At 71.9% G+C, this 57671-nt stretch carries 50 protein-coding genes and 1 riboswitch (2 of these 51 cut by a window edge); of the genes, 18 read left to right on the top strand and 32 right to left on the bottom strand.

Annotated features, from left to right (window positions below):
- The 9 genes from ABD286_RS15625 to ABD286_RS15585 all read right to left on the bottom strand — a co-directional run.
- Positions 1-470, bottom strand: partial view of a regulatory protein RecX gene (locus ABD286_RS15625; protein ID WP_344195135.1) — the 5' portion only. It extends 178 nt beyond the left edge of the window; only the first 470 of its 648 coding nucleotides appear in the window; it begins with the start codon at positions 468-470; the stop codon falls past the left edge of the window.
- 33 nt (positions 471-503) lie between these two features.
- The gene (gene recA / locus ABD286_RS15620) at positions 504-1565 is read right to left on the bottom strand and encodes a recombinase RecA (protein ID WP_425565413.1); all 1062 of its coding nucleotides are present in this window, start codon (positions 1563-1565) and stop codon (positions 504-506) included.
- A gap of 228 nt (positions 1566-1793) precedes the next feature.
- Positions 1794-2273, bottom strand: coding sequence for a GNAT family N-acetyltransferase (locus tag ABD286_RS15615; protein ID WP_344195133.1), 480 nt, complete (start codon positions 2271-2273; stop codon positions 1794-1796).
- 22 nt (positions 2274-2295) lie between these two features.
- A complete protein-coding gene (locus tag ABD286_RS15610) occupies positions 2296-3150 on the bottom strand; it encodes an ABC transporter permease (protein WP_344195131.1) in 855 nt (284 codons plus the stop codon).
- On the bottom strand, positions 3147-4010 hold the full coding sequence (locus ABD286_RS15605) for an ABC transporter permease (protein ID WP_344195129.1): 864 nt from the start codon (positions 4008-4010) through the stop codon (positions 3147-3149). The genes ABD286_RS15610 and ABD286_RS15605 overlap by 4 nt, the downstream gene beginning before the upstream one ends.
- Complete coding sequence (locus ABD286_RS15600) at positions 4010-4945, bottom strand: ABC transporter ATP-binding protein (protein WP_344195127.1); 936 nt, start codon at positions 4943-4945, stop codon at positions 4010-4012. Before ABD286_RS15600 ends, ABD286_RS15605 begins: the two co-directional genes overlap by 1 nt.
- Before the next feature lie 33 nt (positions 4946-4978).
- Positions 4979-6022 carry a nitronate monooxygenase gene (locus ABD286_RS15595; protein ID WP_344195125.1) on the bottom strand — a complete coding sequence of 348 codons (1044 nt, stop codon included), beginning with the start codon at positions 6020-6022 and terminating at the stop codon, positions 4979-4981.
- Positions 6019-6240, bottom strand: coding sequence for a DUF3046 domain-containing protein (locus ABD286_RS15590; protein ID WP_344195123.1), 222 nt, complete (start codon positions 6238-6240; stop codon positions 6019-6021). Before ABD286_RS15590 ends, ABD286_RS15595 begins: the two co-directional genes overlap by 4 nt.
- A gap of 25 nt (positions 6241-6265) precedes the next feature.
- Entirely contained in the window at positions 6266-8056 is a 1791-nt protein-coding gene (locus ABD286_RS15585; protein WP_344195121.1) for a glycoside hydrolase family 3 N-terminal domain-containing protein, read from the bottom strand.
- A gap of 238 nt (positions 8057-8294) precedes the next feature.
- On the opposite strand from ABD286_RS15585, the gene ABD286_RS15580 reads away from it, so the two are divergent.
- Together ABD286_RS15580 and ABD286_RS15575 are read left to right on the top strand one after the other, a co-directional pair.
- A complete protein-coding gene (locus ABD286_RS15580; protein WP_344195510.1) occupies positions 8295-13094 on the top strand; it encodes an ATP-dependent helicase in 4800 nt (1599 codons plus the stop codon).
- A 54-nt stretch (positions 13095-13148) separates the two neighbouring features.
- Positions 13149-14015, top strand: a complete 867-nt coding sequence (locus tag ABD286_RS15575) for an Fpg/Nei family DNA glycosylase (RefSeq protein WP_344195119.1) — start codon at positions 13149-13151, stop codon at positions 14013-14015.
- A 7-nt stretch (positions 14016-14022) separates the two neighbouring features.
- Here the strand turns inward: ABD286_RS15575 and ABD286_RS15570 are convergent, their stop codons facing one another.
- From ABD286_RS15570 to rimO, 4 genes are all read right to left on the bottom strand, one after another.
- The gene (locus ABD286_RS15570; protein WP_344195117.1) at positions 14023-14322 is read right to left on the bottom strand and encodes a helix-turn-helix domain-containing protein; all 300 of its coding nucleotides are present in this window, start codon (positions 14320-14322) and stop codon (positions 14023-14025) included.
- 105 nt (positions 14323-14427) lie between these two features.
- The gene (locus tag ABD286_RS15565) at positions 14428-14982 is read right to left on the bottom strand and encodes a CinA family protein (protein WP_344195115.1); all 555 of its coding nucleotides are present in this window, start codon (positions 14980-14982) and stop codon (positions 14428-14430) included.
- Between the two features lie 13 nt (positions 14983-14995).
- Positions 14996-15658 (bottom strand): CDP-diacylglycerol--glycerol-3-phosphate 3-phosphatidyltransferase, encoded by a 663-nt coding sequence (gene pgsA, locus ABD286_RS15560; protein ID WP_344195113.1) that lies wholly within the window; start codon positions 15656-15658, stop codon positions 14996-14998.
- Positions 15655-17229, bottom strand: a complete 1575-nt coding sequence (rimO, locus tag ABD286_RS15555) for a 30S ribosomal protein S12 methylthiotransferase RimO (protein WP_344195111.1) — start codon at positions 17227-17229, stop codon at positions 15655-15657. The genes pgsA and rimO overlap by 4 nt, the downstream gene beginning before the upstream one ends.
- Before the next feature lie 33 nt (positions 17230-17262).
- Between rimO and ABD286_RS15550 the strand changes: the two genes are divergently transcribed.
- Positions 17263-18480 (top strand): dipeptidase, encoded by a 1218-nt coding sequence (locus ABD286_RS15550; RefSeq protein ID WP_344195508.1) that lies wholly within the window; start codon positions 17263-17265, stop codon positions 18478-18480.
- A gap of 21 nt (positions 18481-18501) precedes the next feature.
- Here the strand turns inward: ABD286_RS15550 and ABD286_RS15545 are convergent, their stop codons facing one another.
- Entirely contained in the window at positions 18502-18939 is a 438-nt protein-coding gene (locus tag ABD286_RS15545; RefSeq protein WP_344195109.1) for a MarR family winged helix-turn-helix transcriptional regulator, read from the bottom strand.
- A gap of 58 nt (positions 18940-18997) precedes the next feature.
- Between ABD286_RS15545 and ABD286_RS15540 the strand changes: the two genes are divergently transcribed.
- Positions 18998-20167: a phosphotransferase gene (locus ABD286_RS15540; protein WP_344195107.1), complete on the top strand. Its 1170-nt coding sequence runs from the start codon at positions 18998-19000 to the stop codon at positions 20165-20167.
- On the opposite strand, the gene ABD286_RS15535 is transcribed toward ABD286_RS15540, so the two are convergent.
- Positions 20164-20826, bottom strand: coding sequence for an ion channel (locus tag ABD286_RS15535; RefSeq protein ID WP_344195105.1), 663 nt, complete (start codon positions 20824-20826; stop codon positions 20164-20166). The genes ABD286_RS15540 and ABD286_RS15535 overlap by 4 nt on opposite strands.
- A gap of 88 nt (positions 20827-20914) precedes the next feature.
- Between ABD286_RS15535 and kdpF the strand changes: the two genes are divergently transcribed.
- The 8 genes from kdpF to ABD286_RS15495 all read left to right on the top strand — a co-directional run bounded on the left by kdpF (position 20915) and on the right by ABD286_RS15495 (position 29795).
- Complete coding sequence (gene kdpF / locus ABD286_RS15530) at positions 20915-21013, top strand: K(+)-transporting ATPase subunit F (protein ID WP_344195103.1); 99 nt, start codon at positions 20915-20917, stop codon at positions 21011-21013.
- Positions 21013-22662 (top strand): potassium-transporting ATPase subunit KdpA, encoded by a 1650-nt coding sequence (kdpA, locus tag ABD286_RS15525; RefSeq protein WP_344195101.1) that lies wholly within the window; start codon positions 21013-21015, stop codon positions 22660-22662. The genes kdpF and kdpA overlap by 1 nt, the downstream gene beginning before the upstream one ends.
- Positions 22659-24686 (top strand): potassium-transporting ATPase subunit KdpB, encoded by a 2028-nt coding sequence (gene kdpB, locus ABD286_RS15520; protein ID WP_344195099.1) that lies wholly within the window; start codon positions 22659-22661, stop codon positions 24684-24686. The genes kdpA and kdpB overlap by 4 nt, the downstream gene beginning before the upstream one ends.
- A gap of 6 nt (positions 24687-24692) precedes the next feature.
- Complete coding sequence (gene kdpC / locus ABD286_RS15515; RefSeq protein WP_344195097.1) at positions 24693-25262, top strand: potassium-transporting ATPase subunit KdpC; 570 nt, start codon at positions 24693-24695, stop codon at positions 25260-25262.
- 48 nt (positions 25263-25310) lie between these two features.
- Entirely contained in the window at positions 25311-27947 is a 2637-nt protein-coding gene (locus tag ABD286_RS15510) for a DUF4118 domain-containing protein (protein ID WP_344195096.1), read from the top strand.
- Entirely contained in the window at positions 27944-28621 is a 678-nt protein-coding gene (locus ABD286_RS15505) for a response regulator (protein ID WP_344195095.1), read from the top strand. The genes ABD286_RS15510 and ABD286_RS15505 overlap by 4 nt, the downstream gene beginning before the upstream one ends.
- A gap of 93 nt (positions 28622-28714) precedes the next feature.
- Positions 28715-29119: a hypothetical protein gene (locus tag ABD286_RS15500; RefSeq protein WP_344195093.1), complete on the top strand. Its 405-nt coding sequence runs from the start codon at positions 28715-28717 to the stop codon at positions 29117-29119.
- A 37-nt stretch (positions 29120-29156) separates the two neighbouring features.
- Complete coding sequence (locus ABD286_RS15495) at positions 29157-29795, top strand: hypothetical protein (protein WP_344195091.1); 639 nt, start codon at positions 29157-29159, stop codon at positions 29793-29795.
- A gap of 112 nt (positions 29796-29907) precedes the next feature.
- Here ABD286_RS15495 and ABD286_RS15490 read toward each other — a convergent pair whose 3' ends face one another.
- Positions 29908-31260, bottom strand: a complete 1353-nt coding sequence (locus ABD286_RS15490; RefSeq protein WP_344195089.1) for a multidrug effflux MFS transporter — start codon at positions 31258-31260, stop codon at positions 29908-29910.
- Positions 31261-31303: 43 nt separating this feature from the next.
- Positions 31304-34081, bottom strand: a complete 2778-nt coding sequence (locus ABD286_RS15485; RefSeq protein ID WP_344195087.1) for an FtsK/SpoIIIE family DNA translocase — start codon at positions 34079-34081, stop codon at positions 31304-31306.
- A gap of 429 nt (positions 34082-34510) precedes the next feature.
- A riboswitch (SAM riboswitch) is annotated at positions 34511-34623 on the top strand.
- Positions 34624-34665: 42 nt separating this feature from the next.
- Between ABD286_RS15485 and ABD286_RS15480 the strand changes: the two genes are divergently transcribed.
- Positions 34666-36150: an aminotransferase class V-fold PLP-dependent enzyme gene (locus tag ABD286_RS15480; protein ID WP_344195085.1), complete on the top strand. Its 1485-nt coding sequence runs from the start codon at positions 34666-34668 to the stop codon at positions 36148-36150.
- Between the two features lie 55 nt (positions 36151-36205).
- On the opposite strand, the gene ABD286_RS15475 is transcribed toward ABD286_RS15480, so the two are convergent.
- Entirely contained in the window at positions 36206-37891 is a 1686-nt protein-coding gene (locus ABD286_RS15475; protein WP_344195083.1) for a ribonuclease J, read from the bottom strand.
- Complete coding sequence (gene dapA, locus ABD286_RS15470; RefSeq protein ID WP_344195081.1) at positions 37888-38778, bottom strand: 4-hydroxy-tetrahydrodipicolinate synthase; 891 nt, start codon at positions 38776-38778, stop codon at positions 37888-37890. Before dapA ends, ABD286_RS15475 begins: the two co-directional genes overlap by 4 nt.
- Positions 38779-38935: 157 nt before the next feature.
- On the opposite strand from dapA, the gene ABD286_RS15465 reads away from it, so the two are divergent.
- From ABD286_RS15465 to ABD286_RS15445, 5 genes are read left to right on the top strand one after another with little or no spacing between them, the layout of a single operon-like run.
- Entirely contained in the window at positions 38936-39727 is a 792-nt protein-coding gene (locus ABD286_RS15465; RefSeq protein WP_344195079.1) for a thymidylate synthase, read from the top strand.
- A gap of 55 nt (positions 39728-39782) precedes the next feature.
- Positions 39783-40250 carry a dihydrofolate reductase gene (locus ABD286_RS15460; protein WP_344195078.1) on the top strand — a complete coding sequence of 156 codons (468 nt, stop codon included), beginning with the start codon at positions 39783-39785 and terminating at the stop codon, positions 40248-40250.
- A gap of 34 nt (positions 40251-40284) precedes the next feature.
- The gene (locus ABD286_RS15455; RefSeq protein ID WP_344195077.1) at positions 40285-40914 is read left to right on the top strand and encodes a GNAT family N-acetyltransferase; all 630 of its coding nucleotides are present in this window, start codon (positions 40285-40287) and stop codon (positions 40912-40914) included.
- Entirely contained in the window at positions 40911-41660 is a 750-nt protein-coding gene (locus tag ABD286_RS15450; protein ID WP_344195075.1) for an AzlC family ABC transporter permease, read from the top strand. Before ABD286_RS15455 ends, ABD286_RS15450 begins: the two co-directional genes overlap by 4 nt.
- A complete protein-coding gene (locus ABD286_RS15445) occupies positions 41657-41971 on the top strand; it encodes an AzlD domain-containing protein (protein ID WP_344195073.1) in 315 nt (104 codons plus the stop codon). The genes ABD286_RS15450 and ABD286_RS15445 overlap by 4 nt, the downstream gene beginning before the upstream one ends.
- Here the strand turns inward: ABD286_RS15445 and ABD286_RS15440 are convergent.
- The 13 genes from ABD286_RS15440 to mreB all read right to left on the bottom strand — a co-directional run.
- Positions 41968-42315, bottom strand: coding sequence for a hypothetical protein (locus ABD286_RS15440; protein ID WP_344195071.1), 348 nt, complete (start codon positions 42313-42315; stop codon positions 41968-41970). The genes ABD286_RS15445 and ABD286_RS15440 overlap by 4 nt on opposite strands.
- Entirely contained in the window at positions 42316-43068 is a 753-nt protein-coding gene (gene dapB, locus ABD286_RS15435) for a 4-hydroxy-tetrahydrodipicolinate reductase (RefSeq protein WP_344195069.1), read from the bottom strand.
- Positions 43069-43155: 87 nt separating this feature from the next.
- On the bottom strand, positions 43156-45732 hold the full coding sequence (locus tag ABD286_RS15430) for an ExeM/NucH family extracellular endonuclease (RefSeq protein WP_344195068.1): 2577 nt from the start codon (positions 45730-45732) through the stop codon (positions 43156-43158).
- A 132-nt stretch (positions 45733-45864) separates the two neighbouring features.
- Positions 45865-47088 carry an NAD(P)/FAD-dependent oxidoreductase gene (locus ABD286_RS15425; protein WP_344195067.1) on the bottom strand — a complete coding sequence of 408 codons (1224 nt, stop codon included), beginning with the start codon at positions 47086-47088 and terminating at the stop codon, positions 45865-45867.
- Positions 47089-47241: 153 nt separating this feature from the next.
- Complete coding sequence (locus tag ABD286_RS15420) at positions 47242-49656, bottom strand: polyribonucleotide nucleotidyltransferase (protein ID WP_344195065.1); 2415 nt, start codon at positions 49654-49656, stop codon at positions 47242-47244.
- A gap of 170 nt (positions 49657-49826) precedes the next feature.
- Positions 49827-50096 carry a 30S ribosomal protein S15 gene (gene rpsO / locus ABD286_RS15415; RefSeq protein WP_344195063.1) on the bottom strand — a complete coding sequence of 90 codons (270 nt, stop codon included), beginning with the start codon at positions 50094-50096 and terminating at the stop codon, positions 49827-49829.
- Positions 50097-50217: 121 nt separating this feature from the next.
- Positions 50218-50757: a helix-turn-helix domain-containing protein gene (locus tag ABD286_RS15410; protein ID WP_344195061.1), complete on the bottom strand. Its 540-nt coding sequence runs from the start codon at positions 50755-50757 to the stop codon at positions 50218-50220.
- A 363-nt stretch (positions 50758-51120) separates the two neighbouring features.
- Complete coding sequence (locus ABD286_RS15405; RefSeq protein WP_344195059.1) at positions 51121-51696, bottom strand: GNAT family N-acetyltransferase; 576 nt, start codon at positions 51694-51696, stop codon at positions 51121-51123.
- A gap of 22 nt (positions 51697-51718) precedes the next feature.
- Positions 51719-53116: a dihydrolipoyl dehydrogenase gene (gene lpdA / locus ABD286_RS15400; protein ID WP_344195057.1), complete on the bottom strand. Its 1398-nt coding sequence runs from the start codon at positions 53114-53116 to the stop codon at positions 51719-51721.
- Positions 53117-53158: 42 nt separating this feature from the next.
- A complete protein-coding gene (gene mrdA / locus ABD286_RS15395; RefSeq protein ID WP_344195055.1) occupies positions 53159-55258 on the bottom strand; it encodes a penicillin-binding protein 2 in 2100 nt (699 codons plus the stop codon).
- Positions 55255-55764 carry a rod shape-determining protein MreD gene (locus ABD286_RS15390; protein ID WP_344195053.1) on the bottom strand — a complete coding sequence of 170 codons (510 nt, stop codon included), beginning with the start codon at positions 55762-55764 and terminating at the stop codon, positions 55255-55257. The genes mrdA and ABD286_RS15390 overlap by 4 nt, the downstream gene beginning before the upstream one ends.
- Positions 55761-56540, bottom strand: a complete 780-nt coding sequence (gene mreC, locus ABD286_RS15385; protein WP_344195051.1) for a rod shape-determining protein MreC — start codon at positions 56538-56540, stop codon at positions 55761-55763. The genes ABD286_RS15390 and mreC overlap by 4 nt, the downstream gene beginning before the upstream one ends.
- Positions 56541-56630: 90 nt before the next feature.
- Positions 56631-57671: the 3' portion of a rod shape-determining protein gene (mreB, locus tag ABD286_RS15380; protein WP_344195049.1), read on the bottom strand. Its footprint extends 6 nt past the window's final position; 1041 of the gene's 1047 nt are visible here — the last part of the coding sequence; the start codon falls outside the window, past its right edge; it ends in the stop codon at positions 56631-56633.

Genomic DNA, 57671 nt, shown 5'->3' with positions numbered 1-57671 from the left:
TCGGCATTCGGGTCGATGGCGTCGAGGGTCGCCCGGGCCAGCTCGTCGTCGACGCCCTTGGTCCGGAGCTCCCGGGCCAGGGCGCGCTTGGCCAGCCCGCGGCCTGCCTGCTGGGACCGCACGAGCATCCCCGCGAACGCCTCGTCGTCGATGAGCCCCACCTCGGTCATCCGGTCGAGCACCGCTTCGGCGACGTCGTCGGGGCACTCGCGCTGCGCGAGCTTGTCGCGCAGCTGCTTGCGGCTCCTCGGAGCCATCGCCAGCTGTCGCAGCACGATCTGGCGCGCGACGTCGTGGGCGTCGGGCTCGGCGTCGCGGTGCTGCAGGTCGCTCTCGGGATCGCCCGGGATGGGTTGCCAGGCCTTGGAGCGGCGAGAACGACGGCCCGGCTGCGGGGCGGCCTGACCGGAGCCCGCTGCGGCAAGGGCGGCCTCGAGGGCAGCCCTTGCCGCAGCGTGTCGATCTGTCATGCGCGTTCAGTCCGTCGGTCGGCGAGCCGTGGCTCAGAACTCGACCGGGACCTCGGGGATCGCGTCGGCAGGCTTGTCGACCTGCGGCCCGATGCCGAGCTTCTCCTTGACCTTCTTCTCGATCTCGTTGCCGAGGTCGGGGTTGTCCTTGAGGAACTGGCGGGCGTTCTCCTTGCCCTGGCCGAGCTGGTCGCCCTCGTAGGTGTACCAGGCGCCGGCCTTGCGGACGAAGCCGTGCTCGACACCCATGTCGATCAGGCCACCCTCACGGGAGATGCCCTGCCCGTAGAGGATGTCGAACTCGGCCTGCTTGAACGGCGGGGCCACCTTGTTCTTGACGACCTTGACGCGGGTGCGGTTGCCGACGGGCTCGCTGCCGTCCTTGAGCGTCTCGATGCGACGGACGTCGAGGCGGACCGAGGCGTAGAACTTCAGCGCCTTGCCACCGGTCGTCGTCTCGGGCGATCCGAACATGACGCCGATCTTCTCGCGCAGCTGGTTGATGAAGATCGCGGTCGTGCCGGTCGAGTTGAGGGCACCGGTGAGCTTGCGCAGCGCCTGGGACATGAGGCGGGCCTGGAGGCCCACGTGGCTGTCACCCATCTCGCCCTCGATCTCGGCGCGCGGCACGAGCGCTGCGACGGAGTCGATGACGATGATGTCGATGGCACCCGAACGGATCAGCATGTCCGCGATCTCGAGCGCCTGCTCACCGGTGTCGGGCTGGCTGACGAGCAGGGCGTCGGTGTCGACGCCGAGCCGCTTCGCGTAGTCGGGGTCGAGGGCGTGCTCGGCGTCGATGAACGCCGCGATGCCACCCGCCCGCTGGGCGCTGGCCACCGCGTGGAGGGCGACCGTGGTCTTGCCGGAGGACTCCGGACCGTAGATCTCCACGACCCGACCGCGCGGCAGGCCCCCGATGCCCAGGGCCACGTCCAGCGCGATGGACCCCGTGGGGATGACGTCGATGGGCGGACGGACGTCGTCGCCGAGACGCATGACCGCGCCCTTGCCGAAGTTCTTCTCGATCTGCCCCATGACGGAGTCGAGCGACTTCGCCTTCTGGTCACCTGTTGCGGTGTTGCCACCGGACATCTTGGCCACAGTTTCTTCTTTCCATGTCGAGTCGGGCGCGCCTGCCTTCGACCCGGGCGCTGTCATCTGCTGTCGGGTCAGACGCTAGGTGTCGCCACCGACAGCCGTCCCGGACCGATCTGCGGCCTGTGGACGGTGGTCCTGCGGGGTTCCACCTGTGGAGGAACATACCGAACATCTGTTCGAAGTTCGGTACCGGCACGCGCGACACGCCGCCACTCCCGCAGATCAGGACGCCGTCACGCCGACCCGGCGCATCGGGGTGTGCGGGATGCCGTCCTCGACGAACCCCCGACCGCTCGGGACGAAACCGAAGGCGGCATACCAGTCGACGAGGTGGGACTGCGCGTCCAGCACCACGTCCCGCTCCTCCACGCCCTCGAGCACGGAAGCCATGAGGCGGGCGGCGAGGCCACGGCCCCGCCAGGCTCGCGCGGTGGCCACTCGCCCGATCCGCAGCGCGCCGCCGTCGGCCTCGGGGTCGTCGAGCACCCGCAGGGTCGCCACGGGCCCGCCGCCCCGCTCGATCCAGACGTGCCTGGTGCCGGGCGCGAGGTCGCGGCCGTCGAGGTCGAGGTAGGGGCAGTCCTGCTCGACGACGAAGACGTCGGAGCGCAGCGCCCACAGGCGGTAGGCCGTCACCGGGTCGAGGTCGGCGAAGGGTGCCGAGTGCACGGTGTCCGGTGCCAGGTCCACGGTCTCGTCCATGCGGCGATGCTAGGCGTCCTCGTCAGGACAGCAGCAGCCGCTCCAGCCGTCGCGAGGCTCCGACGACGCCGAGCACCCCGAGCACGAGCAGGTACCCGACGTGGGCGAGCACGCCCCAGCCGACGTCCCCGATCATCAGCGCCCGCTCGAGGGCGACACCGTGGTAGAGCGGTGTCGCCCGGACCACCCACTGGAGGGCGTCGGGGTAGGTGGCCAGGGGGAAGAACGTCGCCGAGAACAAGAACATCGGCTGGATCGCCAGGGTGATGTAGTCGAAGTCCACCCAGGAACGCATGAACGTCGTCGCGAACATCCCGACCGCCGCGAACGCGAACCCGATGAACACCGCCGCCGGCAGGGCCAGCAGGGCCCACCACGACCGGACCGCCCCGGCCAGCAGCGCGATGACGAGGAAGGCGGCCGAGTACAGGCCACCGCGGATCAGGGACCAGCTGATCTCCCCGACGGCGACGTCGCGCGGTCCCATCGGGGTCGCGAGGACGGCGTCGTAGAGCTTGGCGTACTTGAGCTTGAAGAAGACGTTGAACGTCGAGTCCATGACCGCGCCGTTCATCGCCGAGGCCGCCAGCAGGGCTGGGGCGACGAACTGGAGGTAGGTCACCGTCAGGCCGGAGTCGGTGGTCACGGTCCGCACGAGCGCGCCGATCCCGATGCCGAGGGAGAACAGGTAGAAGACGGGCTCGGCGAAGCCGGTGACGAGCGCGATCCAGCCGTGGCGGAACGAGGTGATGTTGCGTTCGACGAGCATGCGGGCCAGCCCCGCGCCGGCGGGCATCGGCAGCAGGCGGGCAAGACGTCCGGCGGCCCCGGGGCGGCGACCCGAGGGAGCCGTCGTGGTCGGACGCGTGGTCGTCATGACGCCAGCCTCTTGGTGAAGGTGCGTTCGGCGAGCAGCCAGCCCACGGCGCCGTACGCGATGAGGACGAGGAGGTGCCCGAGGAACGGGAGGACGTCGACCGATCCCCCGGCCACGGCGCGGCAGGCCTCGACGCCGTGCCACAGCGGCGTCGCCCAGGCGACCGGCTGCATCCAGACGGGCAGCTGGTCGACGGGGAAGAACGTGCCGGAGAAGAGCATGAGCGGGGTGATGATCCAGCGGTAGAGGATGTTGAACCCGTTGTCACCCTCCTGCGTCGCGGTGAACGCGAAGATCGGTGTGGTGAAAGCCAGTCCGGTCAGGACACCGATCGGCAGGCAGGCAACGGCCCACCACGAGTCGAACCCGCCGAACAGGGCTGCGACGACCATGAACAGGCTCGTGGCCACGACGAGGTGACCGGTGATGGCGAGGAAGTGACCGGCCAGCACGTCACGGACGCGCAGCGGGGTCGCGAGCTGGGCGTGGTAACCCATGTTCCACTTGATGTAGCCGAGGACCTGGTAGCTCGACTCGCTCCAGGCCACCCACATCGTCTGGGTGGCGACGATGCCGGGGACGACGAAGTGCAGGTAGGGCCGGCCGTCGATGCCGCCGGCGCGGTCGTCGACGAGGGCGCCGAGGCCGATCCCCATCGAGAGCATGAACAGCACCGGCGAGAGCAGCCGGGTGATGATGCTGCCCCGCCAGGTCCGTGCGTAGACCATGGCGTGGTAGCCGAAGACCGACAGCACCCGCTCGGTCGCCGACAACGGCTCGCGGGCCCCTCGCGTGGCACGGCTCAGCGAAGGCTCCTCGGACCCGGGCGAACCGGAGGTGAGCGGGTCGGAGAGGGCCATCAGTCGACCAGCGTCCGGCCGGTGAGGGTGAGGAATACGTCCTCGAGGGTGGACCGGCGCACGAGCGAGGACAACGGCTGCACACCTCGCGCGTGCACCTGCGCTGCCGCGGCGTCACCGTCGTCGGCGTAGACCAGCAGCCGGTCCGGCAGCACCTCGACCCGCTCACCGATGCCGAGCACCTGCTCGGCGTGGTCGTGGTGGTCGTCGGCGTCGAAGCGCAGCTCGAGCACCTCACGCGTGGCGTGCTCCTCGATGAACTGGCGCGGCGACCCCTCGGCGACGATCCGACCGTGGTCCATGACGACGAGGCGGTCGCAGAGCTGCTCCGCCTCGTCCATGTAGTGGGTGGTGAGGACGAGGGTCACACCGGATCTCTTGAGCCGGAAGAGCCTGTCCCACAACACATGTCGCGCCTGAGGGTCGAGACCGGTGGTCGGCTCGTCGAGGAGCAGGATCTCGGGAGAGTTGATCAGGGAGCGCGCGATCGTGAGGCGTCGCTTCATGCCACCGGACAGGGGTTCGACCTTGTCGCCGGCGCGCTCGGTGAGCTGGGCGAACTCCAGCAGCTCCGTCGCCCGCGCCCGGACCTCCTTGCGGGAGAGCCCGAAGTAGCGACCGTAGACCCAGAGGTTCTCCTGGACGGTGAGCTCCTCGTCGAGGGTGTCGCGCTGGGGGCAGCTGCCGAGCCGCGCGCGGATCGCCGGCCCGTCGGTCGCCGGGTCGAGGTCGAACAACCGGAGCTCGCCGCTGGTCACGGGCGACACGCAGCCGACCATCCGCATCGTCGAGCTCTTGCCGGCACCGTTCGGCCCCAGGAAGCCGAAGCACTCCCCCTTGCGGACGGCGAAGTCGATGCCGTCCACCGCCGTGAACTCCCCGAACGTCTTGGTCAGCCCGCTGGCGCGCAGCAGGATCTCGTCGTCACCACTCACTCGCCCCAACCTAGCGAGGTGGGCCGACACCGCTCACTGGTTTTCCGGGTGGCGTGCGGCCTCCAGCTGCGTCGCGAGGGACCGGGCGAGGTCGGATGCCGGAAGGGGGCGGGCCGCTCGGTGCCCGGTCCCGGCCCAGAGGTGGACGAGCTCGGCCTCCCCCGTCGCCTTCCCGTGCGCCCGCAGGGGTGCCGTTACGTGGTGGACGTGCGGGTATGCAGCGGGGGCTGCATCGCTGAAGAGTTCGGTCCACGTCGTGGCCAGCGCGCGGGCGCTGCGACCCGTGAAGGCCCGCGTCACGACCGTGCGGTCGCGGTGGGTCAGGGCGTGCACGTGCACCGGCGCCGTCCCTGCCTCGGGGCAGGCGAGGAAGACGGTGCCAAGGGCGACCGACGACGCCCCCAGCTCGAGCAGCTCGTGGGCGTCGTGGCCGTCGACGACCCCTCCGGCAGCGACCACCGGCAGGTCGGGTGTGCGGGCCAGCACCGCCGTCACCAGGTCGCGCACCGGGAACTGGGTCTCCCCCGTGTCGACCGGTCCCCCGCGGTGGCCGCCGGCCTCCCACCCCTGGGCGACGACGGCGTCGACGCCGAGCTCGACCGCCCACTGAGCCTCGTCGGGCGCGTTGACGGTCGCCCAGACGCGGGTGCCGACCTCCTGGAGTCGGACGACCACATCTGCCGGGGGCCAGCCGAAGGCGAAGCTCACGACGGCCGGGGCCGCCTCCACCAGGAGGTCGACCTTGGCCGCGAAACCGTCGTCGTCGTACCGCGGTTCACCCAGCTGCACACCGGCGGACGCGGCCCACGGAGCCAGCTGCGCGGCATACCGTCTCGCGTCCTCGAGCATGTCGGGGTGGTCCGGGGACGGGGCGAACACGTTGACACCAAAGGGATGCGGTGATGTCGAGCGGAGCTCGGCGATGTCAGACGCGAGGCGTTCGGGCGACAGGTAGGCGCCGGCGAGGAAGGGGAGCATCCCGCCCTCGGCGGCCGCGGCGGCGAGCGCGACGGTGCTGGGTCCACCGGCCATCGGCGCGAGGACGAGGGGGCTGTGCACCCACTCCCGCGAGGTCACCGAGCGGGCTTCCGCTCCACCCCGAGGCGGCGTGACTCGGGCACGTCCATGGCGTCGCAGACGGCGGCCCAGACGGTGCGCGGGCTCTCGCCGTCCTCGATGGCCTGCAGGGGAGAACGGTCGCCGAGGACGCCCAGCACGTGGTGCCGGGCGAGGGAGCTGGCGTAGGCCTCGCCGAACTCGTCGTTCATGAGGTCCCAGAACTTGCTCAGTCGCACGCCGCGAGTCTAGGCGTCGCCGGGTTCAGCCGAAGAGGGTGATGCCCGTGGCCGTTCCGGCGGCCACGCCGGGCCGCAGACCGGACCCGGTCCCTGAGTAGAGGACGAGCGCTCCGCTGGACCGACGGGCCAGCACGTCGACCAGGCCGTCACCGTCGAGGTCGCCCGGGGTGACCACCGCGGCGAACCCCGTCCAGCCCGAGCCGATCTGGATGCCCGAGCGGAAGCCACCCGTCCCGGTACCCCGGTAGAGGCGCAGGATGCCGTTCGAGGCGAGCCGCGCCACGAGGTCGGGGTGACCGTCCCGGTCGAAGTCCCCTGCCGGGAGGAGCAGGTCCAGGCCGTTCCAGCCGGAGCTGATGACCGTCTTGCCGGGCAGGAACGTGGCGCCGGCTCCGAAACGGTAGAGGCGCAGGGCGCCGGAGGGGTCGCGCGCCAAGAGGTCCGGGCGCCCGTCACCGCTGACATCGCCCGGGGCGACGACCGCGGTCAGCCCGTTCCACCCCGCGCCGATGACCCGGCCCGCGCCGTACCCGCCGCGGCCGTTGCCGGGATGGAAGAGCAGCGCGCCGTCGGAGGACCGACGGGCCAGGAGGTCGGTGTGGGCGTCGCCGTCGAGGTCGCCGGCGTTGATGACGAGGTTTGCCCACGCGAAGCCCGGCGCCGCGGGCCGGGTGATGGCCTTCCAGCCGCCCCGGTTGTCGCCGCGCAGCAGGCGCAGGCTGCCGTCGGCGACTCCCCCGACGACGTCGGACGCAGCGTCCTCGTCGACATCGGTCGCCCGCACGGCCCCGGACGGCCGCAGCAGCCCCATCCGCTGCTTCACGGTCAGGACCCGCAGGGCCGCCGTGTCGACCTGGGCCCGGAAGGTCGGGCTCGAGGCCGCCTTCGCCAGCACCGCCGACACCATGGGCGGAGCCTGCGCGGCGTCGACGGTCAGCACGAGGTCGCCTCCCGCACCGATGAAGTCCACGGCCCGGGCGCCCAGCGTCCAGGCACCCACAGCCTTCGCGTGGCCGAGGTCGTCGGAGACGACGACCCCCTCGAAGCCGAGGTCGTGCCGGACCATCCCGCCGATCACCGTCGGCGAGAACACCGCCGGCCGGCTCGCGTCGATCTTCGTGTAGATGGCCGAGGAGGTCATGAGCAGCTCGGCGCCACCTGCGACGGTGGTGCGGAAGGCGGTGACGTACGGGTCGGTGCGCGTCGTCGTCGTGTCCTTGACCCCCGCCGTGGTGTCGGTGTTGGCGGTGACCCGTCCCAGCCCCGGGAAGTGCTTGGTCGTGGCCATCACCCCGGCAGCGCGCATCCCGCCCGCGAAGGCCGCGGCGTGCGAGCCCACGGTCGAGGCCGTGTAGCCGAACTCGCGGTCGAAGGCCCCGATCGGGGCGTTCCTCGGGGCGAAGGCCGCGCTCGGGACGGTGTCGGACACCGGCGCGAGGTTGACGTTGACGCCCGCTGACGCCAGCTGGCGACCCCAGGTGGTGGCCGAGGCCTTGAGGGCCGACGGGGTCGACCTGCCCTGGGTCAGCGCCGTCGGGATGGTCGAGAAGCCGGTGCCCGTGAGCACCTGGACCAGACCACCCTCCTGGTCGGCCGACACCATGAGCGGCACCCCGGCCGTCGCTGCGGCGGTGGCCTTGGCCTGCAACGCGTTCGTCACCGAACGGGTCGCGCTCACGCCGGCCGTGCTGCGACCGGTGAGGATCACCGACCCGACGTGCTGCGTCGTGATGGCCGAGGAGACCGCCGGGGTCACCCCGGTCGCCGGGGTCCCGACCATGAACAGCTGGCCGACGCGCTGGGCCTGCGTCATCCGCGCGAAGACCTCCTGGGCCGGCGCCGAACGGGTGGGGACCGCTGAGGACGTGACGGTTGCGGGCGCCGCGGCAGCCCCACCCGCGGGGACCGTCAGAGCCACCACACCGCCCAGCACAGCCGCCATCGTCGTCGCCGTCGTCCGTCCCACCCACATGCCGTTCCCCCTGTCGTCCTCCTCGCACCATACGCTCGCGGCGGCGGGTGTCGGTGGTGCGTGGCAGGCTGTCCAGACCATGGTCTCCGACGTCCTCGAGCGCTTCTCGCCCGCCACCGCAGCGTGGTTCCGCGGCTCCTTCAGCGCGCCGACCACGGCCCAGGCCGGGGCGTGGGAGGCGATCAGCTCGGGCCAGCACGCGCTGGTCGTGGCGCCGACCGGGTCGGGCAAGACGCTGTCGGCGTTCCTGTGGGCCCTGGACCGGCTGGCCAGCACCCCGCCGCCGGAGGAGAAGCTCAAGCGCTGCCGGGTCCTCTACATCTCACCCATGAAGGCGCTGGCCGTCGACGTCGAGCGCAACCTGCGCTCCCCGCTGGTCGGCATCGGGCACGCCGCGACGCGGCTGGGCCTGCCCCAACCCGACATCACCGTCGCAGTCCGGTCGGGTGACACGCCGGCGAACGAGCGCCGCGCCTTCGCCCGCACCCCCAGCGACGTGCTCATCACCACGCCCGAGTCGTTGTTCCTCATCCTCACGTCGCAGGCACGCGAGGCGCTCGCCGGTGTCGAGACGGTGATCCTCGACGAGGTGCACGCCGTCGCCGGCACCAAGCGGGGTGCCCACCTCGCGCTCAGCCTAGAGCGGCTCGACGCCCTGCTCGAGAAGCCGGCGCAGCGGATCGGCCTGTCCGCCACCGTCGAGCCGGTGGAGGAGGTGGCCCGCTACCTCGCCGGCGGTCGGCCCGTCGAGATCGTCCGACCGCCGTCGACCAAGGAGTGGGACCTCGACGTCGTCGTGCCCATCGCCGACATGTCGAGCCTCGGTGAGGTGATCGAGGACGACCTGTCCGGCCCGGCCGCGGGGGGTGAGCGCCGCGCCTCGATCTGGCCGCACGTCGAGGAACGCATCGTCGACCTCATCGCCTCGCACCGCTCGACCCTGGTCTTCTCCAACTCCCGCCGCCTCGCCGAGCGGCTCACCAGTCGGCTCAACGAGATCTGGGAGGAGCGGCTGGAGACCGCGGCCGCAGAGCAGGCGGAGGCGGAGGCGGCCCGGACCCCCGCCGGGGAGACGGACGGCGACGCGGCAGAGTCGGCGCCGGCCGCGGAGACCCGCCGGGTCCACGCCGGCTCGCGCACGCCCGCCCAGATGATGGCGCAGGCGGGGTCGACGAACGGAGCCCCGGCCGTCCTCGCGCGGGCCCACCACGGCTCGGTCAGCAAGGAGCACCGGGCGCTCATCGAGGAGGACCTGAAGGCGGGGCGGTTGCCCGCGGTGGTCGCGACCTCGAGCCTCGAGCTCGGCATCGACATGGGGGCGGTCGACCTCGTCGTCCAGGTCGAGTCCCCGCCGTCGGTGGCATCGGGGCTGCAGCGGGTGGGACGAGCCGGTCACCAGGTCGGGGCGGTCTCCAGGGGCGTGTTGTTCCCGAAGTTCCGCGGCGACCTGGTGCAGACGGCTGTCGTCGTCGAGCGGATGCGCGCCGGGGCCATCGAGTCCCTGCGCGTCCCGGCCAACCCCGTCGACGTCCTCGCCCAGCAGATCGTGGCGATGTGCGCCCTGGACGAGTGGACCGTCGACGACCTCGAGAAGGTCGTGCGCGGTGCGACGCCGTTCGCCTCGCTGCCACGATCGATCCTCGAGTCCGTCCTCGACATGCTGTCAGGGCGCTACCCGAGCGACGAGTTCGCCGAGCTGCGCCCCCGCATCGTGTGGGACCGCGTCACCGGTGTCCTCAGCGGACGCCCGGGTGCCCAGCGCCTCGCCGTCACCTCTGGTGGCACCATCCCCGACCGCGGCCTGTATGCCGTCTTCCTCGCCTCCTCCGAGGGCGCCGGACGCCGGGTGGGCGAGCTCGACGAGGAGATGGTCTACGAGTCCCGTGTCGGCGACGTCTTCACGCTCGGCACCTCGACCTGGCGGATCGAGGACATCACCCACGACCGCGTCCTGGTGACGCCCGCGCCCGGCATGCCCGGCAAGCTGCCGTTCTGGAAGGGCGACCAGCTCGGTCGTCCGGCCGAGCTCGGCCGGGCGGTGGGGGCGTTCGTCCGCGAGGTCGTGGGACTCGGTGACGCCAAGGCCCGAGCCCGCGTCACCGCTGCCGGTCTCGACGAGTGGGCCACCGACAATCTGCTGGCCTACCTCAAGGAGCAGAAGGAGGCCACCGGTCACGTCCCCGACGACCGCACCATCGTCGTCGAGCGGTTCCGCGACGAGATCGGCGACTGGCGGGTCGCGGTGCACTCCCCTTTCGGCGGCCAGGTGCACGCCCCGTGGGCCCTGTGCGTCTCGGCCCGGATGCGTGAACGCTTCGGCGTCGACGTCCAGGCGATGCACGGCGACGACGGCATCGTGTTCCGGCTGCCCGACTTGGAGTTCGAGGACGGCCGCGGGGTGGGGGCAGAGCTGATGGAGCTGGTCCGCCTCGACCCTGAGGAGGTGCACGACCGCGTCACCTCCGAGATCGGCGGGTCCGCGCTGTTCGCCGCCCGGTTCCGGGAGTGCGCGTCACGGGCCCTGCTGCTCCCCCGCCGTCGACCGGACCGCCGCCAGCCCCTGTGGCAGCAGCGGCAGCGCGCGGCCCAGCTGCTCGAGGTCGCCAGCCAGTACGCCTCCTTCCCGATCATCCTGGAGACGGTCCGCGAGTGCGTCCAGGACGTGTTCGACGTGCCCGGCCTCGAGACCCTGATGCGGTCGATCGAGTCGCGCGAGGTGACCCTCGTCGATGTCGAGTCGCGCCAGCCCTCGCCGTTCGCCCGGTCCCTGATGTTCGGGTACGTCGCACAGTTCCTCTACGAAGGCGACTCCCCGCTGGCCGAGAAGCGGGCTGCTGCGCTCTCGCTCGACCCCACGCTGCTCGCCGAGCTGCTCGGTCGCGGTGAGGGCCTGTCCCTGCGCGACCTGCTCGACCCGGAGCAGGTCTCGCGCACCGAGAACGAGCTGCAGCGCCTCGTGGCCGAGCGGGCCTGCCGCGACGCCGAGGACATCGCCGACCTCCTCCGCGTGCTCGGCCCGTTGTCCCTCCCCGAGATCCAACGGCGATCGCAGGAAGCGTTGTCCCACAAGGACATCGGGGGTTGGCTGGTCGACCTCGAAGGTGCCCGGCGGCTCATCCGCGTCCGGGTGGCAGGCGAGGAGCGCTGGGCCGCGATCGAGGACGCCGGGCGCCTGCGTGACGCCTTGGGCGCCTCGCTGCCCGTCGGTGTCCCGCAGGCCTTCCTCGAGCCGGTGCCCGACCCGCTCGGTGACCTCGTCGCCCGCTTCGCCCGCACGCACGGCCCGTTCCCGGCGGCGACGGTCGCTGCCTGGTGGGGCATCGGTCCGGCGGTGGCCCTGGACGCGCTGCGCCGCCTCGTCGCCTCGGGCCGCGTGGTCGAGGGTGAGCTGCTCCCGCTGGAGAACGGCGGGGGCCGCCACGGGCTCGACTACTGCGACGCCGAGGTGCTGCGCATGCTGCGCCGCCGGTCGCTGGCCGCCCTGCGCGCCGAGGTCGAGCCGGTCGACACGATCGAGCTCGCACGGTTCCTGCCGCAGTGGCAGGGCGTCGGTGGTGGCCTGCGCGGTCGCGACGGCCTGATCCGGGCCGTCGAGCAGCTCGCCGGGGCGGTCCTGCCCGCCAGCGCCTTGGAGACCCTCGTCCTGCCCACCCGGGTGGCCGGCTACACCGCGGCCCTCCTCGACGAGCTCACCAGCAGCGGTGAGGTGCTCTGGCGCGGCCACGGGTCGCTGCCCGGCGACGACGGCTGGGTCTCGTTGCACCTCGCCGACACCGCGCACCTCACGATGGCCCCGCCGACGGACGAGGCCCTGTCCGAGAGCCAGCAGGTCATGGTCGAGGCCCTCTCCGGCGGCGGCGCGTACTTCTTCCGCACCCTGTCCGACGCCGTGGGCAGCACCGACGACGAACAGGTCCTGGCCGACCTGTGGGCGCTGGTCTGGTCGGGGCAGGTCAGCGGCGACACCATCGCGCCCCTGCGGGCCCTGCTGTCCGGGGGTCGCACCGCCCACCGGCGCAGCGCGTCCGGTCCGCGGTCCTCGCGCTACGCGGGACGCCAGGGCTCTCTCGGCACCCTCTCGGGCCGTCGGGGGCTGGGTCGCCCGTCCCTGCCCACCCGCTCCGGACCTCCTGCCGGCGCCGGGCGCTGGTCGTTGCTGCCCGAGAGCGAGAGCGATGCGACCGTCCGCGCCTACGCGACGGCCGAGGTCCTGCTCGACCGGTATGGCGTCGTGACGCGCGGCTCGGTCGTGGCCGAGGACGTGCCGGGCGGGTTCGCCGGGGTCTACCGCGTGCTGGCGGCTGCGGAGGAGTCAGGGCGTGTGCGCCGCGGCTACTTCGTCGAGTCGCTCGGTGCTGCCCAGTTCTCGACCACCGGCGCCATCGACCGCATCCGCGCCGCGTCGCGCCAGCCGGGCACCGATCCGGACGCCCAGCAGGGACCGGCGCTCGTCCTCGCCGCGACCGACCCGGCCAACGCGTACGGCGCAGCCCTCCCTTGGCCGGACCGCGCCACCCGGGACGAGGACGACCCCGCCGACAGCGAGGCCGGCAAGGCCGCCGGGGGCGGCTCTAGCGGAGGGCGCAAGGGGCACCAACCCGGACGCAAGGCCGGGGCGCTGGTGGTCCAGGTCGACGGCGAGCTGGTGCTCTACGTCGAGCGCGGAGGCAAGACCCTGCTGTCGTGGACAGACGACCCGGCCCGCCTCCAGGGTGCTGCCGATGCCTTGGCGCTCGCGGTGCGCGAGGGCGCGCTCGGACGCCTGACCGTCGAGAAGGCCGACGGTGGCGCGTTGCTCGGCTCCGAGCACCCGCTCGTGTCGGCTCTGGCGAACGCCGGCTTCCACGCGACGCCCCGTGGGCTGCGGCTGCGCCGATGAGACCGCCTGTTCGACGCACCCCAGAGGCGCTGTCCCACCCGGCCGGGATCCGGCGTGCCTGAGGGCGACACGGTCTGGCGCACCGCGACGCGGCTGCACCGTGCCGTGGCCGGTCAGGAGATCACACTCTGGGACGTGCGCTTCCCCGAGATCGCCACCACCGACTTCCGGGGCGCCACGACGACCGAGGTCGTCAGCCGGGGCAAGCACGTCCTGCACCGGCTGGACAACGGCGTCACGATGCACTCGCACCTGCGCATGGAGGGCCAGTGGCGCGTCGAGGCACCCGCCGACACCGGCCGGTGGCTGCGCCGGGCCGACCTGCGCGCTGCTGTCGGCACGCAGGAGTGGACCGCGCTCGGCCTGCGCCTGGGGATGCTCGAGCTGCTCCCCACCAACCGCGAGTCCGACGTCGTCGGCCACCTCGGCCCCGACGTCCTCGGCCCCGACTGGGACGCCGAGAGGGCGATCGCCAACCTGCGTGCGTCCAGCACGACGATCGGTGCGGCCCTGCTCGACCAGCGCAACCTCGCCGGGGTGGGCACCCTCTGGGCGTCGGAGAGCCTCTTCATGGAGAAGGTCCCCCCGTGGTCGGCGCCGGCCGAGCTGCCCGACGGGACCATCGAACGGGTGGTCGACCGCGCGCACCGCCTGCTCGACACCGCCCGGCACCACGCGGTGCAGTCGAGCACCGGGGTGCGGCGCCGGGGCGAGGAGAGCTTCGTGCACGCCCGCTCGGGCCGTCCGTGCCGCCGATGTGGCACCGGCATCCGCGTGGCCATGATCGGCAAGGCCCCCCAGGAACGGACGATGTTCTACTGCCCGAGCTGCCAGGGCGGTCTCGGTCCCACCGACGACGGCAGACCACAACGCCCGATGGGATCCTCGGGCGGGCGGGCCCAGCCCTACCGGCGCGCGTGAAGGACGGTCAGGCGGCGGAGGCCGACACCAGCGGGGCGGTCTTCAGGGGCAGGGACACCGGGGCCGTCAGCGCCTCGGTCTCGGCGACGCGCTCGGAGACCTGACCCAGCACCTCGGACAGCGGCAGGTGCAGCGCACCGCAGATCGAGGACAACAGCTCGGAGGAGGCTTCCTTCTCCCCGCGCTCGACCTCGCTGAGGTATCCCAGCGACACCGACGCAGCAGCAGACACCTCGCGCAGGGTGCGTCCCTGGGACTGGCGCTGCTCGCGGAGGACGTCACCGAGTTCACGACGGAGCAAGATCATGACGCCTCCTTCACGTGGTCGCCGGTGCAACGGGTACGGGACCACGGTACCCCGCACCCCTGACGCTGCGCGCGCAGGTTTGGGGAAACGTGCGCCATGCACAGGTCAACGAAAGCCACGGCCGGAATCTTCCGCCCGACCGGCCCCGCGCGTCCACCCCGACGCGCCGACGGCCTCGATGACCTGGCCGAGGAGGTCGACCGCCTCGGCCACGGAGTCACGACGGATCTCAGAGCGGTCGCCACGGAGCTGCAGCGCGCGCACCGCGACCTCGCCGGCGGCCTGTCCCGCGAGCGCCACGGCGACGAACACCGTCCCGACGGGTTGGCCGTCCTGCGGGTCCGGGCCGGCGACGCCGGTGGTGGCGACCCCGAGGTCGGCGGAGCACGAGCGGGTCACACCCAGGGCCATCTCCTGAGCCACCCGGGGCTGCACGGCACCGCCGGGAGCCGCCAGGACGTCCTCGTCGACGCCGAGCAGCGAGACCTTGAGGTCGGTCGCATAGCTCACGACACCACCGCGGACGACCGCGGACGCCCCGGGCACGTCGGTGAGCACCGCGCACACGAGTCCGCCGGTCAGGGACTCGGCGGTCGCGACCGTGCGGCCGGCACCACGGAGCTGGGCGACGACGTCTGCAGGCGTACGGCGCGTGCTCACGGCCGGGGTCCGGTCATCGCCGACGGGCGGCCCGGGCAGCGCGCTTCATCGCGGCCCGCTCGCTGGTCTGCCGCAGGCGGTGCGCCTTGTAGGCGATGTCGAGCCCGGTCACCACCGTCACGAGGACGGCCAGGCCCAGCACGAGCCAGGCCACGAGCTGCCAGACGTCCGAGCCGGGGAAGGTCGTCAGGGGCAGGGTGAACAGCGTGAGGCCCAGGCTCTGCAGGGCCGTCTTCACCTTGCCGCCGCGTCCGGCCGGCATGACCCCGTGCCGGATCACGACGAACCGCATGGCGGTCACGCCCCACTCACGGACCAGCACGACGACGGTGATCCACCACGGGAGGTCGCCGAGCGAGGCGAGTCCGATGAACGCCATGCTCATCAGGGCCTTGTCGGCGATGGGGTCGGCGATCTTGCCGAAGTTGGTGATCAGGCCCCGGCTCCGGGCGATGTCACCATCGACCCGATCGGTGGCGGTGGCGATGACGAACACCGCGGCAGCCCACCAGCGCATGGTGGCGTTGTGCCCGCTGCCGGCCAGCAGCAGCCAGCCGTAGACGGGGACCAGCAGGATCCGCGAGACGGTGAGGGCATTCGCGATGTTCCAGGCGCTCGGTGTCGGCGTCGACACCGGCTCGGTCATGGGGTCCGGCAGGGGGGCGGACTCGCTCATGCGGGCTCTGCCACGAGGTCGATGCCCTCGGTTGCCACCACCACCGCGCGCACGATGTCGCCGACGGCCAGGCCCGGCCAGTCCTGCGGCGACAGCAGGGTGACGCCGTCGACGTCGGGCCCCTGGTGCGCGGCGCGGCCGACCACCATCACGTCCTCGTCCTCGTCGAAGTCGTCGGCGTCCACCGCGTCGGCGGGGAGCGCCGGGATCGACTCGACGAGCACCTCGACGGTCTCACCGATGCGCTCCTCGGCCCGCTGGAGGTTGAGCTCCTCGATGAGCGCCGTGAACCGGGCCACCCGCTCGGTGACGACGTGGTCGGGCAGCTTGTCGCCATACGACTCCGCCTCGGTGCCGTCCTCGTCGGAGTAGCCGAACACGCCGACGACGTCGAGTCGGGCGGCCACGAGGAAGGCCTCGAGCTCGTCGAGGTCGGCCTCGGTCTCGCCGGGGAAGCCGACGATGACGTTGCTGCGGATGCCGGCCTTCGGTGCGCGGGCGCGGACCTCGTCGAGCAGGCCGAGGAACGCCTCGCGCCCCCCGAACCGGCGCATCGAGCGCAGCAGCGTGGCCGAGGCGTGCTGGAAGGAGATGTCGAAGTACGGGACGACGCCGGGGACCGACGCCATGGCGTCGAGCAGGTCGGGGCGGATCTCGGCGGGCTGCAGGTACGAGACGCGCACCCGCTCGATGCCGGGCACGGCGGTGAGCTCGGGCAGCAGCTTCTCGAGCAGGCCGATGTCGCCGAGGTCCTTGCCGTAGGACGTGGAGTTCTCGCTGACCAGGAAGAGCTCCTTGACACCGCGCTCCCCCAGCCAGCGCGCCTCGGCGACGATGTCCATCGGTCGCCGCGAGACGAACGCCCCGCGGAACGACGGGATCGCGCAGAACGCGCAGCGCCGGTCGCAGCCGCTGGCGATCTTCAGCGGCGCCCACGGGCGGCCGTCGAGCCGGGCGCGGATGACGCGGGGGCCGGAGGCCGGCACCGGTCCCTCGATCGTGACGTCGACCGGCTTGCTGGAGGCGACCTGCTCGGGCGAGGTGCCGTCCTGGGACGGGATGCTCGACGAGGTGGCCGCCGGACCGGAGGGTCCACCGTGGCCGGGGAGGGCGACACCGACCGACCCGGCCTGGCGCTGGACCGGCGAGAGCGGGAGCAGGCGGCGGCGGTCGCCGGGCGTGTGCGACTCAGGGGTCTTGCCGTCGAGGATCGCGCGCAGGTGGCTCGACATGTCGGCGTAGGAGTCGAAGCCCAGCACCGCATCGGCCTCGGGCAGCTCGGCGGCGAGCTGCTTGCCGTACCGCTCGGCGAGGCAGCCGACCGCGACGACCTTCTGCGTCTTCGACTGGCCCTTGCGCGCGGAGGCCTCGAGCAGGACGTCGATGGAGTCCTTCTTCGCCTGCTCGACGAACCCGCAGGTGTTGACGACCGCCACGTCGGCGTCGTCCGCGTCGTCGACGAGGAGCCATCCCTCGGCGGCCAGCCGACCGGCCAGCTCCTCCGAGTCGACCTCGTTGCGGGTGCACCCCAGGGTCACGAGGGCCACGCTGCGCTGTTCGGTCGAACTCATGGCGTCCACTCTACGGTGAGTAGCGTGGCCACCATGACCGCCGCGACGACCATCGCCGACCGCATCGCAGCCGTGCTGCGCCAGCACCCCGTCATCGACGGGCACAACGACCTCCTGTGGGAGGCACGTGAGCAGGTGGGCTACGACTTCGACCGCCTCGACATCGCCGCCGGCGGCACTCCCACCCACACCGACCTCCCCCGCCTGCGTGCCGGGGGCGTCGGGGGCCAGTTCTGGTCGGTGTTCGTGCCGGCCGACCTCTCCGGCGACGACGCGGTGAGCGCGACCCTGGAGCAGATCGACGCCGGTCACCAGATGGTCGCGAGGTATGGCGCCGACCTCGCCTTCGCACGGACCGCCGCCGACATCGCGGCGGCCTGGGGGTCCGGGCGGATCGCCTCGCTGCTGGGCGCCGAGGGTGGTCACTCGATCAACAGCTCGCTGGCGACGCTGCGCATGCTGCACGTGCTCGGCGTCCGCTACATGACGCTGACGCACAACAGCAACGTCCCGTGGGCCGACTCGGGGACGGACGCCCCCGTGCTCGGCGGCCTGTCGGCGTTCGGCGTCGAGGTGGTCCGCGAGATGAACCGGATCGGGATGCTCGTCGACCTGTCCCACGTGTCTGCCGACACGATGCGCGACGCCCTCCGCGTGGCCGAGGTCCCGGCGATCTTCAGCCACTCCTCGGCACGTGCTGTCGCCGACAGCCCCCGCAACGTCCCCGACGACGTGCTCGAGACGCTCCGCGACAACAACGGCGTCTGCATGGTGACCTTCGTGCCCAAGTTCGTGAACCCGGACGCCGCCGCGTGGCAGGCCGAGGCCGTCGCGGCGGCGGCCGAGGCAGGGGTCACCCAGGCGGACGGCCCCGCGTTCGAGGCGTGGGGCAGGGCCTACAAGGAGAAGGCCGCCCCGGCCCCCGGCGCGACGCTCGAGGACGTGGTGCGCCACTGCGAGCACGTCCGCGAGGTCGCGGGCATCGACCACGTCGGCGTCGGCGGCGACTACGACGGCGTCGGTGAGCTGCCCGCCGGCCTGGAGGACGTGAGCTGCTACCCGGCGCTGCTCGAGGCCCTGGCCGAGCGGGGCTGGTCCGACGACGACCTCGGCAAGCTGACCAGCGGCAACATCGTGCGCGTCCTGCACGAGGCCGAGGAGGGTGCCGTGCGGCTCCAGGCCGAGCGCGGCCCGAGCCTCGCGACGATCGCCGAGCTCGACGGCGCCGAGCCGCCTGCGACCGACGCCTGACCTGGCCGCGCCCAGCTGCACCTAGCCTCTGGGCTGTGGGGCCAGCTCGGCCAGGACAGCGCGGAACGTGGCGTAGCGTCGCGGCCCGACGCGCTGCGCCCACTCCTGCTCGACCTCGGCGACCCGCCGCTCGAACCTCTCGTTCATCCGTCGTCCCCGTTCCGTGAGGGTGACCAACCGGACCCGGCGGTCGCCGGGGTCCTGACCGGTCTCGACGAGCCCGAGCTCGACCATGCCGGTGACGAACTGCCCGCAGCCCTGCTTGGTCATGCCCAGGCGGTCGGCGAGCTCGGTGATGGTGACCCCCTCGCCCGGCACGTGGCCGAGGACGCGGAAGTGCGAGGAGCGCAGACCACCCCAGTCCTCCTCCGCGACGAGGTCGCGGAAGTGCTCGAGCACCAGACCGGTCAGGGCGAGCACGTGCGCGTCGGGCCCCACCGCCCCCTTGACCCTGGTCATAAAGCAAGTTTACCATCTGGAAGCTAGGAAAGTTGCTTTACCGCTGGGGGTGGTGGTGATGGGTGCTCGGTCCTTGCTGGGTCCGGCCGACGTCTCCGACGAGACGCTCGAGGACATGGTGGCGCGCTGGGCCGGGGTCGCCCGCGAGGACGTCACGCTCCGGGAGTCGGCCGCAGAGGTGGTGCCGTACGACCTGCCGGCCATCACCACCGCCGGCCGCTACTGGGTGTCCGGCACCGCAGCGACACCGGATGGCGACCTGCCCTTCCGGTTCTTCGTCAAGCACGTCGAGGCGTGGTCCCGGTCGCCGATGTTCGCCGGCGTCCCCCCGGAGCTCCGCGAGGTCGCCGCGGCAGGGGTCCCCTGGCGGACCGAGCCGCTCGTCTACCGCAGCGACCTGCGCGACCGGCTGCCCGACGGCCTGACCATGCCGCGCGCCGTCGGCGTCCACGACCTCGACGAGCTGTCGTCCGCCGTCTGGCTCGAGGCCGTGCCGGTCGTCGACCACCTCTGGCCGACAGCCGACGTCGAGCACGCTGCCCGCCTGCTCGGTCGGCTGGCCGCGAGCCCCGCGGTCCGACCGCTGTCGTCCCTCGGTGAGGCGGACCACTGGCGGTCGGTGCGGTCGTACACCACCGGCCGCCTCGCCGGGCAGGTCGTGCCGATGCTCCACGACGACGGGCTGTGGCAGCACCCCCTCCTCGCCGAGACGTTCGGACCGCGGCTGCGCCACCGTCTGCTGGACCACCTCGACCACCTCGAGACCCACGTCCGCGAGCTGGAGGCGGTTCCGCTCGGGACGGCGCACGGGGACGCCTGCACCAACAACCTGCTTCGCACGGCGGACTCCCCCGACCTCGTCCTCATCGACTTCGGCTTCTGGAGCACCCAGCCCCTCGGGTTCGACCTCGGCCAGCTGCTCCTGGGCGACGTGCAGCTCGGGCGTCGCCCTGCCGCAGAGCTCACCGGGCTCGAGCGGGTCGTCGTCCCGGCGTACGTCGAGGGCCTGCGCGACGAGGGCACCGAGGTCGACGTGGCGACGATCCGTCGCGCCCACGCCCTGCACATGATGATCTACAACGGCTTGTCCGCCATGCCGTTCGAGCTGCTGGGCGGACCGTTGTCACCAGAGGCCTTCGGCCTCGCCCGCGAACGCGCCGCGCTGGCCACCTTCGCGCTCGACCTCGTGGAGGAGACGACCCCGGTGTTGGTCGCCGACCAGGCCTAGTTGCGCCAGCGCGTGATGGTCAGGCCCACGACGCGGGCGATGATCAGCGCGACGTACATGACTCCCGCCACCTGTTCGATGATGACGACCGACCGGGCGTGCGGCAGCACCGCCGTGACGTCCGAGAGCCCGACGCTGGTGAGGTTGGCGAACGACAGGTACAGCAGCTCCAGGAAGGTGCGGTGCCCCTCGCCCTGGTAGGCGATGAAGGAGCCGGGCCAGATGATCTGGACCGCCATGAAGAGGTAGGCGAACATCCACGACACGACCGTGAAGTTGGCACCGACGGCGAAGATCTCGTCGCGCGTGACCCAGGAGTCGTCGAACAGGTACCGGATGAGGCCGTAGCCGGTGTAGCCGTAGAAGGCGGCATGGAAGAGCGCGGACCAGAGCACCACCTGGTCGTTGGAGGGGAAGAACCCCTCCGTGATCGTCAGCCCGACCACGGGCACCCCGAGCACCACGGCAACCCAGGTGAGCGCGGGAGTCGCCCTGACGGCATACACGGCCACGGCCAGCACGAGGACGCCGAAGAGGCCGATGAGCGTGCGACCCAGCGGGTCGTCCCCCGCGAACGGGTACGCGAGCACCTCGATGAGCTGGGCCGCGAGCAGGACCCCGCTCGGGTGGCCCTTGATGGCCTTCAGGACGTCGTGCATGGCGACCACCCTAGGGTTCCCCCGTCAAGATCGCGTCAACGCCAGTCAAGGCGCCGTCAACGGAGCCGGTCGTCGCCGGCCGGAGTCCTTGACTGACAGCGTGATCGAGAACCTCGTCGCCGCCCTGCTCGGCGTTGCGCTGCTGGCCTACCTGGTCTACGCGCTCGTCCGCCCGGAGCGGTTCTGATGTCCGAAACAGCAGCCGGGCTGCTGTCCGTCCTGACCCTGGTGGTCGCCCTCGTGGTCTTCTGCGTCCCGCTCGGGACGTGGATCGCGACGGTGTTCACCGACACCCGGCACTGGCGGGTCGAGCGACTGCTCTACCGCGTGGCCGGCGTGGACCCCGAGCGCGCGCAGGGCTGGCGTGCGTATGCCGTGAGCGTGGGAGCGGTGAGCGTCGTCGGCTTCGTCCTCCTGCTGGGTCTCATCCTGCTCCAGACCTCGCTGCCGCTGCGCCAGGGCTCCGACGGCATGGGGGTGACCACCGCCATCAACACTGCCGTCTCCTTCGTGACGAACACCAACTGGCAGAGCTATGCCGGTGAGGCAGGCGTCACCCCATTGGTGCAGACCGCCGGGCTGACCGTCCAGAACTTCGTCTCCGCCGCGGTCGGGCTCGCCGTCTGCATCGCGCTGACGCGGGCCCTGAAGGCCGACGGCACCGGCCGCCTCGGCAACTTCTGGGTGGACCTGGTCCGCGGCACCGTCCGCATCCTGCTGCCCGGTGCCCTGGTGGGCGCCGTCGTGCTGCTGGTCGGTGGCGTCATCCAGAACCTGTCGGCCCCCACCACCGTCACCGGGCTGTCCGGGGTCGAGCAGGTCATTCGCGGCGGCCTGGTGGCCTCGCAGGAGGCCATCAAGGAGCTCGGCACCAACGGCGGTGGCTACTTCAACGCCAACTCCGCCCACCCCTTCGAGAACCCCAACCCCTTCACCAACATCGTCGAGATCTTCCTGCTCCTGGTCGTGCCCTTCGCCCTGCCCCGGGCGTTCGGGATCATGGTCGGTGACCGTCGCCAGGGACGCGCCCTGCTCGGGTTCGCCTCCGTCCTGTTCGCGGCCGGCGTCGCCCTGACCACGTGGGCCGAGGTGGCCGCCTCGAGCGCCGCCACCGGGTCCATGGAGGGCAAGGAGCAGCGCTTCGGCGTCTGGGCCTCCACCCTGTTCGGAGCCGCCACCACGAGCACGTCCACCGGCGCGGTCAACTCGCTGCACGAGTCGTACAGCCCCCTCGGCGGTGGTGTCGTGCTCACCAACATGCTGCTCGGCGAGGTCTCACCAGGAGGTGTCGGGTCCGGCCTCTACGGGATCCTCATCATCGCGATCCTGTCGGTCTTCGTGGCCGGACTCATGGTCGGGCGCACGCCCGAGTACCTCGGGAAGACCATCGGTCGCCGCGAGATCACCATGGCAGCGCTCTACTCGCTGGTCATGCCCGTGCTCGTCCTCGGCTTCACCGGTGCAGCACTGTCGATGGACGGCCCCCGGAGCACCATGCTCGCCAGCGGACCGCACGGCCTGACCGAGGTGCTCTACGCCTACGCGTCGGCGTCCAACAACAACGGCAGCGCCTTCGCCGGACTGACCGCGGACAACCCCTGGTACAACCTCACGCTGGCAATCTGCATGGCCGTCGGCCGGTTCGTGCCGATGATGCTCGTGCTCGGGCTCGCGGGTTCCCTTGCAGCCCAACGCCGCCGGCCGGCGACCACCGGAACGATGCCGACCCACACACCGCTGTTCACCGGGCTGCTCGTGGGCATCGCCCTGGTCCTCGCCGGTCTGACCTTCTTCCCTGCCCTTGCTCTCGGACCCCTCGCGGAGGCCCTTTCATGAACCGCACGACCCTCCTCGCGGCGCTCCCCCAGGCCGTCGCCAAGCTCGACCCCCGCCACCTGGTCCGGACTCCCGTGATCTTCGTGGTGTGGATCGGCTCGGTCCTCACCACCGTCCTCGCGGTGCTCGACCCGTCCGTGTTCGGCTGGGGCGTCGCCCTCTGGCTCTGGGCCACCGTGCTCTTCGCCAACGCCGCCGAGGCGATCGCCGAGGGTCGCGGCCGCGCCCAGGCCGCGACGCTGCGAGCGACCCGCACCGAGACGATGGCGGTGCGCCTCAAGGACGACGGCAGCACCGAGACCGTCCCCGGGACGGCCCTGCGGGTCGGTGACCGTGTCCGCGTCAAGGCCGGAGAGGTCATCCCCGGCGACGGCGACGTCGTCGAGGGCGTCGCGACCGTCGACGAGTCGGCCATCACCGGCGAGTCCGCCCCGGTCGTCAGGGAGTCCGGTGGCGACCGCTGCGCCGTCACCGGCGGCACCACGGTGCTGTCCGACGAGATCGTCGTCCGTGTCACCTCGAAGCCGGGCGAGACCTTCATCGACCGGATGATCGCCCTCGTCGAGGGCGCCTCGCGGCAGAAGACCCCGAACGAGATCGCCCTGACGGTGCTGCTCACCACCCTGACGATCCTCTTCCTCGTCACGGTCATGGCGATCCAGCCGCTGGCGTCGTACTCCGGTGGGCTGCAACAGGTCATCGTCCTCGTCGCCCTCCTCGTCTGCCTCATCCCGACCACCATCGGCGCCCTGCTGTCGGCCATCGGGATCGCCGGCATGGACCGCCTGGTGCAGCGCAACGTGCTCGCCATGTCGGGCCGCGCCGTCGAGGCGGCGGGCGACGTGTCCACGCTCCTCCTCGACAAGACCGGCACGATCACCCTCGGCAACCGGCGGGCGAGCGAGCTCACCCCGGTCAAGGGCGCGACGGATCCCGAGCTGGCGCAGGCGGCATACCTGTCCTCGCTGGCGGACGGCACCCCCGAGGGGCGCTCGATCGTCGAGCTCGCCCTCTCGCTGGACCGCGTCGAAGGGGCGACCTCCGCCGAGGCGCTCGCTCGTGAGGGCGCGGAGTTCGTCGAGTTCACGGCCCAGACCCGCATGTCCGGGGTGGACCTTTCCGACGGGACGCGGATCCGCAAGGGCGCGACCTCCGCGGTCACCGCATGGGTCACCCAGGAGGGCGGCACGGTGCCACCCGAGACGGCCCAGCTCGCCGACGCGATCGCGGGCGAAGGTGCCACTCCCCTCGTCGTCGCCCGCGCCGAGGCCGGCGGACCGCCCCGCGTCATCGGGCTCGTGCGACTCAAGGACGTCGTGAAGCCGGGCATGGCCGAACGCTTCGAGACCTTGCGCAGCATGGGGATCCGCACGGTGATGATCACCGGTGACAACCGGCTCACCGCTGCCGCCATCGCCAAGGAGGCAGGCGTCGACGACTTCCTCGCCGAGGCGACCCCCGAGGACAAGATGGCCCTGATCATCAAGGAGCAGGAGGGTGGGCGCCTCGTCGCGATGACCGGCGACGGCACCAACGACGCCCCGGCGCTGGCCCAGGCCGACGTCGGCCTGGCGATGAACACCGGCACCTCGGCCGCGAAGGAGGCCGGCAACATGGTCGACCTCGACTCGGACCCGACCAAGCTCATCGAGGTCGTGGCGATCGGCAAGCAGCTGCTCATCACCCGTGGTGCGCTGACGACGTTCTCCATCGCCAACGACATCGCCAAGTACTTCGCGATCATCCCCGCGATGTTCGTGGTGCTGTTCCCCGGGCTCGACGCCCTGAACATCATGCGGCTCGGCTCGCCCGAGTCGGCGATGCTCTCGGCCGTCATCTTCAACGCCCTGGTGATCATCGCGCTCGTGCCGCTCGCCCTGCGCGGCGTGCACTACCGCCCCGGCGGCGCCGCCGACCTGCTCCGGCGCAACCTGCTCGTCTACGGCCTCGGCGGTGTCGTCGCACCGTTCATCGGCATCAAGGCGATCGACCTCCTCGTGTCCCAACTCCCCGGATTGAGCTGACCAGCCATGACCTCACTCACCCGCCAGTACGCTGCCGCGCTGCGGCTCCTGCTCGCCCTCACCGTCCTGCTCGGGGTGGTCTACCCCGCCGTCGTGTTCGGGATCGGACGGTCCGGGCTGTCCGGCCAGGCCGACGGCTCCCTCGTCGAGCAGGACGGGAAGGTCGTCGGGTCCTCGCTCCTCGGCCAGGACTTCACCGGCGACCAGTGGTTCCACGGGCGGCCCTCTGCCAGCGACTACGCGGGTGACAGCAGCGGTGGCTCCAACCTCGCCGCGTCGAGCGAGGACCAGGTCGCCGCCGTCGCCGAGCGCCGGGAGGCGGTCGCCCGCGCAGAGGGTTCCGACGCGGTGCCCGCAGACGCCCTGACCGCGTCGGGCAGCGGACTCGACCCCCACATCTCCCCTGCCTACGCCAACCTCCAGGTGCCGCGGGTCGCGAAGGCGACCGGGCTGGATACCGCCGTCGTGCAGCGCCTGGTCGACGCGAACACGCAGGACCGCGTCCTCGGGTACCTCGGCGCACCGCGCGTCAACGTCCTCGAACTCAACCTGGCCCTGGCCCGCGCCGCGGGATAGGACGACGGCGATGTCCTGCGGAGGACCCGACCACGGAAGAATGGCCCCATGACCCCCGGACGGCTGCGCATCTACCTCGGCGCAGCCCCCGGGGTGGGCAAGACGGTCGCCATGCTCTCCGAGGGGCGCCGGCGGATCGAGCGCGGGACCGACGTCGTCGTGGGCCTCGTCGAGACCCACGGCCGGGCCCACACCGCGCAGGCCCTGGAGGGGCTCGAGGTGGTGCCGACGCGCGAGGTCGAGCACCGCGGCAGCACCCTGCGGGAGATGGACCTCGACGCCCTCCTCGCCCGAGCCCCCGAGGTGGCGCTCGTCGACGAGCTGGCGCACACCAACGCTCCCGGGAGCCGGAACACGAAGCGGTGGGAGGACGTCCGCGAGCTGCTCGCCGCCGGCATCGACGTCATCTCGACCGTCAACGTCCAGCACCTCGAGTCGCTCAACGACGTCGTCGAGTCCATCACCGGCATCAGGCAGCAGGAGACGGTCCCCGACGAGGTGGTGCGCACCGCCGACCAGATCGAGCTCGTCGACATGTCGCCGCACGCGCTGCGCCGGCGGATGGCCCACGGCAACATCTACGGGCACGACCGGGTCGACGCCGCCCTGGCCAACTACTTCCGGGAGGGCAACCTCACGGCCCTGCGCGAGCTGTCCCTGCTGTGGCTGGCCGACCGTGTCGACGAGGGTCTCGAGCGCTACCGCCGCGACCAGGGCATCACCGACTCGTGGCCGGCGCGCGAGCGCGTCGTCGTGGCCGTGACCGGGGGCCCAGAGTCCGCGGCACTGGTACGGCGCGGGGCCCAGATCGCGGGGCGCGGCGCCGGCGGAGAGCTCGTCGTCGCACACGTGACCCCGGCGGACGGGCTCATCGACGCACGGCTGGAGAGCATCGGCGAGATCCGCACGCTCGTCGCCGAGCTCGGCGGGACCTTCCACACGGTGGCCGGCGACGACGCGGCCGCCGCGATCATCGACTTCGCGCGTGGCGTGAACGCCCGGCAGATCGTCCTCGGGGCCTCCCGGCGCACCTGGTGGCAGGCGTTGCGCGGCCGGGGCGTCGGCAGCCACGTCGTCGAGGGTGCCGGCACCGACATCGACACCGTCATCGTCACCCACGACCAGGCCCATCGCGGGCGGTCGCGACGCGGTCGTGGTGCCCTCGGCGGCCCTCGCCGGTGGGCGGGCTGGCTGCTGGCGACGGTCGGCACGGCAGCACTCACCGCCCTCCTCATCGCCACGCGCCAGTCCCACGACCTGCCGCTCGAGGTCCTGCTCTTCCTCGCCCTCACGGTCGGCTGCGCCTTGGCCGGCGGGCTGGGGCCCGCGGTCCTGTCCGCACTCCTGGGCTCGCTCAGCCTCAACTGGTTCTTCACCGAGCCGCTGGGCACCCTGACGATCACCGACCCGCAGAACGCGGTCGCCGTGCTCGTCTTCCTGCTCGTGGCGGTCTCGGTCGCCTCGGCGGTGCACCTCAGCGACCGCCGCGCCGCGGCGGCCCGTCTGGCCCAGCGCGAGTCCCTCGCCCTCGAGCGCTCGGCCCAGACTTTGCTCGGCGAGCAGGACCCGCTCACGGCGTTGCTGGAGCAGGTCGTGGACCTGTTCCACCTCACCAGCGCCGGGCTGGTGCGGCGGCCCTCGGTGCGCGAGCCGTGGCAGGTGGTGGCGGCCCTGCCGGGGTTCGACGTGCACGACCTCGACCGCGCAGCGGTGCTCGCGCCGGTGGACGACACGACGACCCTGGCGTTGTTCGGGCCGGTGCTGGCCGCCGACGAGCGGCGGCTGGTCTCGGCGTTCGCTGCGCACGCCGAGGCGGTGCTGCGCCGCGCCGACCTCATCGAGCAGGCCCGCCAGGCCGGTGCGCTCGCCCGCGACAACCGCGCCCGCACAGCGTTGCTCAGCGCCGTCTCGCACGACCTGCGCACCCCCCTGGCCGGCATCAAGGCCGCGGTGTCCACGCTGCGGCAGCCGGGGGCGGCGTTCTCCGAACAGGACGAGGCCGACCTGCTCGAGACGATCGAGGAGTCCTCCGACGCCCTCACCACCCTCGTCGCCAACCTCCTGGACATCTCGCGCCTCCAGAGCGGGGTCGTCGTGGCCCAGCGGTCGGAGGGCTCGGTGCTCGAGACCATCCGCAGGACGGTGGCCGCGGTGTCCGACCCCGACCGGGTCCGGGTGCTAGGCGGGGACGACCTGCCCCTGGCCGTCTACGACGAGGTGCTGCTCGACCGTGTCCTGGCCAACGTCGTCGAGAACGCCCTGCACCACTCGGGCGGCCGGCAGGAGGTGGTCGTCAAGGCGTACGCCACCGGCGACCGGCTCCAGGTCCGCGTCGTCGACCGGGGGTCGGGCGTCCCCGACTCCTCCAAGGCCGCGATCTTCGCCCCGTTCCAGCGCCTCGACGACGCCCCGCGGGGGTCAGGGGTCGGCCTCGGGCTCGCGGTCGCGCGCGGGCTCATGGAGACCATGGAGGGCACCATCACCGCCGAGGACACCCCCGGCGGCGGACTGACCATCGTCCTGGAGCTGCCCCGCGCCGCGACCCCGCCCGCGCGCGAGCCGGGCGCGCACGGGCGCGAGGCGGCCCGGCACGAGGGCGAGGTGGCTCCGGAGGGCGCGCCCGCGGCATACCCGTCCGCCTCCACACCGCGTCCCACCAGCAACGATGGCAGGATGCCCGCATGAGCGTGGTCCTCGTCGTCGACGACGAACCGCACCTGCGACGGACGCTGGCGATCAGCCTGCGGGCCCGCGGGTACGAGGTCGAGACCGTCGCCGACGGCCGCTCGGCGCTCCAGTCCGTCGCGGACCGCGCGCCCGACGTCGTCGTCCTCGACCTCGGGCTGCCCGACCTCGACGGCATCGACGTGCTGCGCCGGCTGCGGCAGACCTCGACCGTGCCGGTCATCGTGCTCTCCGCCCGCACCGACTCCTCCGACAAGGTCGAGGCGCTGGATGTCGGAGCCGACGACTACGTCACCAAGCCCTTCGGCATGGAGGAGTTCCAGGCCCGGGTCCGGGCCGCCCTGCGCCGCGGCGGTGAGGGAGAGAACCACCCGCCCGCCGTCCGCACCGAGCACTTCGACCTCGACTTCGCCGAGCGCACCGCCACCATCGGCGGTGACGTCGTGCGCCTCACCCCCACCGAGTGGCGGCTGCTCGCGGTGCTGGCCCGCCGACCGGGGCACCTCGTCTCGCAGAAGGACCTGCTCCACGAGGTGTGGGGTCCGGGCTACGGCCGCGAGTCCAACTACCTGCGCGTGTACGCCAACCAGCTGCGGCGCAAGCTCGAGCCCGACCCCACCCATCCGCGCTACCTCGTCACCGACCCCGGTCAGGGCTACCGCTTCGAGGTATGACGCCCGGGTCCGCCCGAGTTCGGGCCGTTCCCTCCCCGCTGCGTGGCCTCCTTCCCTACCCTCGGACCACGCATCGAGGCAGGGGGACGCACCATGTCAGGACACCAGCCAGGCACCGGTGACGACGACAAGGGCCGGGACCCGTACGCCCCGACTCCTCCGGCCTTCGACATCGCGGAAAGCCTGCGCGCGCCGATCTCGCGCGGGTTCGCACTCACCCTCGCGGTGCTGCTGCTCCTCGCACTGGTCTGGGTGGACCACCGGCAGCAGGCCCGGTTGGACCAGGTCGAGCAGTACACGAGCAGCGCCGTCTCGATGTCGACGCAGTTCGTCCCGCCCAGCGGAGCCGACCCCGCGACCTGCTGGCTGCTCGGGACGCTGGCCAACGCGCAGGGCCAAGGGGCGCTGGTCGCCCAGTGGGCCTCGAACGGCACGGAGGACGACTGCAAGACCTCGGCGGCCCGCGGCGCCCGGGGCCAGGCCCTCGACGGGAACTGAGCGGCGTCCGAACGGCGTCGCTGGCATGCTGGCGGCCATGCCGGCGCAGCGGGTCGTGGTGCTCCTCGAGGGGCAGAGCGATGTCGCGGCCGTCCGCGCGCTGCTGCCCGTGCGCCTCCGCGAGGCGGTGGAGCTCGTCGACATGGGCGGGGTCACCAACATCCGCCGGCACCTCGCCGACCTCGTGGGCGCGCCCCCGACGGCTGCCGAACAAGACGGGACCAGCGCACCTCCCCGGCGCATCCTGGGGTTGTGCGACGCCGGGGAGGCGTCCTTCTTCGCGCGGGCGCTGGAGTCCGTGGGCCATCCCGTCGGCGGTGCAGCCGAGATGGCCGAGCTCGGTTTCCACGTGTGCGACGAAGACCTCGAGGACGAGCTGATCCGCGCCCTGGGGGCCAAGCGGGTGCTCGAGGTCCTCGCCGAGCTCGGGCTGCTCGACCGGTTCGCGACCTTCCGACGCCAGCCGACCTGGACCGGCCGGCCGGTGACCGACCAGCTGCGCCGGTTCGCCGGGACCACGTCGGGGCGCAAGGAGCTCGTCGCCGAGGCGTTGGCGGCTGCGATGGGGTCCGGAGAGGTGCCGCCACCGCTGGCCCGCCTCGTCACCCACATCGAGGCAGCGCTGGTCGACCACGAGCCCGGCCACCCGGTGCGCCCCTTCCCCGACAGACTTTGAGCGCCTGACCACGCCTGGACGTGGTCAGGCGCTCAAAGACCCGGGGTATGGCGCGGGGCCGGGCTCCGTGCCCAGCATGCGGCCGGAGTGCGGTGCTGCCGTGCGCCGGCGGTCAGGCCGTGGCGTCGGCCGGCTGGGCGGGCTCGGCGGCTTCGAGGCGACCACGCAGCGTCAGGGTGGCGACGACGAGGGCCAGCGTCGCCGTCAGCGCCATGACCAGGGTCATCGGCACCGCAGAACCCGAACCCATCGCACCGATCAGCGGAGCAGCCGCACCACCGATGACGAACTGCGAGGCGCCGAGCAGGGCCGCAGCGGTGCCGGCAGCCTCGCCGTGGCGCGTGAGCGCCAGGGCCGGGGTGTTCGGCAGCGTCAGGCCGCAGGCGAAGAGGATGAACCACAGCGGCGTCAGGATCAGCACGAGCCCGCCGAACCCGGTGGCAGCCGAGGCGAGGGTGAGCAGGGCGGCAATGGCACCGATGGTGACACCGACCCGCACCAGCACCCTGGCCTCGAACCGCTTGAGCAGGAACGGGTTGAGCTGCGACCCGGTGAGGAAGCCGAGCGAGTTGAGCCCGAAGACCAGGCCGAACTGCGCGACGCTCAGCCCGTAGATGTCCTGCAGGACGAACGACGAGCCACCGATGTAGGAGAACAGGGTGGCGAACATCAGCCCGCTGATGAGGACGAGGCCGACGAAGGTGCGGTCCTTGAGCAGCGAGCCGTAGGTCGCGACGACCGGGCGGAACGCGAGCTTGCGACGGTTGGCGGGCGGCAGCGTCTCGCGCAGGGCGAACGACGCCAGCGTCACCATCATCGTCCCGGCGATCGCGAGCAGGACGAACACACCGCGCCACGAGGTCACCTGGAGGATGGCCCCACCGAGGGTCGGCGCGAGGACGGGCGCGAGACCCATGACGAGCATGAGGCGCGACAGCATGGTCGCGGCGGCCGAGCCGGAGAACTGGTCACGGACCATGGCCATCGCCACGACGGCCACCGCCGCGTTGCCGAGGCCCTGGAGCACACGGCCGACGGTCAGCAGCTCGATGGTCGGGGCGAAGGCGCAGAAGATCGAGGCGGCGATGTGCAGGGCCAGACCGGCGATGAGCGGGCGTCGGCGGCCCACCGCGTCGGCCAGCGGGCCGACGAGGAGCTGGCCGAGCCCCATACCGAGCAGGATGCCGGTGAGGGTGAGCTGCACGGCCGACTCGGTAGCGGCGAGGTCGCGCGTGATCGAGGGCAGGGCCGGCAGGTAGGTGTCGATCGTCAGCGGGCCGATGGCGATGAGCGCACCGAGCACGAGGACGAAGCGCAGGTACGCGCGACCCGTCGGGGCGGGCGGCATCTGGGCAGGCGGCGGGGTCGAGCCGGAGGCGTGCTGGATGGCGGCAGAGGTGGCGACGGCGGTGTCGGGGAAGCTCTGGGAATGGTCGTCGGTCACGGTCTGGGGCGCGGCGGTCACGAGGGGGCCAACGCCACCGGGACCCCGATCCATTCCGAGGGGGTCAGTCGCGGCCGGTCAGCTCCCAGGCGTCGCCGGACTCCTCGACCTCTTCGCGGCCGGCGTACTGCGCCGCGACGGGGTCATTGTCGTAGCGGGAGTCGGGGGCGTACCCGGGGCTGTAGGTCGGCGCAGGCGCACCCACCGGGACCTCGTCGGTGTGCTCCACTCCCCCGGCCGACGCCGCGACCGCCTGGCCGTCGAACACCGGCTCGGCGTCGGGCACCTCGTCGCCGCGCATGAGCGCCAGCGTCGTGGGCAGGTCGTCGGGCTTGACCAGGACGTCGCGGGCCTTGGAGCCCTCCGACGGCCCGACCACCCCACGCGACTCGAGCAGGTCCATGAGGCGACCGGCCTTGGCGAACCCGACCCGCAGCTTGCGCTGGAGCATCGAGGTCGAGCCGAACTGCGTCGTCACGACGAGCTCGGTCGCCTGCAGCAGCAGGTCGAGGTCGTCGCCGATGTCGTCGTCGATCTGCTTCTTGGCCGCGACGACGGTGACGTCGTCGCGGTAGTTGGGCTTGAGCTGGTCGGTGACGGCCTTGACGACGTTCTGGATCTCCGACTCAGTGACCCAGGCGCCCTGGACGCGCATCGTCTTGCTCGAGCCCATGGGCAGGAACAGCGCGTCACCCTGGCCGATGAGCTTCTCGGCACCCGGCTGGTCGAGCACGACGCGGCTGTCGGCGAGCGAGGACGTCGCGAACGCCATGCGCGAGGGCACGTTGGCCTTGATCAGACCGGTGACGACGTCGACCGACGGACGCTGGGTCGCGAGCACGAGGTGGATGCCGGCGGCGCGGGCGAGCTGGGTGATGCGGACGATCGACTCCTCGACGTCGCGCGGGGCGACCATCATCAGGTCGGCGAGCTCGTCGACGATCACGAGCAGGTACGGGTACGGGTGGATCACCCGCTGGCTGCCCGGGAGCGGCTTGACCTTGCCGGCCTTGACCGCCTTGTTGAAGTCGTCGACGTGCTTGAAGCCGAACTGCGCGAGGTCGTCGTACCGCGTGTCCATCTCCCGCACGACCCACTGGAGGGCCTCGGCGGCCTTCTTGGGGTTCGTGATGATCGGGGTGATGAGGTGCGGGATCCCCTCGTACGCCGTGAGCTCCACTCGCTTGGGGTCGACCAGGACCATGCGGACCTCGTCGGGCGTCGAGCGCATGAGGATCGAGGTGATCATCGAGTTCACGAAGCTCGACTTGCCGGCGCCGGTGGCGCCCGCGACGAGCAGGTGGGGCATCTTGGCGAGGTTGGCGATGACGTAGCCGCCCTCGACGTCCTTGCCGACACCCATGACCATCGGGTGGTCGTTGCCGCGGGCGGCCTGGCTGCGCAGGACGTCGCCGAGGCTGACCTTCTCACGGTCGGTGTTGGGGATCTCGATGCCGATGGCGGACTTGCCCGGGATCGGGGACAGGATGCGGACGTCGGCCGAGGCGACGGCATACGCGATGTTCTTGGACAGCGCCGTGACGCGCTCGACCTTGATGCCGGGGCCGAGCTCGACCTCGTAGCGCGTGACGGTCGGGCCGCGGCTGAACCCGGTGACCTGGGCGTCGATGTCGAACTGGTCGAGCACCTGGGTGAGCGACTCGACGACGCGGTCGTTGGCCGCGCTGCGGGCCTTGTGCGGCGAGCCGGGCTCGAGCAGGGCGTTGTCGGGGAGCGTGTACGTGATGTCGCCGGCGAGCGCCAGCTGCTCCACGCGCTGGGGCAGCGGGGTGGTCGGTGGCGCCTCGAGGACGACCTTCTCGGCCACCGGGCGGACCTTGGCGAGGGCTGCCGCAGCAGCATCGACCGGGGCGGCGCCGGCACCAGACGCACCGGCACCCGCACCGGACGAACCGGGGGCGAGCACACCCGGGGCGGTGGGGCGCTTCTGGCCGGGGCGCAGGCCGTCCTTGCCGTCAGGGACGACGACCGCGGCCTTCTCGAACGCCTCGTCACCGTCGAGCGGGCCCTCGGGCTCGATGACGCGGCGACGGCGCTTGGGCTTCTCGGGCTCCTCGGCGAGGGGCTCGTCGAGCTCCAGGCCGCGGTGCAGGAGGTGGTCGCGCAGCTCGGCGAGGCGCTCGGGGATCATGTGGACCGGCGTGGCCGTCATGACGAGCAGGCCGAAGAAGCCGAGCATGAGCAGGATCGGGACGGTGCCGTAGACCGAGACGGCGGCCTCGAGCGGGCTCGAGGCGAGGAAGCCGATGATGCCGCCGCCGTCGCGCATGCCGTCGGCGCCCTCCGGCGGAGCAGGGATGCCGGCGGCGACGTGGGCCAGGCCCGAGGCGGAGAAGGCGAGGGCGGCCAGGCCGATCCCGATGCGGGAGTTGGCGCCGTCGTCCTGCGGGGCGCGCAGGAGCCGGATGCCGAGGTAGAGCAGGGCGAGGGGCACGGCGTACGCGACCCGCCCGAAGGTCCCGGCCACGACGGCGTGGATGACGTCACCGGCCTGACCCTCGAGGGCCCACCATTCGCGGGCTGCCACGACGATCGCCAGGCCGAGCAGGAGGAAGCCGACACCGTCGCGACGGTGCTCCGGCTCGAGGTCCCGGGCGCCGTTGCCGACGCGGCGCACCGCGCCCCCCGCGACGTGCGCCATCCCCATCCAGGTGCCCCGGACCGCACGCAGCGGGAAGGGCAGGCCGCCCCCGCTGGCCTTGCCCCGCGCAGGCTGCTTGCGGGGTGCGGCGGTGCGGCGGTTGGCAGGACGGGTGCTGGTGCCCTTGCGCGCCGACCCGGCGGAGGAGGAGCGCGTCGGGGTCGACGGACGTGTGGCCATGGTCCGCAGGCTACGCGAAGGTCCCACCGGACACACGCGTCACACGCGTTCCACCAGCACCGATCTGCTGTCGTCGGCCCGCCCGGGAGCACGGGTGCTCCACCGAACAGGTGGAACCTGACCACCGGTTCGGGCAGCGCGCCCGCGAACGGCCGCCCATGCCCGTGCTGCGCTGTCACGCTCGATCATGCGTCTGGCGGGACCCCGCACCGGTGGTCGTCCCCTCGGGGTTCGACCGTCGGCGCATGCGCACGAGGACACGGGGGCAGGGTGTGCGCTGGTCCCGCCAGCACGTCTGAACCATCGCGACCCGAGCGGGTGCCCCTCCCGCCCGGGTGACCCTGGGACCTCCCCGAGGTCTCAGATGGCGAGAAGGACCGTTCACCTGGTGGAGAACGTCGCCCAACCGCCGCTACCGTCGACGACCAAGGTCATGAGTGTCAGCGCAAAGCCCCGGCTTGCTGACCAGCAACCCTCCACCGCGGTGGGGTGCTCCGGGTGACGACCGGGTCGTCTGCACACGCAGCCGGCAAGCGCGGACCCGAGCACAGCCCGGGTCCCACCGGACCCAGGAGCTGACCTCCATGTCGATCGCGAGCACCCCCCCGACCACTCCCGAGAGCACGCCGGAGCGCGCGTTCCGCCGGACCGCCCCCCTGGCCCACGCCCGTGAGAACACCCGCGAGCACCTGCGCGCCGTTCCCCCGCTCACCGCCCCGGCGACGGTCCCGCTCGCCCGCGAGGCCGTGCAGGACGCGGTGGAGCCGGTCACCGTCGACCTGCCAGCGGTCGTCTCCGCCGGCCTGGTCGTCCCGACCCTGAACGGTCCGGTCGACTACGCCAACTTCGACCACGCCGCCTCCACGCCGGCCCTGGTCAGCGTCAAGGCCGCCGTCGACAGCGCCCTGCGCACCTACTCCTCCGTGCACCGCGGCAACGGCTACGCCTCCAAGGTCACGAGCGCCTGGTACGAGCAGGCCCGCGAGGAGGTCGCCACGTTCGTCGGCGCCCGCGACGGCGACCAGGTCGTCTTCACCCGCAACAGCACCGACTCGTTCAACCTGCTCGCCCGCGCCCTTCCGCGCGACACCCAGGTCTTCGTCTTCGAGACCGAGCACCACGCGGCCCTGCTCCCGTGGAAGGACCGCCAGACCACCCGCCTGCCCGTCCCCGGCAGCGCCGCCGACGCCGCCGTCCTGCTGCGTACCGCCCTGATGGCTCGGCACAGCCGCCACCGCCTCGTCGTGCTCACCGGCGCCTCGAACGTCACGGGCGAGGTCTGGCCGGTCCGCGAGCTCGCCGCGATCGCCCGCAAGGCCGGTGCCCGTGTCGTCCTCGACGCCGCGCAGTACGCCCCGCACCGCCGCGTCGACCTCGCCGACCTCGGGGTCGACTACGTGGTGCTGTCCGGCCACAAGCTCTACGCACCGTTCGGCGCCGGTGTCCTCGCCGGTCGCTCCGACTGGCTCGACGCGGCGACGCCGTACCTCGCCGGCGGCGGCGCCACCAAGGCCGTCACCGAGCGCGGGGTCACGTGGCACACCGGTGCCGCGCGCCACGAGGCCGGCAGCCCCAACGTCATCGGTGCCGTCGCCCTCGCCGCCGCGTGCCACGCCCTGCGCGCCGGGGCCGAGGCCGTGGAGGCGCACGAGACCTCGCTCGGCACGGCTCTCATCGACGGGTTGCGCGCCATCGACGGGGTGGAGACCTACTCGCTCTTCGGTGAGGACCACGAGCGGGTCGCCGTCGCGACGTTCACCATCGACGGCCTCGACAGCTCGCTCGTCTCGGCGGCGCTGTCCGCCGAGCACGGCATCGGGGTCCGGGACGGGAAGTTCTGCGCCCACCTGTGCGTCGACATCCTCCTCGACGACCCGTATGGCGAGGCGCCCGGGACCGCGATCCGTGCCAGTGTCGGTCTGGGCACGACGGCAGAGCACGTGCAGCGCCTGCTCGCCGCGGTCGCCGACCTGGCGGCGAACGGTCCGCAGGCGGCATACGAGGCCACGGCCGAGGGTTGGCTGCCGGTGGAGGACACCCGCGACCTCTCCCCCGCCCGCCCCTGGTAGGTCCGTACCCGGCCGAGCGGGGCCCGCGCCGGCGCGGGCCTCGCTCGGTCGCGTCTCAGGCCTGGATGACGACCGGAATGATCATCGGGCGGCGACGGATCTTGCCGCCGACCCAGCCACCGATCGCCCGGCGCATGACCTGCTCGAGCTGGTGGGAGTCGGTGATGCCCTTGCCGGTCGCGTCGGCGAGCGCCTGCTCGATCTTGGGACGCACCTGGTTGAAGATCTCGTCGTCCTCGGCGAAGCCGCGCGCCTGGATCTCGGGCCCGGCCGCGACCTTGCCCGTCGCGGAGTCCATGACGACGATGACGGAGATGAACCCCTCGTCGCGCAGGATGCGGCGGTCCTTGAGCAGCGCCTCGTCGAACTCGCCGACCGACGACCCGTCGACGTAGACGTACCCGCAGTCGACGGCCCCGACGATGCTCGCACGGCCGTCGACGAGGTCGACGACGACGCCGTCCTCGGCCAGCACGACGCGCTCGCGCGGGACGCCGGTCTGGACGGCGAGCTCGGCGTTCGCCACGAGGTGGCGCCACTCGCCGTGGACCGGCATGACGTTGCGAGGCTTGACGATGTTGTAGCAGTAGAGGAGCTCGCCGGCGCTGGCGTGGCCAGAGACGTGCACCTTGGCGTTGCCCTTGTGGACGACGTTGGCGCCGAGACGCATGAGGCCGTTGATGACCCGGTAGACGGCGTTCTCGTTGCCGGGGATCAGCGAGGACGCCATGAGGACGGTGTCGCCCTGGCCCACGTCGATCCGGTGGTCGCGGTTGGCCATCCGTGACAGCGCGGCCATGGGCTCGCCCTGGGACCCGGTGCAGATGAGGACGACCTGGTGCTCGGGGAAGCTGTCGAGCTTCTTGACGTCGACGAGCACGCCGTCGGGGACGTGCAGGTAGCCCAGCTCCGCGGCGATGCCCATGTTGCGCACCATCGACCGGCCGACCATGGCGACCTTGCGCCCGGCCTTCTCGGCGGCGTTCAGCACCTGCTGGACCCGGTGCACGTGGGAGGAGAAGCAGGCGACGATGATCCGGCGCTCGGCGTCGCGGAAGACCTTGTCGATCGCCGGGGCGATGTCCTTCTCCGGGGTCGTGAACCCCGGGACCTCGGCGTTGGTCGAGTCGGTCATGAACAGGTCGACGCCCTCCTCCCCCAGGCGGGCGAACGCGCGCAGGTCGGTGAGGCGGCCGTCGAGCGGCAGCTGGTCCATCTTGAAGTCGCCGGTGTGCAGGATCGTCCCGGCGGGCGTCCGCACGAAGACCGCAAGCGCATCGGGGATCGAGTGGTTCACCGCGACGAACTCGCAGTCGAACACCCCGAGCTTCTCGCGCATCCCCTCCTTCACGCCCAGCGTGTAGGGAGTGATCCGGTGCTCCTTCAGCTTGGCCTCGACCAGCGCCAGCGTCAGCATCGAGCCGACGACCGGGATGTCCTTCTTGAGCCGGAGCAGGTACGGCACGGCACCGATGTGGTCCTCGTGTCCGTGGGTGAGGACGATCGCCTGGACCTGGTCGAGCCGGTCCTCGATGTACTCGAAGTCGGGCAGGATCAGGTCGACGCCCGGGTGGTGGTCCTCGGGGAACAGCACCCCGCAGTCGATGATGAGCAGCTGCCCGGCGTGCTCGATGACGGCCATGTTGCGGCCGACCTCGCCGAGGCCCCCGAGGGCGACGACGCGGACGCCGTTCGGGTCCAGCTGGGGCGGCAGGGTCAGCTCGGGGTGCGGGTGGCTCACAGCAGGCCCGACTCCTTGAGCCCCGCCCGCAGCAGGTCGAGGTGCTCCGGCGGCGACTCGACCAGCGGGAGCCGCACCGTCGCGTGCTCGATGACCCCGAGCTCGACGAGGGCTGCCTTGGCCATGATCGCGCCCTGGGAGGTGTTCATGATCGCCTCGACGGCGGGGATGAGCCGGTGGTGGATCTCGCGGGCCGCCGCGAGGTCGCCGCGGTCGACGGCCTCGATCATCGCGGCATACTCCCGACCGGCGACGTGGCCCACGACGCTCACGGTGCCGACTGCACCGAGGGCGAGCCAGGGCAACGTGGTCGCGTCGTCCCCGGAGTAGTAGACGAGGTCGGTCGAGGCCATCACCGTGGTCGACGCCCACGCGTCCCCCTTGGCGTCCTTGACGGCGAGGATCGTCGGGACGGACGCCAGCTCGCGCAGGGTGTCCGAGGTGAACGGGATCCCGGTGCGCCCGGGGATGTCGTAGAGCATCACGGGCAGGTCGGTCACCCCTGCGACGGCGCGGCAGTGCGCGACGACACCGGCCTGGGTGGGCTTGTTGTAGTAGGGCGTGACGAGCAGGAGCCCGGTCGCCCCGGCGTGCTGGGCGCGCCCGGCCATCTCGACGCTGTGCGCGGTGGCGTTCGAGCCGACGCCGGCGACGACGGCCGCGCGGCCGCCGACGGCCTCGGCGACGAGGCTGACCATCTCGAGGCTCTCGTCGTCGCTGAGGGTGGCGGACTCACCGGTGGTGCCGTTGACGACGATGCCGTCGTGCCCGGTGTCCACGAGGTGCTGCGCGACCCGCTTGGCACCCTCGGCATCGACGCTCCCGTCGGGTCGCATGGGCGTGATCATGGCTGTCAGGAGGCGACGGAACGGTGACGCTGTGCTCATACCCGCAGGCTATCGCTCCACGGCGCCGGGCCTGTGCCCCGCTCGCGCGGGGGCGCGCACATTGGCGGGATCCCTGTGCCGCGCGACCGGATCGTTGACAGGACCGCCCCTCGGTATGGCGCCGTGGCCCGTCGGACCCCGGTGTTAGGTTTCCGTCGTGCAGCAGTACCTGGACCTCCTCGACCACGTGATGACGACCGGGACGGACAAGTCCGACCGGACGGGGACGGGCACGCGCTCGGTCTTCGGCTACCAGATGCGCTTCGACCTCTCGGAGGGCTTCCCCGTCCTCACGACCAAGAAGCTGCACCTCAAGTCGATCATCGGCGAGCTGCTGTGGTTCCTGCGCGGCGACTCCAACGTCCGCTGGCTCCAGGAGCGCGGCATCTCGATCTGGGACGAGTGGGCGGACGAGAACGGCGACCTGGGCCCGGTGTACGGCTACCAGTGGCGGTCCTGGCCGACCCCCGACGGCGGGCACGTCGACCAGATCGCCAAGGTCATCGAGGCGATCCGCACCAACCCCGACTCCCGGCGCCACATCGTCTCGGCGTGGAACGTCGCCGACGTCGACTCGATGGCCCTGCCCCCGTGCCACACGATGTTCCAGTTCTACGTGGCGGACGGGAAGCTCTCCTGCCAGCTCTACCAGCGCTCGGCCGACATCTTCCTCGGCGTGCCCTTCAACATCGCGTCGTACGCCCTGCTGACGATGATGGTCGCCCAGATCTGCGACCTCGAGCCCGGCGACTTCGTGCACACCCTCGGCGACGCGCACCTCTACTCCAACCACGTCGAGCAGGCGAAGCTCCAGCTCACCCGTGAACCGCTCCCCCTGCCGCGGATGGTCATCGCCCAGGGCAAGCAGATCGACGAGTTCGACCTCGGCGACTTCGAGCTCGTCGGCTACGAGGCCCACCCCTCGATCAAGGCACCCATCGCCGTCTGAGCCGGGTGCCTCCCGGTCCGGCAGCAGCAGGCTCCGCACGGCATACCCTGTCGTCATGACGAACGTGACCCTCATCGCGGCGGTCGGGAGCAACGGTGTCATCGGCGCCCACAACGACATGCCGTGGCACCTGCCCGAGGACTTCGCGTTCTTCAAGCGGACCACGATGGGGCACCCGATGATCATGGGGCGCAAGACGTTCGACTCCATCGGCCGCGTCCTGCCCGGTCGCCGCACCATCGTCGTGACCCGGCAGGGCGACTGGTCCCACGCCGACGTCGAGACCGCGCACTCGCTCAGCGAGGCACTCTCGCTCGCGGGTCCGGTGAACGAGGTGTTCGTCTGCGGCGGCGGCCAGGTGTACGCCGAGGCCATGCCGTGGGCGCACCGCCTGCTCATCACCGAGGTCGACCAGGCACCCGAGGGCGACGTGCGCTTCCCCGCCATCGACCCGGACCACTGGCAGGAGACCGCCCGAGAGGAGCGCGACGGCTTCAGCTGGGTGACCTACGACCGCACCTGATCCACGTGGGCCCCCGGGTGCGAGGATGACCGGCATGAGCCAGCCGCACGACCACTCGCACGACCACCCGACCTCGTCCTCGCACGGGCAGGACCGCGGACCGCTGGCCGATGCGAGCGTGCGCACGGCCAGGGCGACCGATGCCCCCGCGGTCGGCTTCGTCCAGGCCGTCGTCTGGCGTGAGGCGTACGAGGGGGTCGTACCCGCCGAGGTGCTGGAGGCGTTCGAGCCCAACGCGTTCGCCAGCGCGTGGCGCCAGTCGCTGTCCTCGCCGCCGCAGGGCGTCTACCGGCTGCTCGCCGCCTGCGCCGGAGACCAGGTCGTGGGGTTCGCGTCGATCGGCCCGAGCCAGGACCCCGACGCCGGCGGCGCCACCGGCGAGGTCTCGGCCCTGGGCGTGCACCCCGAGGCCCGTCGTGCCGGCCACGGGTCGCGCCTGCTCAACGCCGCCGTCGACACCCTGCGCGGTGCCGGTGCCGACACCCTGCACGCGTGGGTGCTCAGCACCGACGAGCAGACCCGGGCTTTCCTCACGGCGTCCGGCCTGCACCCCGACGGGGCGTTCCGCGACCGGGTCGTCTCCCCCGACGGGCAGACCGCCCGCGAGGTGCGCCTCGTCGCCGACATCCGCCCTGAGGGCGAGCCTGATCCCGCACGGCAGTGACGGCAGACCGGTCCTCCGCGGTCCCGGCTCTCGCGCCCGAGCGCCGGCAGGCCGTCCTGCGCCAGTCGCTGTCCGTGTCGGTGGCGACCGGTGCCTACGGCATCAGCTTCGGCGCGCTGTCCGTGGCTGCCGGCTTGTCGATCCTGCAGACGCAGGCGCTGTCGCTGCTGCTGTTCTCCGGCGGCTCGCAGTTCGCGTTCGTCGGCGTGCTCGCAGCGGGTCCGGCCGGGGCGCCGGCCGCCATCGCCACCTCGACCCTCCTCGGGGTCCGCAACGGGCTCTACGGCCTCCAGGTGGCCCGACTCCTCGGGGTCCGGGGACCCCGCAGGGTCGCGGCGGCCCAGCTGACCATCGACGAGTCGACCGCCGTCGGGGTGGCCCAACCCGAAGCAGCAGCCGGACGGATCGGCTTCTGGGCCACCGGGATCGGCGTCTTCGTCCTGTGGAACCTCACGACCCTCGTCGGGGCACTGGCCGGTGACGCCATGGGCGACCCGCGCACGTACGGCCTCGACGCCGCAGCCGCTGCCGCCTTCTGCGCCCTGCTCTGGCCACGGCTGAAGTCCGTCGACGCCTTCGCCATCGCGGCCGCCGCCGCGGTCATCGCCGTCCTGCTGGCCCCGCACGCGCCCGCGGGGGTTCCTGTCCTCGTGGCAGCCACGACGGCGCTGGCGGCTGGGCTGTGGCGCCGTGCGCACCGCGACCCGGCCCCGCCGCACCACTGGGCCGGCGAGGAGCAGCCTTGAGCACCTGGACCGCGGTGCTCGTCGCGTCCACCCTCGCCTTCGCCCTCAAGTACGTCGGCCACCTCGTGCCCGCGAGCTGGCTCGACGGCGAACGCACGACGCGCATCACCTCGGCCCTGCCGATCGCCCTGCTCGCCGCGCTGGTCGGGGTCCAGACGTTGACCTCGTCGTCGGGCGCCGTGGTCGTGGACTCGCGGGCGGCAGCCGTCGGCGTCGCCATCGTCGCGCTGCTGCTGCGCGCACCGTTCATCGTCGTCGTGGTGCTGGCCGCCGCGGTGGCGGCTGGCCTGCGCCTGCTCGGCCTGCCCTAGCGCTGGGTCGCGCGCCAGGCGCGGACGGCGGCGCGGTAGTGCGCCTGCTCGCTCTTGCGGTCCTTGGCCACCCGAGCGGCCTCCGCCTGCTCGAGCTCGCGGGCCCATTCGCCCTCGGCGCCGGACTCGCCCGCCTGGGCCATCATCCGCGACCCGTCGCGCGCGAGCCTGACCAGCGGGAGGATCGCGAGCAGGGCGACGACGGGGATGAGGACGACCCCGAGCCCCAGCAGGATCGACGCACACCTGCCGTCGGCGATGAGGGCGACACCGCGCCACCCGATCGTCGCGGAGTAGAACACCAGCACCAGGAGGGTGATGAGTGCGGTGACCTTCTCGCGCACTCAGTCGTCCAGACCGAGGAAGTGCTCGAGGCCGACCGTCAGCCCCGGGTGGTCACCGACGGCGCGCACGCCGGCGAGGACACCGGGCATGAACGACGTCCGGTCGAACGAGTCGTGCCGCAGCGTGAGCATCTCCCCCACCCCGCCGAGCAGCACCTCCTGGTGCGCCACCAGGCCGCGCAGCCGCACGGAGTGCACCGGTATGCCGTCGACGCGGGCCCCTCGGGCACCGTCCGGGTCCTGGGTGGTGGCGTCGGGGACGTCACCGATGCCGGCCTCCGCGCGGGCGGCGGCGATGAGGGAGGCGGTACGGGCTGCGGTGCCCGACGGCGCGTCCACCTTGGCCGGGTGGTGCAGCTCGATGACCTCGACGGACTCGTAGAACCGTGCGGCCTCCTGCGCGAACCGCATCATGAGGATCGCGCCGATGGCGAAGTTGGGGGCGATGAGGACACCGACGCCGTCGTGGTCGGAGAGGGTGCCGCGCAGCGAGCCCAGCCGCGCCTCGTCCCACCCGGTCGTGCCGACGACGACGTGCACGCCCTGCTCGACGCAGTGGCGGACGTTGGCCGGTGAGGCGTCCGGGACGGAGAACTCGACGACGACCTGCGCGCCCCCGAGGTCGCCGAGGTCATCACCCTGGTCGAACCTGCCGACCAGCGTGAGGTCGTCCGCGCCCTCGACGGCCCGGCACACCTCGGCACCCATCCGTCCGGCTGCACCGATCACGGCCACCCTGGTCGACTCGCTCATGGGCGCCAGCGTAGCGATGGCGGGCCCACCCCCGAGGGGGCGGACCCGCCATACGCGGTCCTGCGTGGTGGTGCGACGGGTCGCGACCTACTTGACGAAGGCCTTGAGGCCCAGGACCACGGGGTCGTGGTCGGAGGACCGGTAGGGACCGGGGTCGTGGAAGTCGGTGCCGTGGTAGTTGTACCGGCTGTACTCCAGGGCCAGCGACTCACCGGAGTTGATGTTCCAGTGGTCGGCACCCGTGGACATCTTCAGGCCCGCCGCGTTGACGAGGATGTGGTCCAGCGACCCGGACAGCCCGGAGAACGAGTAGGAGTACTGCCCGTCGTCGAACTTCGAGCCCACATCGGTGTACCCGGCGTCGTAGAGGACGTCGAGCGGGTCCTCCATCGTGTACGAGTTGTAGTCACCGGCCATGACGATGGCCTTGGCGCCGTACTCGGCAGCGACACCGGGCACCCAGTCGCGCAGGGCCTGGGCCTGCAGGATCCGGCTGGTCACCGAGGCGCCCTGGCCGTCGCCGGAGTCGGCGTCGCCGGGGAACGGACCGGCCGAGCCCTTGGACTTGAAGTGGTTGACGACGAAGAGGAACTTGTCGCCCTTGCCGGTCTTCTTCTTGAAGGTCTGGGCGATCGGCTCGCGCGCGTTGCCGAAGGCCTGCCCGTCCTCGCTCTGGTCACCCAGCGCACGGGAACGGTCGACGCGCATGACGTTGGCCGGCTTGTAGATCATCGCCGAGGTGATGAAGTCCTGCTCGTCCGCGGACGGCAGGTCTGTCGAGGAGGGCACGAAGGCCCACGTGCCGGGACCCGCGTCGGCGTTCAGCGCCGCCACGAGTCGCGACAGGCTCTCATCACGCGAGTGGCCGAACCGGGCCGAGTTCTCGACCTCCATCAGCCCGACGACGTCGGCGTCGAGCGCGTTGATCGCCGACACCTCCTTCTCGGTCTGGCGGGCGAGGTCGGCCGCGTCCCAGGCACCGCGACGGTCGCAGCCGTCGCGCACCGTGTCACCGCTGCTGTCGCGGTCGTAGTACGCGAGGCACTCCGGGTCCGCGTCACCGAGGTCGGTGAAGTAGTTCAGCACGTTGAACGACGCGACCTTGAGGTCGGCGTCACCGAGCTGGTTGATGTCCGCCTCGTCGGGCGCCGCGGTGCGGGTGTTGGTGAACGTCACCGGCGAACCGGTGTTCTCCGGGCCGACGACGGGAGCGGTCGGCTGGAAGCGCCAGAGGTTGAAGCGGTAGTCGACGACGACCGGGGCGGTGAACGTCGCCGGGGCGCCGACCCGGACGGGCTCGGTGTTCGAGACGTAGGCCGGGGTCTGGTCACCGTTGAGCAGGCACGGCGTGGGGCGCGTGCCACAGGTGGCGGCCGAGTAGCTGGCTGCCGTGAAGTTGCTCGAGGCACCGTCGTCGAGCGTCACCTTGCGCGCGGCGTTGTCGGCGTCGACGGCCTTGGCCTCGGCGGAACCGGGCTCGGCGACCTCGGTGCTCTGGAGCAGCGGCGTCGTGCCGGACGCGAGGCCCACCTCGCCGTACTGGTTGGTGGCGAACGTGTTGGTCACCGTGTAGGCGCCGGTCGGCTGGAAGAGCATGCCCTCCAGGGACTCACGGCCCGCATCGGTCCTCGGCCAGGCCGAGGTCAGCGCCTGCACGGCGCTGAAGTCGGTGCCGGCGTCGACGATGTCGGCTGCGGCAGCGGTGATCTCGGTGAGGCCGCCGAACTCGCTGACCTCGCCGGTCACCTCCACGTAGTTGCCGACCACGGCGTCGGCGTCCAGCGGCACGTCCCTGCCGCTCTGGAAGACGAAGACGGCGTCGGAGGCGCCGTCGGCGCGGGACTCGGGGCCGGTGCCCTGGGTCTGGAGGAAGAAGCCGTTGAGGCCCCCGGTCGGGTAGGCGGCCGTGACGACGCCCTTGACGACGACGTCCTGGCCGACGAGCGGCGAGGTGGCGCCGGTGCCCTGCACCTCGGCGATGGTCTTCGCCACGGGGGCGGGCGGCGGCGGGGGCGGAGGAGGCGTGCCCGCGGGCGTCGGGCTGGGAGCGCCGAGGGTGAAGTCCGCACCGTTGTCGGCCGTGTTGGCGTGGGTCGCGCTGCGGCTGGCCGACGTCGAGTTGCTCGTGACCGCCGTCGGGGCCGAGCCGGCGAAGTCGTTCGCCGAGCCGTAGCCGACGAAGTCGACGACCTGCGGGAGGCCCGAACAGGGGGTGGTCGTCGACTTGGCGCCGCAGCCGGTCAGGGCACCGTCGGTGTTGACGAGCGCGACCTTGCCGCCGGTGCCCGACATGGCGATCGTGCCGACGACGTCGGACGGGACGTCAGTGGTGCCGCCCGTGCCCGCTGCCTCCCGGACCACGTAGGTGCCCCCCGCGGGCAGCGTGCCCGTCAGCGGGGTGATCGCCCAGTTCGCGCCGGTGGACGACGCGTACTGCACCGACCATCCCGTGAGGCTGATCGGTGCGCTGGTGGTGTTCGCCAGCTCAATGAAATCCTGCTTGTACGTCGCGCCGCTGTTGCCACCGCCGCCGTACACCTCGTTGATCACGACACTGGCCGACGGCGTCGGTGCGGCCTGCGCACTCGTCGCCACCGAGACCACACCAGCGGTGAGCGCGATCGCGCCCGCCGCCCCCATCATTTGCTTGCGGCGTTCGCGCACAGCAGTCCTCCACACCCGAGTTGTTCTCGAAGAAAGTCGCGCCGCCCAAGGATGCGGGCCCGGCGCCAAGGGTGCAGTCAAACATGGACAGATGCCCCGGAGTAGGTATGGAAGGCGTCCAGAAGGTAAAGGTCAGGTCAGGTTCTCGAGCGACACGCGGCCGTCGGCAAGTTTCGCCCGGTCGACCTGCTTTCCCGAGCGGATCAAGCCCTTGACGGCGTCGCCGACGTCCCAGACGTTGACGTTCATCCCTGCAGTGACGACCCCGTCGCGGAGCCAGAAGGCGATGAACTCCCGCCCCTCGAGGTCGCCGCGAACAACGACGTCGTCCTCCGGGTCGCCGAGACCGTGGTACTCCATCCCGAGGTCGTACTGGTCGGTGAAGAAGAACGGCAGCTCCGGCTCGGGACCGAACTGGTCGAGCATCGCCGCCGTGACTATGGCCGGCTGGTTGAGCGCGTTCGCCCAGTGCTCGACCCGGACCAGGCGGCCCAGGAACGGGTGATCGACGTTGGCGACGTCACCGACGGCGAAGACGTCGGGGTCGCTCGTGCGCCCCACGGCATCGGCCACGACGCCGTTGTCGACCTCGAGACCCGCGTCCTCGGCGAGGGCCGTGTTCGGCACGGCGCCGATCCCGACGACGACGAGGTCGGCCGGCACGGTCGATCCGTCGGCGAGACGAACCCCCGTGACCGAGCCGTCCTCCCCCACCAGCTCCTCGACCTGCACCCCGGTGCGCAGGTCGACACCGTGCTCGCGGTGCAGGTCGGCGAAGACGGTCGCGACGGTGGGGCCAAGGACGCGCACCAGGGGCAGGTCGAGCGACTCCAGCACCGTGACGGTCGAGCCGGCCTCGCGAGCAGCCGCCGCGACCTCGAGCCCGATCCAGCCACCGCCGACGAGCACCACCCGCGCGTCCTGCACCAGCGCTCCACGCAGCCGGTCGCTGTCCTCGATGGTCCTCAGTGACACCACCCCGTCGAGATCTGCCCCCAGCAGGTCGAGGTGACGTGGAGAGCTGCCGGTCGCCAGCAGGAGTCGGTCCCAGCCGACCCGCTCCCCCGTCGCCGTCACCACCACGTGGGAGTCACGGTCGATCGACGTGACCACGGTGCCGGTCCGCACCTCGATGTCGTGGGCGGCATACCAGTCCTGGTCGTGGACGAAGGCGTCACCGAGGCCCTCGCCGGTCTTGAGGTAGTCCTTGGACAGCGGAGGGCGCTCGTAGGGCAGGTGGTCCTCACCGGCGAGGAGGATCAGACGCCCCTCGAAACCCTTGTCCCGCAACGCTTCCACCGACTTGGCTCCTGCGAGCCCACCACCGACCACCACGAACGTGCGCTCATCAGCCATGGACCCAGCATTCGTTCGGCAGCGGCGGGGCGCAACCCCGGCGCCCCCGTCCCCTCCCCGATGTCGACATGCCCTCGGTATGGCGCGGGACAGCGAACGGGCCGACCCACCGTGAGGTGGGCCGGCCCGTCCGGGACGTGCTGGGGTCCTGCGTCAGTTGGCAGCGTCCTCGGACGAGGCCGGAGCCGCGCCCTCGGCGGAGTCGCCACGGTCCGAGCGCTCGCCACCGCGACGACGGCGGTTGCGGCTGCGACCACCATCGCGACGGTCGCCGCGCTCCTCGCCGGAGTCGTTCGAGTCGTTCGAGTCGGTGGACTCGGGCGCCTCGTCGGAGCCGGCAGCGTCGTCCGCGGCGGGAGCGGCGTCGCCACCCTCGCCCTCGGGCAGGACGGCGGCCAGCGACAGCTTGCCGCGCGGGTCGACCTCCTTGAGCTCGACCTGGACCTTCTGGCCGACGGCGAGGACGTCGTCGACGTTGTCGATCCGCTTGCCACCGACGAGCTTGCGCACCTCGGAGATGTGCAGCAGGCCGTCCTTGCCGGGCAGCAGGGAGATGAACGCACCGAACGTCGTGGTCTTGACCACGGTGCCCAGGAAGCGCTCGCCGACCTCCGGCATCTGCGGGTTGGCGATGGCGTTGACCATCGCGCGCGCCGCCTCGGCCGACGGACCGTCGGTCGCGCCGATGTAGACGGTGCCGTCGTCCTCGATGGAGATCTGGGCGCCGGTCTCGTCCTGGATCTGGTTGATCATCTTGCCCTTCGGCCCGATGACCTCGCCGATCTTGTCGACGGGGACCTGCACCGCGATGACGCGAGGAGCGAAGGGGCTCATCTCGTCCGGCACGTCGATGGCCTCGTTCATGACGTCGAGGATGTGCAGACGCGCGTCGCGGGCCTGGGTCAGCGCGCCGGCCAGGACCGACGCGGGGATGCCGTCGAGCTTGGTGTCGAGCTGGATGGCCGTGACGAACTCGCGGGTACCGGCGACCTTGAAGTCCATGTCACCGAACGCGTCCTCGGCACCGAGGATGTCGGTCAGCGCGGCGTACTGCGTCTGGCCGTCGACCTCGTCGGACACCAGGCCCATGGCGATGCCGGCGACCGGCGCGCGCAGCGGCACACCGGCGTTGAGCATCGACAGGGTGGAGGCGCAGACCGAGCCCATGGACGTCGACCCGTTGGAGCCGAGGGCCTCGGACACCTGGCGGATCGCGTAGGGGAACTCCTCACGCGTCGGCAGGACGGGCATGAGCGCCCGCTCCGCCAGTGCGCCGTGGCCGATCTCGCGGCGCTTCGGCGAACCCACCCGACCGGTCTCACCGGTGGAGTAGGGCGGGAAGTTGTAGTTGTGCATGTAACGCTTGCGCGTCACCGGCGACAACGTGTCGAGCTGCTGCTCCATGCGGAGCATGTTCAGCGTGGTGACACCCATGATCTGGGTCTCGCCGCGCTCGAACAGGGCCGAGCCGTGGACGCGGGGCAGGACCTCGACCTCGGCGCCCAGGGCGCGGATGTCAGCGAGGCCACGGCCGTCGATGCGGACCTTGTCGCGCAGGATGCGCTGACGGATCAGCTTCTTCTGCACCGACTTGTAGGCCGCGGAGATCTCCTTGTCGCGACCCTCGAACTGCTGGCCCTCACCGGCGAGGGAAGCCTTGACGGCGTCCTTGATCTCGTCGATGCGCTCCTCGCGCTCCTGCTTGCCGGCGATGGTGAGCGCCTGCGTCAGGTCGGACGCGGTGGCAGCCTCGACGGCGGCATACGCGTCGTCCTCGTAGTCGAGGAAGATCGGGAACTCCTGGACGGGCTTGGCGGCCTTGCTCGCCAGCTCGGCCTGGGCCTCGCACAGGGCCTTGATGAACTTCTTGGAGGCCTCGAGGCCCTCGGCGACGACCTCTTCGGTCGGAGCCTGCTTGCCCTCGTTCTTGACCAGGTCCCAGGTCTGCTCGGTGGACTCGGCCTCGACCATCATGATCGCGACGTCGTCACCGGCGACACGGCCGGCGACGACCATGTCGAACGTGGAGCGCTCGATGTCGGAGAAGTTCGGGAAGGCGACCCACTGGCCGTCGATCAGGGAGACGCGGACGCCACCGATCGGACCGGAGAAGGGCAGACCCGAGATCTGCGTGGAGGCGCTGGCCGCGTTGATGGCGAGCACGTCGTACTGGTGGTCGGGGTTGAGCGCGAGCACCGAGATGACGACCTGGACCTCGTTGCGCAGACCCTTGGTGAAGGTCGGGCGCAGCGGGCGGTCGATCAGGCGGCAGGTGAGGATCGCGTCGGTGGAGGGGCGGCCCTCACGACGGAAGAACGAACCGGGGATCTTGCCCGCGGCATACATCCGCTCCTCGACGTCGACCGTCAGGGGGAAGAAGTCGAATCCCTCGCGCGGGTGCTTCCCGGCGGTGGTGGTGGAGAGGAGCATCGTGTCCTCGTCCAGGTAGGCGGCGACGGCGCCGCCGGCCTGCTTGGCCAGGCGTCCGGTCTCGAACCGGACCGTACGGGTGCCGAACGAGCCGTTGTCGATGGTGGCTTCGGCGAACTGGATCTCTGGACCCTCCATTGGGCCCTCCTTCTTTGTGTCTCTGCATCCGCGTGCATCGTCGTTGTGCACGGGTGTTCTTCTGTTCGTACTGGTGGTGCGGTCGTGCTGGATGGTGCGGGTGTCCGGCAGCAGTGCCGGGCCCCATGCGACAGGGACGGCCCTCGTGGAGGACCGTCCCTGTCGGATGTTCAGCGGCGCAGACCGAGCTTCTTGATCAGCGAGCGGTAACGCTCGACGTCGACGCTCTCCAGGTAGCGCAGGAGCCGGCGGCGCTGGCCGACCAGCAGCAGCAGCCCACGGCGGCTGTGGTGGTCGTGCTTGTGCTGGCGCGAGTGCTCCGTCAGGTCGAGGATGCGCTGCGTGAGCAGGGCGATCTGGACCTCGGGGGAACCGGTGTCGCCCTCGTGCGTGGCGTGCTCGGACATGATCTTCTGCTTGACGTCGGTGCTCAACGGCATGGGTCGACACTGCTCCTTCGTGGAATCGTTGCGCGGTGCCTCAGGGCTGGTTCACCTGGGCTCTCTGGATCCGCGGCCGGTCTACGGCAGTGCCAAGGCTACCAGCGGGCGCAGGAGCACCCTAATCGCCGTGGCCCTCCCCCTCCTGAGCACGATCCGTGCTCGCGGCTCGCTCCTCCCGCAGCGCCTTGAGCCTTCTCGCTCCGGCGGTCCGCAGACTGCGCTGTCGGGCGGCGAGCTCGAGCTGTGTCGGGTGGTCGAGCCGGTCAGGCCCCGTGGTGTCGACCTCGTGCGACCCTCTCAGGTGGTACCAAGCCTTGGGTGGCCGGCGGTCGTAGCGCGGCGCCCTCAGCGCCTCGCGTGGCAGCCGGTCCGGTGGTTGGACCTCGAGGTGCGCGGGGAAGCGCCGTCCCGCGTTGTCACGCACCGCGTCGGCGGAAAACGGCTCGACGACCCGGCCCGACGCGTCGACCACTGCCAGCCTTAGGCCCGCAATGGCGAGTATGGCGTCGAGCAAGTGCGCCGGCACCTTTCGAGCCCCCGCTTCGTAGCCTCCCAGCGTGGACTGTGCCACGCCCACGTGGTCCGCCATCTCCCGCTGGCTGAGCTGTGCCACGCGCCTGGCTCGCACCAGGTACCCCGCCGAGTCGAACTGATCCACTTCGCTACCCCCATCCCCTGGCCCGATCCCCGACGTCGGCACGCCTCTGGGCTGCCCGAACACAATCGTCCCGGGCAGGTCCGACAGGACAGCGAGCGACGTAGCCAAGTGGAACCGCACGACAAGGCGCGGGGTTCCCCTCGGGCGGCCGGGTTCCCCCTCCGGCTGCCGGATGTCGCCCTATGGCGGCCGGGTTCCCCTCTCGGCGTATAGCTCTGGCTCGCACTACGTCACTGAACGCATCGCGCGTTCAGTGACGTAGTGCCAGCAATACTTCCGTCTCAGCCGGATGGCCCCCGACCTCCACGGCATCGTGACGAGTGGCGTAACGAGCAGTACTCGTGGCGAGTGGCGGTGGCCCAGTCAGGGAGCGGGCGCGGAAGTGGCAGCCGACGTCGGCCACTCGTCCTCGAGGAGGGCGTAGATGGCGAGGTCGGTCCAGCGCTCCTTGAACCAGGACCCCTTGACGAACACCGCTTCGCGGCGCATGCCGAGGCGCTCGCAGACGCGGGCCGACGCGGTGTTCTCGGGCTCGAGCTCGGCCCAGACGCGATGCACCCCCACCTCGCGGAAGGCGACGTCGGTGATCGCCCGGGCAGCCTCGGTCGCGTAGCCGTTGCCGGCGACGTCGGGGGCGAACACCCAGCCGATCTCGGCCTGCTTGCCGTCCGCACCGTCCGGCCCGGCGAGCAGGAGCAGGACGTCACCGATGACCCGTCCGTCGAGCTCGACGGCGAGCGTGAGGTTCGGGTGTTGCTCGTCGATCCTGCCCGCGGTCGCGCGCTCGGACACGAGGTCCTCGACCTGCTCGCGCGTCTTGGGCTCGCCGGGGATGTACCGCACCACCGACGCCACCGACCGGTAGGCGAAGACGTCGTCCTCGTCCCCCGGTCGGAAGCTGCGCAGCACGAGCCGGTCGGTCGTGATCGGCAGGCTCACCCGCGCCATACGAAGGTCTCCGTCAGAGGTTGATCATGTGGCCGGCGATGCCCTCGACGGCCTCCTTGACGGCCTCGGACAGCGTCGGGTGGGCGAACACGTTGCGGGCGACCTCGTCCGCGGTGAGGTCCCACTTCTGGGCCAGGGTCAGCACGGGCAGGAGCTCGGTGACGTCGGGGCCGATGAGGTGGGCACCGATGATCTCGTTGTGCGTCGCGTCGGCCACGATCTTGACGAACCCGACGGCGTCGCCGAGACCCATCGCCTTGCCGTTGGCGGAGAACGGGAACTTGGCGACCTTGACGTCGAACCCCTTCTCCTTGGCCTGCGCCTCGGTGTAGCCGAACGACGCGATCTGCGGGTGGCAGTAGGTCGCTCGCGGGATGAAGTCGTACTCGACGGGCATGGTCTCGGCGCCGGCGAGGTGCTCGGCGGCGACGACGCCCTGGGCCTCCGCCACGTGGGCGAGCATGAGCTTGGCCGTGCAGTCGCCGATCGCGTAGACGTTCTCGACGTTGGTGCGGCAGTACTCGTCGATCTCGACGGCGCCACGCTCGGTGAGCTTCACACCGGCGGCCTCGAGGCCGTAGCCCTCGGTGCGCGGGGCGAACCCGATGGCCGAGAGCAGCTTGTCGGCCTCGAGCACCTGCTGGTCGCCGCCCTTGGCGGGCGAGACCGTGACGCGCACACCGGAGCCGGTGTCCTCGACGGACTCGACCTTGGTGCCGAGCATGACCTTCACGCCGAGCTTCTTGTAGTGCTTGGCGAGCTCCTTGGAGACCTCTTCGTCCTCGGTCGGGACCATGCGGTCGAGGAACTCGACGACGGTCACGTCGACCCCGAAGTTCTTCATCACGTAGGCGAACTCGACACCGATGGCACCGGACCCGGCGATGATGATGGAGCCGGGGAGGTTCTCGTCGAGGATCTGCTCCTCGTAGGTGACGACGTTCTCGCTGACCTCGACGCCCGGCAGCATCCGGGTGACGGCACCGGCGGCGATGATGAGCTTGTCAAAGGTGAGCTGTCGGGTGGAGCCGTCGTTGAGGGCGACATCCATCGACGACGCCGAGGTGAGGGTGCCCCAGCCGTCGACCTCCTCGATCTTGTTCTTCTTCATGAGGAAGTGGACGCCCTTGACGATGCCGGCCGACACCTTGCGCGAGCGGGCGTGGGTGACGCCGTACTTCATGGTGGCGTCGCCCTCGATGCCGAAGAGCTCCTTGTCGTGCTGGAGCGTGTGCGCGAGCTCGGCGTTCTTGATCAGGGCCTTGGACGGGATGCAGCCGACGTTGAGGCAGACACCGCCCCAGTACTTCTTCTCGACGACCGCCACCTTCTTGCCGAGCTGGGACGCGCGGATCGCCGCGACGTACCCACCGGGACCAGCACCGAGCACCACCACATCGAAGTCAGCCATGGCGGCAGCCTACTGAGTGCGGCCGCGGTCCCCCACCGGTGGTCAGCGCAGGGTGCGCAGGACGTCGTGGATCCGGCGACCGGCGGGGGCCGCGGTCGAGCCCCCGGTGCCGCCCTGGGACACGACGACGGCGACTGCGTACCTCGGCTCGTCGGCCGGTGCGTAGGAGACGAACCACGCCGTGTCCTGCTTGCCGAACACCTCCCCCGTCCCGGTCTTTCCCGCCACCGGCCACTGGTCGCGCGGGAACCCCCGGAACGCGGCAACCGCCGTCCCCTGGTCCACCACCCCCACGAGCGAGTCCTGGAGGAAGGGCAACGTCCCCGCAGGGAAGGTGACCCGTCCCGCGACCTTCGGCGCGATGGGCTGCAGGGTCCCACCCGGCGCCCGGAATCCCTTGGCCACCTGCGGAGTCCACAACGTCCCGCCGTTGGCGATGGCCGCATACACCCGCGCCATCTGCAGCGGGGTGACGGAGGTGTCGCCCTGGCCGATCGCGAAGTTCGCGGCGTCACCGGCACGGAACTGGAAGCCGGTGCGACAGTTCTCCACCGCCAGGGACTTGAGGTATGCCGCGCGGCTGGGGTCCGTGGCGGCGACCTCGGGGTAGCCGGTCCGGGCGCGGGCGCAGGTGTCGGCCCGCGTTGCCTCCCACGTGGCCTGCTTCGTCGCGCGGTCGGGGATCCGCCCGGGCTGCTCCCCCGGCAGGTCGATGCCGGTGGCGGCTCCGAGGCCGAACTCCTTGGACATCGCGACGAAGGGATCGGCGGCATCGGTCTTCGCCTCGAGGCCGCCCTGCGCGAGCCACGAGCGGTAGGCGAAGTCGTAGAAGATCGTGTCGCAGCTGACGACCATCGCGTACCGAAGGTCGATGGGGCCGTAGGCGCGGGACTCGTAGTTCGCGAACTTGCGGTTGCCGATCGTGTAGCTCGACCCGCACTCGTAGGTGCCGCGGAGGTCGTTGCCCGCCTCGACGGCGGCCGGGAGGCTGACGACCTTGAAGGTCGAGGCCGGTGGGTACGCGCCGGCCGTCACCCGCGACACCAGGGGCGTCCCGGCGGCTGCGCTGGTCAGGGAGGCGAGGTCCTTGCTCGAGATGCCACCGGTCCACACGGCGGGGTCGTAGGTCGGGTAGCTCGCTGCCGCGACGACGGCTCCGTTGGTCACGTCGAGGACGACGGCGGCACCGGAGTCGGCGGCGTACCCGCGGCTGCGCGCCGACGTCGCTGCGGACTGCAGGGCCGACTCGGCGGCAGCCTGGACGCGGGCGTCGAGGTTGGTGACGAGGTCCCGGCCCGGCACCGGCGCGGTGCTCGACACCTCACCGTTGACCACGCCGCGCGGGTCGAGGGACACGACGTCGACACCGGGCACCCCGCGCAGCTGCGCGTCGTACTGCTGCTCCAGCCCCGCCCGGCCGACGAGGTCCAGCCCGGACAGCCGTCCCTTCGACCCGGTGACGTCCTGCTCCGAGGCCCGACCGAGGTAGCCGAGGACGTGGGCCGCGTTGACGTCGGACTGCGGGTAGTCGCGGACGGGTTGGGCGGTGACGGTGACACCGGGGTAGGTGTCCGGGTGCTCCAGCAGTCCCAGCGCGCGGGTCGGGTCGGCCCCGGAGAGCAGGGGCACGGGCACGTACGGCGACCCGGCCCAGCAGACCGGTTGCGGTGGGGCGCCGGGGGCACCGCACAGCTGCGTGCGGCCCCACAGCTCGTCGAACGGGACGCCCAACGCGGACGCCAGCCGCTGCACGAGGGCCCGACCGCCGTCGTCGGCGTCGGCGAGCACCCCTCGTTCCACGGACACCGCGGTCTGCGTCGAGTTGTCGGCCAGCGGACGGCCGGTGCGGTCGAGGATGCGCCCCCGGACCGCCGGCTCGGTCACCGTGCGGGTGTTGAGGGTGGCGGCTGCGCGCTCGTACTCCGCGTGCTCACCGATCTGCACCTGCCCGAGGCGCCCGAGCAGCGCGCCGACCAGGCTCAGCGCCACCAGCCCGAACACCCAGACCCGGGCGGGCGAGGGCCGCGGCGACCGACCCGACGACCCAGCCGGCGTCGCACGACGCGGCGCGCGGACCGGTGCGGCCCAGCGGCGTCGGGCCGCACCGCGACGCTGTCGCAGCCCCGCCCCGAACCGGCTCACGACCGGGCTCGCAGGTGCTGCTCGACCCGCACCAGCACGGGGACGACGAGGGCGCACAGCGCCGCCGTGAGGACCAGCCGGACGGCGGAGTCGGCCACGGACACGACCGCCCCCGACAGCACCCCGACGAGGAGTCCTGCGACGCCGAGCAGCACCGAGGCGAGGACACCCACGGCGGCGACCCACGGCCACGAGGCCAGCCCCTCGCGGCGACCGGCCCCGGCGAGGAGGCCGCACGCGGCATACGTCAGGGCACCGGTGCCGAGAACCACCGCACCGGGCGGGACGAGGTCGACGAGCCACCCCGCGGCGAGGCCGACGAGCGAGCCGCGGACCGGGCCGCCGACGAGCGCCCCCGCCACGACCAGCGGCAGGACGAGGTCGGGCAGGAGCATGGGCGTGCGGGCCGCGACGGACACGGCCAGGACGGCGACGGTCGCGAGCGCGAGCGCGCGAGCGACACGGACGCGACCCGCGCCGGAGGTCAGGGGCGCTGCCGCACTCATCCGGCGCTCCCGGTGGCGGGTGTCCGGGGAGTGTTCCGCGTCGGGCTGACGAGCACCCCGACGACGTCAAGGGTGGTGACGTCGACGGCGGGGGCGACCCCGGCGGTCGGGACGAGGGCGGCCGGGTCGGCGTCCACCGCCGTGACCGTGCCCACCCGCAGGCCGGGCAGGTATGGCGTCCCGTCGAGGCTCCCGAGCGTGGTCACCACGTCGCCGCGTGACAGGCGACCGCGCTGCACGGGCGTCAGGGTCAGGTCGCCGGGGGCCTGCCTGCGCGGGCCGGTCGCCCCGCTGCCCACCGAGCCGAGGACCCCCGACCCGACGCGGACGGAGACCGTCAGGTCGGCGGCACCGACGAGGAGGACGTCAGCCGTCCAGGGCGCCACGGCGACCACGCGCCCGACGAGTCCGTCGGCGTTGACCACGGCGAGGTCGACGCGCAGGCCGTCTTTCGACCCGGCGTCGATGGTGACGCGCTCGGGGCCACCGGCCCCGCTACGGCCGACCCCCACCACCCGGGCGGGGACGAACGCGCGGCCGGTCGTCTCGGGGGCCTTGAGCAGCCGCTGGAACGCCGCCGCCTCCGCCGCCCGGGCAGCAGTGGTGTCGGCGTCGGTCGCCGCTCGGGTCCCGCGCACGCCGGGGTCGTCCCGGGAGGCTGCCGGCCGCAACCACCCCTCGACCGGGCCGAACACCGTCCCGGCCGCGGTCCGGACCGCCCCGGTGCCGGGGGCCCCGGCGAGGTCGGCCACCAGCACCAGCAGGGTCAGCACCACCGACGACACCAGGAGGCGCCGGGAGCGGTCGCTGTGCGGTGGACGGCCGGGCGAGCGTGGCGGCGACAGCGGACGGGGTCGGGGCATGGGTCAGAAGCGGCGGGTGTCGACCAGGACGCGCTCGAGCGTCCCGAACTCCTCGATGCAGCGGCCCGAACCGCGCACCACGGCGCGCAACGGGTCGTTCGCCACGCTCACCGGGACCCCGAGCTCGTGGCGCAGCCGCACGTCGAGCCCGGGCAGCAGCGCGCCGCCACCGGTCAGGGTGATGCCGCGGTCGAGGACGTCGCCGGCGAGCTCTGGCGGGCAGACGTCGAGGGTGGCGCGCACGAGCTCGACGATCTGGAGCAGGGGGCCCTCGATGGCACGGCGCACCTCGGGGCTGGAGATGGTGACCGTCTTGGGCAGGCCGGTGACGAGGTCGCGGCCGCGGACGCGCGTGCTCGTCTCCTCCCGCAGCGGGAACGCCGAACCGGCGGCGATCTTGATGTCCTCGGCGCTGCGCTCCCCCAGCAGCAACGAGTACTCGCTCTTCACGTGGGCGATGATCGCCTCGTCGAGCTCGTCGCCGCCGACCCGCAGCGAGCGCGACGTCACGATGCCACCGAGGCTGATGACGGCGACGTCGGTGGTGCCGCCGCCGATGTCGACGACCATCGAGGCGGCGGTGTCGTTGACGGGCAGGTCGGCGCCGATCGCGGCGGCCATCGGCTCCTCGATGACGTAGACCCGGCGGGCCCCGGCACGCACGGCGGCGTCCTCGAGGGCGCGGCGCTCGACGCCGGTCACCTCGCTCGGGACGCAGACCACCATGCGGGGACGGAACAGCCGCGACGGGCGGACCTGGTCGACGAAGTAGCGCAGCATCCGCTCGGTCACCTCGGCGTCGGAGATGACGCCGTCGGCCAGCGGACGCACCGCCTGGACGTGCCCGGGCGTACGGCCCAGCATCTCCTTGGCCCGCGTCCCCGCGGCCAGCAGGGTGTGCGTGCCGGCCTGGATGGCGACGACCGACGGCTCGTCGAGGACGACCCCGCGGCCGCGTTCGTAGACGAGGGTGTTGGCGGTCCCGAGGTCGATGGCGAGGTCCCTGCCCCAGCCCGTCCAGCCCCTCGACCAACCACCCGTCCC

Origin of the sequence: Pedococcus aerophilus, from assembly GCF_039532215.1 — a bacterium.
Classification (GTDB): domain Bacteria; phylum Actinomycetota; class Actinomycetes; order Actinomycetales; family Dermatophilaceae; genus Pedococcus; species Pedococcus aerophilus.
Note: the sequence above shows the minus strand (reverse complement) of the source record. Positions and strands in the feature narration are given on the sequence as shown.

Coding starts and splice junctions, on each gene's coding strand:
- dapA (WP_344195081.1), bottom strand. CDS start 38,778: ATGAGCACAGCGTCACCGTTCCGTCGCCTCCTGACAGCCATGATCACG.
- recA (WP_425565413.1), bottom strand. CDS start 1,565: ATGTCCGGTGGCAACACCGCAACAGGTGACCAGAAGGCGAAGTCGCTC.
- ABD286_RS15390 (WP_344195053.1), bottom strand. CDS start 55,764: ATGAGTGCGGCAGCGCCCCTGACCTCCGGCGCGGGTCGCGTCCGTGTC.
- kdpB (WP_344195099.1), top strand. CDS start 22,659: ATGAACCGCACGACCCTCCTCGCGGCGCTCCCCCAGGCCGTCGCCAAG.
- ABD286_RS15495 (WP_344195091.1), top strand. CDS start 29,157: ATGCCGGCGCAGCGGGTCGTGGTGCTCCTCGAGGGGCAGAGCGATGTC.
- ABD286_RS15605 (WP_344195129.1), bottom strand. CDS start 4,010: ATGGCCCTCTCCGACCCGCTCACCTCCGGTTCGCCCGGGTCCGAGGAG.
- lpdA (WP_344195057.1), bottom strand. CDS start 53,116: ATGGCTGACTTCGATGTGGTGGTGCTCGGTGCTGGTCCCGGTGGGTAC.
- rimO (WP_344195111.1), bottom strand. CDS start 17,229: ATGAGTTCGACCGAACAGCGCAGCGTGGCCCTCGTGACCCTGGGGTGC.
- ABD286_RS15485 (WP_344195087.1), bottom strand. CDS start 34,081: ATGGCCACACGTCCGTCGACCCCGACGCGCTCCTCCTCCGCCGGGTCG.
- ABD286_RS15505 (WP_344195095.1), top strand. CDS start 27,944: ATGAGCGTGGTCCTCGTCGTCGACGACGAACCGCACCTGCGACGGACG.
- ABD286_RS15500 (WP_344195093.1), top strand. CDS start 28,715: ATGTCAGGACACCAGCCAGGCACCGGTGACGACGACAAGGGCCGGGAC.
- ABD286_RS15615 (WP_344195133.1), bottom strand. CDS start 2,273: ATGGACGAGACCGTGGACCTGGCACCGGACACCGTGCACTCGGCACCC.
- rpsO (WP_344195063.1), bottom strand. CDS start 50,096: ATGCCGTTGAGCACCGACGTCAAGCAGAAGATCATGTCCGAGCACGCC.
- dapB (WP_344195069.1), bottom strand. CDS start 43,068: ATGAGCGAGTCGACCAGGGTGGCCGTGATCGGTGCAGCCGGACGGATG.
- ABD286_RS15460 (WP_344195078.1), top strand. CDS start 39,783: ATGACGAACGTGACCCTCATCGCGGCGGTCGGGAGCAACGGTGTCATC.
- ABD286_RS15550 (WP_344195508.1), top strand. CDS start 17,263: ATGACCGCCGCGACGACCATCGCCGACCGCATCGCAGCCGTGCTGCGC.
- ABD286_RS15610 (WP_344195131.1), bottom strand. CDS start 3,150: ATGACGACCACGCGTCCGACCACGACGGCTCCCTCGGGTCGCCGCCCC.
- ABD286_RS15540 (WP_344195107.1), top strand. CDS start 18,998: ATGGGTGCTCGGTCCTTGCTGGGTCCGGCCGACGTCTCCGACGAGACG.
- ABD286_RS15570 (WP_344195117.1), bottom strand. CDS start 14,322: ATGATCTTGCTCCGTCGTGAACTCGGTGACGTCCTCCGCGAGCAGCGC.
- ABD286_RS15580 (WP_344195510.1), top strand. CDS start 8,295: ATGGTCTCCGACGTCCTCGAGCGCTTCTCGCCCGCCACCGCAGCGTGG.
- ABD286_RS15455 (WP_344195077.1), top strand. CDS start 40,285: ATGAGCCAGCCGCACGACCACTCGCACGACCACCCGACCTCGTCCTCG.
- kdpC (WP_344195097.1), top strand. CDS start 24,693: ATGACCTCACTCACCCGCCAGTACGCTGCCGCGCTGCGGCTCCTGCTC.
- ABD286_RS15535 (WP_344195105.1), bottom strand. CDS start 20,826: ATGCACGACGTCCTGAAGGCCATCAAGGGCCACCCGAGCGGGGTCCTG.
- ABD286_RS15420 (WP_344195065.1), bottom strand. CDS start 49,656: ATGGAGGGTCCAGAGATCCAGTTCGCCGAAGCCACCATCGACAACGGC.
- ABD286_RS15425 (WP_344195067.1), bottom strand. CDS start 47,088: ATGGCTGATGAGCGCACGTTCGTGGTGGTCGGTGGTGGGCTCGCAGGA.
- ABD286_RS15585 (WP_344195121.1), bottom strand. CDS start 8,056: ATGACGCAGGCCCAGCGCGTCGGCCAGCTGTTCATGGTCGGGACCCCG.
- ABD286_RS15480 (WP_344195085.1), top strand. CDS start 34,666: ATGTCGATCGCGAGCACCCCCCCGACCACTCCCGAGAGCACGCCGGAG.
- kdpA (WP_344195101.1), top strand. CDS start 21,013: ATGTCCGAAACAGCAGCCGGGCTGCTGTCCGTCCTGACCCTGGTGGTC.
- ABD286_RS15545 (WP_344195109.1), bottom strand. CDS start 18,939: ATGACCAGGGTCAAGGGGGCGGTGGGGCCCGACGCGCACGTGCTCGCC.
- ABD286_RS15510 (WP_344195096.1), top strand. CDS start 25,311: ATGACCCCCGGACGGCTGCGCATCTACCTCGGCGCAGCCCCCGGGGTG.
- pgsA (WP_344195113.1), bottom strand. CDS start 15,658: ATGAGCGAGTCCGCCCCCCTGCCGGACCCCATGACCGAGCCGGTGTCG.